This window comes from Streptomyces sp. NPDC088812 (genome assembly GCF_044750285.1).
Taxonomy (GTDB): domain Bacteria; phylum Actinomycetota; class Actinomycetes; order Streptomycetales; family Streptomycetaceae; genus Streptomyces.
Map to the genome: position 1 here is coordinate 115343 of NZ_JBIVJP010000019.1, position 54183 is coordinate 169525.

At 68.2% G+C, this 54183-nt stretch carries 66 protein-coding genes (2 of these 66 only partly in view); 15 read left to right on the forward strand and 51 right to left on the reverse strand.

Going from position 1 to position 54183, the window contains the following annotated elements:
• Together ACIP67_RS29825 and ACIP67_RS29830 are read right to left on the reverse strand one after the other, a co-directional pair.
• Positions 1–689: the 5' portion of a lysostaphin resistance A-like protein gene (locus ACIP67_RS29825; RefSeq protein WP_401695983.1), read on the reverse strand. The gene continues 115 nt to the left of window position 1, outside the view; only the first 689 of its 804 coding nucleotides appear in the window; the start codon lies at positions 687–689; the stop codon falls past the left edge of the window.
• A gap of 20 nt (positions 690–709) precedes the next feature.
• A complete protein-coding gene (locus ACIP67_RS29830; protein ID WP_401695985.1) occupies positions 710–2563 on the reverse strand; it encodes a DHH family phosphoesterase in 1854 nt (617 codons plus the stop codon).
• A 208-nt stretch (positions 2564–2771) separates the two neighbouring features.
• On the opposite strand from ACIP67_RS29830, the gene ACIP67_RS29835 reads away from it, so the two are divergent.
• On the forward strand, positions 2772–3107 hold the full coding sequence (locus ACIP67_RS29835; RefSeq protein ID WP_401695986.1) for an Lsr2 family protein: 336 nt from the start codon (positions 2772–2774) through the stop codon (positions 3105–3107).
• Between the two features lie 88 nt (positions 3108–3195).
• Here ACIP67_RS29835 and ACIP67_RS29840 read toward each other — a convergent pair whose 3' ends face one another.
• Both ACIP67_RS29840 and ACIP67_RS29845 read right to left on the reverse strand, forming a co-directional pair.
• Complete coding sequence (locus ACIP67_RS29840) at positions 3196–3690, reverse strand: SLOG family protein (protein WP_401695987.1); 495 nt, start codon at positions 3688–3690, stop codon at positions 3196–3198.
• A 111-nt stretch (positions 3691–3801) separates the two neighbouring features.
• A complete protein-coding gene (locus ACIP67_RS29845; RefSeq protein WP_401695988.1) occupies positions 3802–4107 on the reverse strand; it encodes a hypothetical protein in 306 nt (101 codons plus the stop codon).
• A gap of 2063 nt (positions 4108–6170) precedes the next feature.
• Between ACIP67_RS29845 and ACIP67_RS29850 the strand changes: the two genes are divergently transcribed.
• The 7 genes from ACIP67_RS29850 (at position 6171) to ACIP67_RS29880 (ending at position 14560) form a co-directional block, all read left to right on the forward strand.
• Positions 6171–6635, forward strand: coding sequence for a hypothetical protein (locus ACIP67_RS29850; protein ID WP_401695989.1), 465 nt, complete (start codon positions 6171–6173; stop codon positions 6633–6635).
• 58 nt (positions 6636–6693) lie between these two features.
• Positions 6694–7992 (forward strand): hypothetical protein, encoded by a 1299-nt coding sequence (locus ACIP67_RS29855; RefSeq protein WP_401695990.1) that lies wholly within the window; start codon positions 6694–6696, stop codon positions 7990–7992.
• Positions 7992–8363 (forward strand): hypothetical protein, encoded by a 372-nt coding sequence (locus tag ACIP67_RS29860; protein ID WP_401695991.1) that lies wholly within the window; start codon positions 7992–7994, stop codon positions 8361–8363. The genes ACIP67_RS29855 and ACIP67_RS29860 overlap by 1 nt, the downstream gene beginning before the upstream one ends.
• Positions 8360–9118 (forward strand): N-6 DNA methylase, encoded by a 759-nt coding sequence (locus ACIP67_RS29865; protein ID WP_401695992.1) that lies wholly within the window; start codon positions 8360–8362, stop codon positions 9116–9118. The genes ACIP67_RS29860 and ACIP67_RS29865 overlap by 4 nt, the downstream gene beginning before the upstream one ends.
• The gene (locus ACIP67_RS29870; RefSeq protein ID WP_401695993.1) at positions 9115–13317 is read left to right on the forward strand and encodes a hypothetical protein; all 4203 of its coding nucleotides are present in this window, start codon (positions 9115–9117) and stop codon (positions 13315–13317) included. Before ACIP67_RS29865 ends, ACIP67_RS29870 begins: the two co-directional genes overlap by 4 nt.
• 241 nt (positions 13318–13558) lie before the next feature.
• The gene (locus ACIP67_RS29875; RefSeq protein ID WP_401695994.1) at positions 13559–13732 is read left to right on the forward strand and encodes a hypothetical protein; all 174 of its coding nucleotides are present in this window, start codon (positions 13559–13561) and stop codon (positions 13730–13732) included.
• A 48-nt stretch (positions 13733–13780) separates the two neighbouring features.
• Positions 13781–14560, forward strand: a complete 780-nt coding sequence (locus tag ACIP67_RS29880; protein ID WP_401695995.1) for a recombinase family protein — start codon at positions 13781–13783, stop codon at positions 14558–14560.
• Positions 14561–14783: 223 nt separating this feature from the next.
• Here ACIP67_RS29880 and ACIP67_RS29885 read toward each other — a convergent pair whose 3' ends face one another.
• From ACIP67_RS29885 to ACIP67_RS30030, 30 genes are all read right to left on the reverse strand, one after another.
• Positions 14784–15239, reverse strand: a complete 456-nt coding sequence (locus ACIP67_RS29885; protein ID WP_401695996.1) for an NADAR family protein — start codon at positions 15237–15239, stop codon at positions 14784–14786.
• A 777-nt stretch (positions 15240–16016) separates the two neighbouring features.
• The gene (locus ACIP67_RS29890; protein WP_401695997.1) at positions 16017–16874 is read right to left on the reverse strand and encodes a hypothetical protein; all 858 of its coding nucleotides are present in this window, start codon (positions 16872–16874) and stop codon (positions 16017–16019) included.
• Complete coding sequence (locus ACIP67_RS29895; protein WP_401695998.1) at positions 16861–17214, reverse strand: hypothetical protein; 354 nt, start codon at positions 17212–17214, stop codon at positions 16861–16863. The genes ACIP67_RS29890 and ACIP67_RS29895 overlap by 14 nt, the downstream gene beginning before the upstream one ends.
• 71 nt (positions 17215–17285) lie before the next feature.
• Positions 17286–18296, reverse strand: a complete 1011-nt coding sequence (locus ACIP67_RS29900; RefSeq protein WP_401695999.1) for an NAD(P)H-dependent glycerol-3-phosphate dehydrogenase — start codon at positions 18294–18296, stop codon at positions 17286–17288.
• Entirely contained in the window at positions 18293–19183 is an 891-nt protein-coding gene (locus tag ACIP67_RS29905; RefSeq protein ID WP_401696000.1) for a class I SAM-dependent methyltransferase, read from the reverse strand. Before ACIP67_RS29905 ends, ACIP67_RS29900 begins: the two co-directional genes overlap by 4 nt.
• Complete coding sequence (locus ACIP67_RS29910) at positions 19180–20307, reverse strand: YcaO-like family protein (RefSeq protein ID WP_401696091.1); 1128 nt, start codon at positions 20305–20307, stop codon at positions 19180–19182. Before ACIP67_RS29910 ends, ACIP67_RS29905 begins: the two co-directional genes overlap by 4 nt.
• 4 nt (positions 20308–20311) lie before the next feature.
• Positions 20312–21562: a TfuA-like protein gene (locus tag ACIP67_RS29915; RefSeq protein ID WP_401696001.1), complete on the reverse strand. Its 1251-nt coding sequence runs from the start codon at positions 21560–21562 to the stop codon at positions 20312–20314.
• A 921-nt stretch (positions 21563–22483) separates the two neighbouring features.
• Positions 22484–24163 carry a PcfJ domain-containing protein gene (locus ACIP67_RS29920; RefSeq protein WP_401696002.1) on the reverse strand — a complete coding sequence of 560 codons (1680 nt, stop codon included), beginning with the start codon at positions 24161–24163 and terminating at the stop codon, positions 22484–22486.
• Between the two features lie 278 nt (positions 24164–24441).
• On the reverse strand, positions 24442–24705 hold the full coding sequence (locus tag ACIP67_RS29925; RefSeq protein WP_401696003.1) for a hypothetical protein: 264 nt from the start codon (positions 24703–24705) through the stop codon (positions 24442–24444).
• A gap of 39 nt (positions 24706–24744) precedes the next feature.
• On the reverse strand, positions 24745–25014 hold the full coding sequence (locus tag ACIP67_RS29930; protein WP_401696004.1) for a hypothetical protein: 270 nt from the start codon (positions 25012–25014) through the stop codon (positions 24745–24747).
• Entirely contained in the window at positions 25011–25568 is a 558-nt protein-coding gene (locus tag ACIP67_RS29935; protein ID WP_401696005.1) for a hypothetical protein, read from the reverse strand. The genes ACIP67_RS29930 and ACIP67_RS29935 overlap by 4 nt, the downstream gene beginning before the upstream one ends.
• Positions 25569–25747: 179 nt before the next feature.
• The gene (locus ACIP67_RS29940; protein WP_401696006.1) at positions 25748–26788 is read right to left on the reverse strand and encodes a hypothetical protein; all 1041 of its coding nucleotides are present in this window, start codon (positions 26786–26788) and stop codon (positions 25748–25750) included.
• Between the two features lie 348 nt (positions 26789–27136).
• The gene (locus tag ACIP67_RS29945; protein ID WP_401696007.1) at positions 27137–28285 is read right to left on the reverse strand and encodes a hypothetical protein; all 1149 of its coding nucleotides are present in this window, start codon (positions 28283–28285) and stop codon (positions 27137–27139) included.
• Positions 28286–28400: 115 nt separating this feature from the next.
• Positions 28401–29156 carry a hypothetical protein gene (locus ACIP67_RS29950; RefSeq protein WP_401696008.1) on the reverse strand — a complete coding sequence of 252 codons (756 nt, stop codon included), beginning with the start codon at positions 29154–29156 and terminating at the stop codon, positions 28401–28403.
• 171 nt (positions 29157–29327) lie between these two features.
• A complete protein-coding gene (locus ACIP67_RS29955; RefSeq protein ID WP_401696009.1) occupies positions 29328–30899 on the reverse strand; it encodes a hypothetical protein in 1572 nt (523 codons plus the stop codon).
• A gap of 79 nt (positions 30900–30978) precedes the next feature.
• Positions 30979–31569: a hypothetical protein gene (locus ACIP67_RS29960; RefSeq protein ID WP_401696010.1), complete on the reverse strand. Its 591-nt coding sequence runs from the start codon at positions 31567–31569 to the stop codon at positions 30979–30981.
• Positions 31570–31740: 171 nt separating this feature from the next.
• Entirely contained in the window at positions 31741–31962 is a 222-nt protein-coding gene (locus ACIP67_RS29965; protein ID WP_401696011.1) for a hypothetical protein, read from the reverse strand.
• A gap of 145 nt (positions 31963–32107) precedes the next feature.
• Positions 32108–32731: a hypothetical protein gene (locus tag ACIP67_RS29970; protein ID WP_401696012.1), complete on the reverse strand. Its 624-nt coding sequence runs from the start codon at positions 32729–32731 to the stop codon at positions 32108–32110.
• Between the two features lie 350 nt (positions 32732–33081).
• Positions 33082–33606, reverse strand: a complete 525-nt coding sequence (locus tag ACIP67_RS29975) for a hypothetical protein (protein WP_399978056.1) — start codon at positions 33604–33606, stop codon at positions 33082–33084.
• Between the two features lie 55 nt (positions 33607–33661).
• Positions 33662–33916, reverse strand: a complete 255-nt coding sequence (locus tag ACIP67_RS29980) for a hypothetical protein (protein ID WP_399978059.1) — start codon at positions 33914–33916, stop codon at positions 33662–33664.
• 4 nt (positions 33917–33920) lie between these two features.
• On the reverse strand, positions 33921–34196 hold the full coding sequence (locus ACIP67_RS29985) for a DUF3039 domain-containing protein (RefSeq protein WP_401696013.1): 276 nt from the start codon (positions 34194–34196) through the stop codon (positions 33921–33923).
• The gene (locus tag ACIP67_RS29990; protein ID WP_401696014.1) at positions 34193–34639 is read right to left on the reverse strand and encodes a hypothetical protein; all 447 of its coding nucleotides are present in this window, start codon (positions 34637–34639) and stop codon (positions 34193–34195) included. Before ACIP67_RS29990 ends, ACIP67_RS29985 begins: the two co-directional genes overlap by 4 nt.
• Entirely contained in the window at positions 34639–34926 is a 288-nt protein-coding gene (locus ACIP67_RS29995; protein ID WP_401696015.1) for a hypothetical protein, read from the reverse strand. Before ACIP67_RS29995 ends, ACIP67_RS29990 begins: the two co-directional genes overlap by 1 nt.
• Positions 34927–35361: 435 nt before the next feature.
• Complete coding sequence (locus ACIP67_RS30000; RefSeq protein WP_401696016.1) at positions 35362–35664, reverse strand: hypothetical protein; 303 nt, start codon at positions 35662–35664, stop codon at positions 35362–35364.
• 202 nt (positions 35665–35866) lie between these two features.
• Positions 35867–36025 carry a hypothetical protein gene (locus ACIP67_RS30005; protein ID WP_401696017.1) on the reverse strand — a complete coding sequence of 53 codons (159 nt, stop codon included), beginning with the start codon at positions 36023–36025 and terminating at the stop codon, positions 35867–35869.
• 58 nt (positions 36026–36083) lie between these two features.
• Positions 36084–36563 carry a single-stranded DNA-binding protein gene (locus tag ACIP67_RS30010; protein ID WP_401696018.1) on the reverse strand — a complete coding sequence of 160 codons (480 nt, stop codon included), beginning with the start codon at positions 36561–36563 and terminating at the stop codon, positions 36084–36086.
• 441 nt (positions 36564–37004) lie between these two features.
• Entirely contained in the window at positions 37005–37322 is a 318-nt protein-coding gene (locus ACIP67_RS30015; protein WP_399978073.1) for a hypothetical protein, read from the reverse strand.
• Between the two features lie 136 nt (positions 37323–37458).
• On the reverse strand, positions 37459–37656 hold the full coding sequence (locus ACIP67_RS30020; RefSeq protein ID WP_401696019.1) for a hypothetical protein: 198 nt from the start codon (positions 37654–37656) through the stop codon (positions 37459–37461).
• Positions 37657–37864: 208 nt separating this feature from the next.
• Entirely contained in the window at positions 37865–38791 is a 927-nt protein-coding gene (locus ACIP67_RS30025; RefSeq protein ID WP_401696020.1) for a hypothetical protein, read from the reverse strand.
• Positions 38792–38825: 34 nt separating this feature from the next.
• Complete coding sequence (locus tag ACIP67_RS30030; protein WP_401696092.1) at positions 38826–39221, reverse strand: transposase; 396 nt, start codon at positions 39219–39221, stop codon at positions 38826–38828.
• Between ACIP67_RS30030 and ACIP67_RS30035 the strand changes: the two genes are divergently transcribed.
• Together ACIP67_RS30035 and ACIP67_RS30040 are read left to right on the forward strand one after the other, a co-directional pair.
• Positions 39220–39504, forward strand: a complete 285-nt coding sequence (locus tag ACIP67_RS30035) for a hypothetical protein (protein ID WP_399978080.1) — start codon at positions 39220–39222, stop codon at positions 39502–39504. The genes ACIP67_RS30030 and ACIP67_RS30035 overlap by 2 nt on opposite strands.
• A 231-nt stretch (positions 39505–39735) precedes the next feature.
• Complete coding sequence (locus ACIP67_RS30040) at positions 39736–40143, forward strand: hypothetical protein (protein WP_399978087.1); 408 nt, start codon at positions 39736–39738, stop codon at positions 40141–40143.
• Between the two features lie 164 nt (positions 40144–40307).
• Here the strand turns inward: ACIP67_RS30040 and ACIP67_RS30045 are convergent, their stop codons facing one another.
• The 17 genes from ACIP67_RS30045 to ACIP67_RS30125 form a co-directional block, all read right to left on the reverse strand.
• Entirely contained in the window at positions 40308–40499 is a 192-nt protein-coding gene (locus ACIP67_RS30045; RefSeq protein ID WP_399978090.1) for a hypothetical protein, read from the reverse strand.
• Positions 40496–41056 carry a hypothetical protein gene (locus tag ACIP67_RS30050; RefSeq protein WP_399978092.1) on the reverse strand — a complete coding sequence of 187 codons (561 nt, stop codon included), beginning with the start codon at positions 41054–41056 and terminating at the stop codon, positions 40496–40498. The genes ACIP67_RS30045 and ACIP67_RS30050 overlap by 4 nt, the downstream gene beginning before the upstream one ends.
• Before the next feature lie 2 nt (positions 41057–41058).
• A complete protein-coding gene (locus tag ACIP67_RS30055) occupies positions 41059–41361 on the reverse strand; it encodes a hypothetical protein (RefSeq protein ID WP_399978095.1) in 303 nt (100 codons plus the stop codon).
• A 22-nt stretch (positions 41362–41383) separates the two neighbouring features.
• Positions 41384–41548 (reverse strand): hypothetical protein, encoded by a 165-nt coding sequence (locus ACIP67_RS30060; RefSeq protein WP_399978097.1) that lies wholly within the window; start codon positions 41546–41548, stop codon positions 41384–41386.
• Between the two features lie 51 nt (positions 41549–41599).
• Entirely contained in the window at positions 41600–41908 is a 309-nt protein-coding gene (locus ACIP67_RS30065) for a hypothetical protein (RefSeq protein WP_401696022.1), read from the reverse strand.
• Positions 41909–41984: 76 nt separating this feature from the next.
• A complete protein-coding gene (locus ACIP67_RS30070; protein ID WP_399978103.1) occupies positions 41985–42293 on the reverse strand; it encodes a hypothetical protein in 309 nt (102 codons plus the stop codon).
• On the reverse strand, positions 42290–42742 hold the full coding sequence (locus ACIP67_RS30075; RefSeq protein ID WP_401696023.1) for a hypothetical protein: 453 nt from the start codon (positions 42740–42742) through the stop codon (positions 42290–42292). Before ACIP67_RS30075 ends, ACIP67_RS30070 begins: the two co-directional genes overlap by 4 nt.
• Positions 42720–43439, reverse strand: a complete 720-nt coding sequence (locus ACIP67_RS30080; protein WP_401696024.1) for a hypothetical protein — start codon at positions 43437–43439, stop codon at positions 42720–42722. Before ACIP67_RS30080 ends, ACIP67_RS30075 begins: the two co-directional genes overlap by 23 nt.
• Positions 43420–44202 (reverse strand): hypothetical protein, encoded by a 783-nt coding sequence (locus ACIP67_RS30085; RefSeq protein WP_401696025.1) that lies wholly within the window; start codon positions 44200–44202, stop codon positions 43420–43422. Before ACIP67_RS30085 ends, ACIP67_RS30080 begins: the two co-directional genes overlap by 20 nt.
• A gap of 127 nt (positions 44203–44329) precedes the next feature.
• The gene (locus ACIP67_RS30090; RefSeq protein WP_401696026.1) at positions 44330–44794 is read right to left on the reverse strand and encodes a hypothetical protein; all 465 of its coding nucleotides are present in this window, start codon (positions 44792–44794) and stop codon (positions 44330–44332) included.
• 13 nt (positions 44795–44807) lie between these two features.
• Entirely contained in the window at positions 44808–45509 is a 702-nt protein-coding gene (locus tag ACIP67_RS30095; protein WP_401696027.1) for a hypothetical protein, read from the reverse strand.
• Between the two features lie 2 nt (positions 45510–45511).
• Positions 45512–46093, reverse strand: a complete 582-nt coding sequence (locus ACIP67_RS30100) for a hypothetical protein (RefSeq protein ID WP_401696028.1) — start codon at positions 46091–46093, stop codon at positions 45512–45514.
• A gap of 157 nt (positions 46094–46250) precedes the next feature.
• Positions 46251–46682 carry a hypothetical protein gene (locus ACIP67_RS30105; RefSeq protein ID WP_401696029.1) on the reverse strand — a complete coding sequence of 144 codons (432 nt, stop codon included), beginning with the start codon at positions 46680–46682 and terminating at the stop codon, positions 46251–46253.
• A gap of 140 nt (positions 46683–46822) precedes the next feature.
• Positions 46823–47038, reverse strand: coding sequence for a hypothetical protein (locus ACIP67_RS30110; RefSeq protein ID WP_401696030.1), 216 nt, complete (start codon positions 47036–47038; stop codon positions 46823–46825).
• Positions 47026–47379, reverse strand: a complete 354-nt coding sequence (locus ACIP67_RS30115; RefSeq protein WP_401696031.1) for a hypothetical protein — start codon at positions 47377–47379, stop codon at positions 47026–47028. Before ACIP67_RS30115 ends, ACIP67_RS30110 begins: the two co-directional genes overlap by 13 nt.
• Before the next feature lie 88 nt (positions 47380–47467).
• Positions 47468–47917 (reverse strand): homing endonuclease associated repeat-containing protein, encoded by a 450-nt coding sequence (locus ACIP67_RS30120; RefSeq protein WP_401696032.1) that lies wholly within the window; start codon positions 47915–47917, stop codon positions 47468–47470.
• A 38-nt stretch (positions 47918–47955) separates the two neighbouring features.
• Complete coding sequence (locus ACIP67_RS30125) at positions 47956–48234, reverse strand: hypothetical protein (protein ID WP_401696033.1); 279 nt, start codon at positions 48232–48234, stop codon at positions 47956–47958.
• Positions 48235–48678: 444 nt separating this feature from the next.
• Between ACIP67_RS30125 and ACIP67_RS30130 the strand changes: the two genes are divergently transcribed.
• The 5 genes from ACIP67_RS30130 to ACIP67_RS30150 form a co-directional block, all read left to right on the forward strand.
• Entirely contained in the window at positions 48679–49374 is a 696-nt protein-coding gene (locus ACIP67_RS30130) for a hypothetical protein (protein ID WP_401696034.1), read from the forward strand.
• Positions 49375–49669: 295 nt separating this feature from the next.
• Entirely contained in the window at positions 49670–50080 is a 411-nt protein-coding gene (locus tag ACIP67_RS30135) for a hypothetical protein (protein ID WP_401696036.1), read from the forward strand.
• Positions 50077–51249, forward strand: coding sequence for a hypothetical protein (locus tag ACIP67_RS30140; RefSeq protein ID WP_401696037.1), 1173 nt, complete (start codon positions 50077–50079; stop codon positions 51247–51249). Before ACIP67_RS30135 ends, ACIP67_RS30140 begins: the two co-directional genes overlap by 4 nt.
• Positions 51246–51800: a helix-turn-helix domain-containing protein gene (locus ACIP67_RS30145; RefSeq protein WP_401696039.1), complete on the forward strand. Its 555-nt coding sequence runs from the start codon at positions 51246–51248 to the stop codon at positions 51798–51800. The genes ACIP67_RS30140 and ACIP67_RS30145 overlap by 4 nt, the downstream gene beginning before the upstream one ends.
• A gap of 208 nt (positions 51801–52008) precedes the next feature.
• Positions 52009–54183 carry the 5' portion of a DNA topoisomerase gene (locus tag ACIP67_RS30150; RefSeq protein WP_401696040.1) on the forward strand. The gene runs 201 nt beyond the window's last position, so only the first 2175 of its 2376 coding nucleotides appear in the window; its start codon is at positions 52009–52011; the stop codon falls past the right edge of the window.

The window sequence follows — 54183 nt, forward strand, 5'->3', positions numbered from 1 at the left end:
GCGGAGACGGGGTTCGCCAGAGCACCCATCGCCTGTGCTGGGACAAGGGCGGCAGCGAGGTTGAAGCCCAGGTGCAGGAGCACGCAGGGCCACAGCGCGCGCGTGCGTTCGTAGACCAGAGCCAGGAGCACCGCCAGCGGCAGGGTCGAGGCGAACTGCACGGCGTTGCCGTGCACCAGGCCGAACACCACGGCGGTGACGAGCGTTGAGACAAGGATGCTCACCCGCTTGCGCAGCAACGGGTAGATCAGCCCTCGGAACAGGAACTCCTCCCCGGCGGGAGCCGCGACCAGGGTGAGCAGCAGGGTCGCCAGGGCTCCAGCCGCGTGCCTGGTCTGGTTCGAGGCGTCGAAGCCGGTGGACCCGGCCGTGACGTAGATCCACAAGGCTGGCGACTGGCCGGCGAGGAAGGCCAGGACCGCGCAACCGAGGACGGTCCACCCGAAGCGTGGGATCTCCGGCCTCGGCCGCGGGGCCGGCGCATGCGCGAGCCACCGGGGCCGCTGGATCCTCACCGAACCGACCAGGACGACAACAAGCATGCCCAGGACGGCGGTCGCGACGATCGGCTCTCCGATGAGGAGGACTGCGAAGGTGCCGAGGCCGAGGTAGACCGCGACGGCGGCGAACGGTACGAGGACGCACCACCCGATGCTGAGCAGACGCGAGGTGATCGGTGACGTCGCCAAGGTCTCCTCCTCTACGGGTCTCAAGCAGCCGTGGTGATCTGCTCGTTGATGACGGCCTGGACGCGGGTGTCGCCGCGGAAGGTGTTCAGCTGCAGCGTCGCCGTGAAGCGCAGCGTCCCGAGCTCGGTGCGGCTGGCGCGCTGCACGAAGCCCCGGAGCACGTCGAACTTCTCCTCGGCGACGTTCCACCACAGGCAGGACAGGCCGGACCGGGTGACCAGGCGCAGGTGCTGCGATTCGGATCCGATCCGGTCCACACGCAGTCCCAGGGGCTCGATCGCGATCTCGACGACCGGCACGGTGAAACCGTGCCCGAAGGGCTTGAGCCCCTCGGTCCGGCGCACCAGCTCGAACAGCGGCTGCAGATCCTCGAGGCCGGCGTCGCAGTCGGCGTCCGGGCCGAGTACCAGATCACCGCTCGGTCCGTCGGTGCTGACGGCGAGCAGGGCGACCTGGGTGGCTTCCTGCAGCACGGCGACGAGGTCGCCCAGCTTCTCGGCCTTCGCGACGCGGACGCCGCATGCCTGCTGGTGCCCGATGGCGCTGAGACCGTCGTGCGGCTCCAGGCTGGTGATGATGTCGAACCACCCCGGCGCGCGACCGGAGCCGCTGACGAAATCGTCGGGGCCGGCGGGCCGGTTGACGACGACGACCGGGTGGCCGTTGAGCTCCATCATCCGGTTGGCCAGCAGCCCGTACATGCCCGGGTAGGCGTCCGAGAAGTACACCCACGGGGCCAAGGGCTGGTCCCCGGCGGTGAGTTCTTCCATGTGTTCGATGACCAGCTGCTTGCGCAGCTCGTTGCTCCCGATCACCTGGTGGGCGGCCTTGAGCTTGACGTCAGCACCGGCGGCCGTGAACACCGCGAAGCACGGCTCAAGCGAGGCTCCCGTGCGGCGCGGGCTGTTCATCGCCGGGGCGAGGTAGAAGCCGAAGAAGCCCTCGTCGAGGTCGTCGACGTCTCGGATCTTGCCGATCTGCGCGAAGGCCTTGAGCACGATCGCGAAGCCCTCGAAGGCCCGGAGGAAGACCGGGTGGTGCGGCTCGGTGCGCAGCAGCTGCATCAGAGTCGACTGCTCGACGTCGATGGCATCGGGGTCAGCGTCGAACCCACCCCAGGGGTTGGGGATCGTCTTCGGCGCGGCGACGCGCAGCAGGCGGGCAATCGAGATCGCATCGCGCACCAGCTGGCGGTTCTCGTACAGCACGGGCATGACGTCGGAGACGGTGCCCAGGCCGGCGAACAGGCGCAGCAGGTGGATCTCCCAGAGCTTCTCGGGCCGGTGCACGCGGGTGTAGGCCTTGATCACCTGGTAGAGCACGTGGGCACCGCAGATCTCGGTGTGGGCGTAGGTTTCGTCGATCCGGCACGGGTCGACGGTGATGTCCGCGGTCGAGCCCGGCGCGAGCTCCTCGTGGTGATCGGTCACCAGCGTCGTCCAGCCCAGGGCACGCGCGGCGGCGATACCGCGGTGGGAGTTCACTCCCCCGTCGCAGGTGAGCAGGACCCGGGTGTCGGGCCACTTTGCGTGGATCTCGGCGATGTCCTCGGGCGCGATCTCGTGGCCGCGGCGGTAGTCGGGCAGGTGCAGCTCGACGTCGAAGCCGAGCTCGGACAGGCCGGCGTAGCCGAGGACGCCGGAGGAGATGCCGTCCATGTCGAAGTCGGGGGCGATGGCGATCTTCTTGCCCGTGGTCCGGGCGTCATGAAGGGCCTCGACCATCTCGGCCAGGTCCAGGAGCTCGTCGTGCTCGGTGGACTCGATCTCCTTCAGGTACTGATCCGACCACCCCCTGCGCTGGCACAGCAGCTCGAAGAGATCGGTGTCCCCGCCGGTGAACGAATGGTCGTCGACGGTGTGGAGCATGGACATGGCAGGGGCCTCTCGATCGGGGTTGTTGGTCGGTGGAGAGCGGGGTATCTGACCCCCTGATGTGGCTGCGATTTTAGCAGTGATATTCTCTCCCCCTGCGCATTTAGCAGTTACTTCCGAGTCTTATTCGGGTCCCAAATGACACACTTATCTCGAATGCCTGCGACAGACTTTCCAAGGTCCTTGCGCATCAGCTACTCTCGCCGGCATGGCCATTCGAAGCATTATCGAGTCAGATCTCAGTGGTAAGCCGGATGCGGCTACCGTGACCTTTGGCCTGGGTGACACCTGGTACGAAGTCGACCTCACCGCTGAGGAGCAGAAAGACCTTGAGGATGCGCTGAAGTCGTATCTGAAGGTCAGCCGGAAAGCTGGGAAGACGGCACCCAAGAAGCGAGTCGTGCCCGAGACGACTGCCGAGGAGCGCGACAAGATCCGTGAGTGGGCCAAGAAGGAGGGCTATGAGTTCGCGGAACGGGGGCGTATCCCGAAGACGGTCATGAAGGCCTATGACGAGGCGCACGACATCGATCGGAGCAAGTAGCGCTGAGCCTGGTGTTCGCCTCCCGGCCGACTCCTCCCGTCCGTCCTCGAAGGGCCCTGCAGTGTGCTGCAGGGCCCTTCGTGCGTCTTCAGAACGGCGGGAGCGACGGATGGAGCACGGTGGCCGTCTCGATCCTCGCGGCTCGCGCGCGAGCCCTGCAGTGGATCGTGCCGTGCGAGAAGTGCCCCGGCGTATGCGGCATGAGCTGCTCCTGGTCTCGCTGCGGGCATCCGGGCTTCCGGCAGAGGTCGAGGAAGGCCGTGCACAGCACCTGAGCCTCGGCATCGCGGAAGACCTGGGCGGCGTCGACCATCTCCTGGTTGCGCTGGAAGCCTGCCCGCTTCCCATGAGCCGACCAGGCGGCGGGGAAGGTGCGGATCTCGAAGCCGGCGGCCCGCCACAGGCGCTCGGCCATGGCGTCGGCACCCTCGGGGCAATGCCCCGAGATGAGTACCGGCCGGGTGACGTTCTCCGCTCCCCAGTCGCGCCAGGCGTCGTTGAACGCCGAGCGCATACTCTGCTCGTCGTTCCAGCTGCGGGAACCGGTGACGAGGACGACATGCGAGAACGATTCTGGAATCATTTCAGCAATCATTCGAGCCTCCTCTCCTTGTGACGCGGCGGTCTCCACAGCTGGAGTCGAGAGCTGTGGCCACGATGTCTGGACAGGCGTGGCGGCCTGCATGTCGCTGGCTCATACCGGCCGGCTGGTACTGGGCTCGATGACGGCCAGGTCCTTCTCCCGGTGGAGCTCGACGCGGATCTGATCGTCGTCACACATCGGCATGAGGTGGACGGTGTACATCCCGTCATCGCTGCGGGAGACGTGCACGGTGACGACCGTGCCGTTCTCGCCGTTGGTGAAGTCGACGTTGCCGATGTCCCCGGCTTCGCCGGAGTGCATCACCTCGGCGACGGCTTCGCTGATCGGTTGCCACAACTTCGGCTCGCAGCGGGCTCCGGTGTCGTAGGGCGAGATTTCGGGCTGGGACTGCGTCATAGTGGCGCCTCTTCGTGGACTCGGGTGCGGGTGGCGACCATCGAGTGCGGACCCCGGTGGGGGCCGTGTGATCTCGATGTTCGACCCAGCCCCCGTGCCAGCTTTGCTGGCTGACGACCCGGAAGATCTCGCTGGCGTGATCTGCTCCCGGACGGATCGCGTGGCGAGCCGTCGCACGGGTCGTCACTTCTCGCCTGAGCCAGGCGCGCAGCGCCAGGCGATCCACCACTGCTGCACCCTTCACTGCTGTCCATATCTGTGGACAACTGCAGCGGGGCAGTGGCGGGGCTTCCTCTCAAGCGCAGCGCTGGGCATAGCCGGAGGGAGCGCCAGCGACCGACGGACCGGCGAGCGAAGCGAGCGGTGGAACCCGTCGGCTATGCCGACTAACACGTCCTCAGAGCGCAGCGGAGAGGCCGAGCGAAGCGAGGGTCCGCAGGACACGTGTTATCAGGTTCCCTTATGCCCTTTTTGCTTCCTTGTCGTCGTCCTCGCTGTTCCACGGTTGGAGCGTTAGCGGAAGCCTGGAACATCAGGGGAAACGGTCCGTACCCTCTTGACCCGTACCCCTCCCCCTTTTCCGCGCAGCGGGGGTACGGGTCTGGCTGTTTCGCCTGGTCATCGCACCTTTTGGGTGTACTGCTGTTTCGACGTCCGTGATACGGCCGTACCCTCATGCTGATCCGTCCTCGTGAGGCACGAGCGAGGCGGGGGTACGGGTCTGTTCCTGACGGGGCGCAGCCCCGGTTCATCGCCCTGCTGCCGCAGGCGGCACAGCCTTCGCCGCGCAGCGGATCCGTCCTCTCGCGACACCGTCGCTTCGGCTGTGGACAACGCCCTGCTCCACCGCTCACTGCGGCGGCGCAGCCGGCCTCGCCCCGTCGCGTTGTGCTGGCTGCACCGACGTGGATTCGCCTCGCTCCGGTGCTGCCGCGGCAGCGTGCCAGCACTTTATGCACCGCGTCCGAGGCGGGCGTTCTGCACTGTGTCGACGACGCACGTTCCGGCCCCGGGCTGTGCTCCGTCTCGCGCTTGCGCGGTGAGCCCGGGGTGGTTCTTCGTGGACGCATCAGAAGAAGAGAGGCCCGGCTGCTGCGGCCAGCTGCCCATCGGGCACAGCGAGCAGCTCCAGCGTCATCGGGCCGTTGTCGTCTTCCTCCAGGGGCTGCTTCCGCAGCATTCCTCGCACGTTCGCTGTGTGCGGGTGCCTACTCCGCCTTCGCTCCTTCTCCCTCTGCTCTCCTCTGCGCGACCATGACGGCCCGATGACATCCCCGTACCGACCGTCGCACCAGCGCTGCGCCATCACCGTGCCGACGGCTCGCCGGCGGCTGCGCTGACTCGCTCCGCCGGCGCTTCGCGGCTGTCTCACCGTGCTCGCCGGCGGGCTCTGCCGAGGGGCACAGCCAGGCTTCCCGGCGCCATGAAACAGCGGTGAAACACCGTCCTTCTCGTGTCTCAGAGGTGACCCATCGGGACACGTACGAGATGCGAGTGGGACACACATAGGACGCCGACCGACGCCGGGATACCTCTTGGTTTTCTGCGCACGTCCTCACAGTGTCTCGCGCGCGCCCCGACAGTGCCGCACTGGCGTCGCACACAGAGCCTTCGGAGGACTCACCTGCGCAGGGATGCCGGGTGGCGTCTCTCAGGAGACACGACCGGGACGCCAATGGAGCCTCATCCGTACTCCAATGCAGCTCCTCGGGATCAGTGCTGTGACCGCGGGTGTCTCGCAGGTGTCCCGCGTGAGCACTTGCCGCGTCGCAGGTGGGGCGCAAAGGTGCACGGTGCCGGCGGCCTGCGTGCGGTCACCCCTGGTGGAGGCACGGGGTGTCTCACAAGTGCCCCTGCCGGTACTCGATAGGGACTCATATAGCGTCTCTCTTGCGTACAGAATGGGACTTGCATAGGACTCAATAGGGGCACTAGAGTGAGCTCGCGTTGATTCGCATTCGAGAGGAAACGCGAAGGGTGGTGAGTCCATATGGCAGAGCGAGAGGCATCCGGCGAACGACCGGATGAAGCGCAGGTACGAGTGGCGGGGCGAGGTGAGTGCAATGGCGAATCAGCCGGGTGAACCTCGTAAGGTCCGCTGGACCGTGCCCGCTGCCGACACCTCGGTGATCGAGTGGCTCGATCAGCAGGAGAACATCTCGCAGTCGCTGCGACTGCTCATTCGGGAGTCCATTCAGCGCGACGGATACATCGACGTCTTCTACAAGCCCGTCGATCAGCTGCCGCGTCGCGGCCGGCCGCCGCTGGAGATCACCGAGCAGCGCGAGGACGACGAGGCGGTCATCGAGCGCCGCCCGGCCGCCAGGCCGGTTCAGCCGCAGCCCGTGGTCACCGACCAGGCCGACGCCGTCGTCGAGAAGACAGCACCAGCGCCGGTAACCCAGCCCGAGCCAGTTCCCGCACCGGTTGAGACGGCCGAGGAGCCCGCGGCAAACGCCCCCAGCCCAGCGTCGGAACCGCCGAAGCAGGCATCCATCGACGAAATCATGGCGAGCACTCGGCGCTGAGTAACGCGGTGAATTTCATTTTCCAGGCAGACAACACAGACACCGAGGGATCGAATTCATGAGCGCCAACAGCAACGACCTCATCACTCTCACCGGCGGCATCGACGTCGGCAACGGCTATGTCAAGGGCGTCATCCAGAACACGAAGCAGGGCACTTTCGACGAGATCGATCTGCCCAGCGCGGTCGTCTCGACTTCCCGCACCTCGCCGAAGGTGCCGCTCCCCGACGCGGATGCGGCCTCCGTGCTGGCCGGCGATTTCTACAACCAGATCGACTGCTCGCTCACCACTCCCCTGGTGGCGGCCAGCGACCGCCGCATCTTCGGCCGCGCGGCGCTGTCCGTGCGCGGTTCGAAGTTCACCGAGTTCGAGGTGCTGGGCAAGCACTCCAAGGCCGATCAGGAGCTGAGCAAGGTTCTGGTCCTTGGTGTCTTCGCCGCGAAGGCCCTGCGCGACTACGTCCGCGAGAACGGCGCGCTGCCCGATCACGAGCTGCGCGTGCAGGTGCGCGCCGGTCTGGCGTTGCCGATCTCCGAGTTCGTCGCGCGCCGCCACGCCTACGCCGCCGAGTTCATCGGCCTGCTGGGCAGCGCGGATCCGACGGTGCACCTGGTGACGATCAAGAACTTCAGTACTCCCGTCTCGGTGCGTCTGCAGTTCGTCGACGTCCAGGTGATGGCCGAGGGTGCCTCCGCACAGTTCGCCATCACCGACAAGGGCGAGCCGCTCGCACAGGCCCTGCTCGATGATCTGCGCGCCCGTGACGCGTCCATCGTGGACGGTGTCTCTGCCTCCGATCTGGTGGCGGTGCAGAACACCATCGGCGTCGACGTCGGCGAGGGCACCGTGAACTTCCCGGTCTTCACCGACGGCCGGTTCAACCCCGAGGCGGCCGACACCCTCGACGAGGGCTACGGCACCGCGCTGATGAACGCCATGGAGCGCATGAGCGAGTCGGACGCCACGCTGCAGTTCTCCTCGCGCAAGCAGCTGGCCGACTTCCTCCACGCGGAGCCGTCGGTGCTGGTGAAGAACCGTCACCAGCGCGCCGCCGGCTTCGTCGAGGACGAGGCCAGCTACCTGGTCGACGAGATCGTCTCCTCCTTCGGTGACGTCCTCTCCCAGGCCGGCGCGACGACCGAGGTCGTCTACGTCTACGGCGGCGGCTCGGGCCCGATCAAGCACCTGCTGCACCCGGCGCTGCTGAAGGCCGCGGGCGACGTGCCCGTGCTCTACCTCGACTCCAGCTACTCGCGGCACCTGAACCGCGAAGGCCTGTACATCGCGGCTCGCCACGTCGAGCAGCAGGCCCTCGCCGCCAAGCCCGCGGGCAAGCCCAGTAGGGAGGTGGTGTGATGAGCGAGGCACTGGATGCCGTCGCAAAGGCCGAGGTTGAAGAGATCAGCAGCCGCATCGAGTTGTCGGACGAGATCGTGCTCGTGTTCATCCGCGATGGGGTCAAGGACGCGTACTGCCGGTCCGAGTCGCTGCGCCTGGGCGGGATGGTCTACCTCGATGCGACGGGTGCGTCGACCTGGGACGAGGCGATCCACCAGTCGTTCGAGCGTTGTTACGCCCTGCTGCGCGAGCACGGGGACGCTGCGTCTCCGCTGGTTCTGCATCACGAGCAGGCCCGGCGGAAGCTGCTCGGGTCGGATGAGGAGCTTCCGGGCTCCGCCGCGGTCCTCACGGTCGGCTCGAAGAACACCATCGAGCCGAGCGTATGAGCGGCTACCGCGAGATCGTGAAGCTGCTGGCGGCGAACACCGGCGCGAAGCGGATGAGCGAAGTCTTCGACAACTTCGTCGAGATGGCGGCGCTGGCTCTGCGCAACGCCGTGGACGTCCGCGGGAGCGAGTCCTGGGAAGCGCGCGAAGGGCAGTACCTCCAGATCGCCGGCCGCTACAGCAGAACAGAGCTGGACCGCTTCGCGCACGCCCTGGCGCTGGTGACCACGGAGATGGAGCGCGAGCCCTGCGACGTACTCGGCCGCCTCTACATGGAGTTGGAGCTCGGCAACGAGCGGCTCGGCCAGTACTACACGCCCTACGACATCGCCCAGCTGATGGCCGAGATGCAGATCGACTCGGTGGTCGAGCAGGTGCAGAGGGACGGCTTCGCCAATGTGTATGAACCCAGCTGCGGCGCGGGCGCGTTCATGGTTGCTCTGTCGCAGGCGATGCTCGAGCACGGCCTGAACCCACAGACGCAGCTGCATGTGACGGCAGAGGACATAGCACCGCAGGCCATGCACATGATCTACGTCCATCTGACGCTGCTGCACATCCCCGCGGTGGTGCGCCGTCGCAACGTCCTCACGCTGGAGACCTTCGAGTCGTGGCCCGCTCTCGCTCATGTCCTGGGCGGTTGGGGCCGGAAGCTCAGGCTGGCCCGGGCGGTCAATGGATCACGGCGGCTGATCATCGTGTCACCTCAGGAGACCACCGAAAAACCGGCTGCTGCTCTGGAGGTGCAGCGATGACGATCACGCAGGAACGAACTGATCTCACTGACGTCGAGAGCGACGACGTTCCGGCCTGGCGCGGGTCGGCGGTCTCCGCGCCGATCATCGGGCACGCCCACGGCACGGCCGACGGCCGGAAACTCATTCGGCACTGTGCGCGCGAGGTGGCCGCCCTGCCCGCCGAGCAGGAGACGGCCGAGGCGGCGCGCGTCGCGGAGTGCGAGCGGATCGCTTCCCTGTCGGGGCGTGAGCTGGAGGAGCAGCGGGAGCAGGCGGCCGTCATGATCGCCGAGGCCGCCGGCGCCCCCGGCGCGTCCGGTGAACTGGCGCGGCGTACGGCGGCGGCGGAGCTGGCGGCGGCTGAGGCGGCCGTGTCCCGCTACACCGACGGCGACGCCGGGCAGCCGGAGGCGGCGGCCGGTGACGACGTCGCCGCCGCCCAACTCTCGGCCGTGCTGGAAGAGGGCGAGTCGATCGCGGCCGTGTCGTTCCTGGACGGGCGGGAGCCCGCCGCCGGTTGGGTGCTGACGACGGCGGCCGGGCACGCGTTCCGGATCCGGCCCGTCACCCACTGCCGTCCGGAAGAGGGCCATTGGGAGGCCGGACACGACGCGGACGGCTCGTACTGGTGGGCCGCCAACATCGAGTGCCGCCCCCTTGCCAACGTGCTCGCAAGGATCCGTGAGGACTCTGCCACCCGTACCCGGTTCGCCGCCCTGTGGGCGAAGTACGGGCAGTACACGTCGCAGGCTCCGGCGTTCGCGTGCGCGCCGGAGCGTGTGGAGCTTGAGCGCGGAGTGTTCCTGGTCCGCCGTTTCGGTGCCGTGGGCCTGGTCGCCGAGTGCCGTTGGGGGTTCGAGCACCTGACCGCGGCCGACGGCCGCCAGGGCCGCACGGGTGAGGACTGGGCGCGCAAGGGGCCCGACAACCGGCGGTACGTCGCCGAGTGGAAGGTGTGGAGTCTCGCCCTGGAAGGCGTGGCGAACTCCCGTCTCCGCGTGATCTCCGTGTGTGCCGACGACGACACGGCGGCCGACCCTGACGCGTACTGTGCGATGTCCGCGCCCTACGTCGGCAAGTGCAGCGCGAAGCGCTCTGGTGCCCGCTACTGGGTGTCTGTGGTCACCGATCAGGGCTGTGAACTCGGCCGGTTCGTCGCCTGTGCCCGCTGCCTGGCCGGCCGGATCCTGGACGACGCCCTTGGGGGTGGCCGGTTCTCCGGGCGGGAAGTGGTCGGCCTCGCCCACGACTTGGCCAAGGGCGACCCCAAGACCTGCGCCCTGCACTGGCGGCAGTGGGGCGATCGTGCGGCCGAACTGTGCGGGCAACTGCTCACTGAGGCTCTGGAGAACGGCGAGCGGGCGCCGTGGCCGTTCAAGGCGCTGGCCGATGCGCTCATGGCCCAGGGCGCGGCCGACGGCGACGACCGTGCGAAGCGGGAAGCCCGCGCGGCTGTGCGCGAGCGGGGCGGCGACAAGAAGGCGCAGGACGGGGCCGCCGCCCTGGCCGCCGACATGCGCGCCGACCGTGCCGCCCTGGTCGCCTCGGTCCGGGCGAGCAGGGCCGCGTTCTCCGCCCGGCTCGATGCAGAGTCCGCCGCCAAGGACGCGGAGCGCTCCGCCGAGGCCGGAGACCTCCAGGCCGCCGAGGAATACGCGGCGCGTGCGTCCGACCACGCGTCGGCAGCCATCGAAGCCGCCACCGTGGCGGACGCCGCCGGGTACGGTCCGGCCGCCGCCGACGCCGCCGAAGAGGCGGAGCGGGCGAACGAGGCCGCCCGTAAGGCTGTCGCTACCCTCGCCGAACTCGCCGGCTCGGGGGTGGCGGACAGCGACGCGCCCCTGGATGCGGGTGCCCCCGCCCGGCTGGCTCTGCCTGCAGGGGGGCAGGTGGCGGCGCCGTACGACGCGGCCCGCACCATGGCCGCTCTCGGCTGGTCCGCTGCCTTCGTGGCGACGGTCCGCCTCGCGGCAGCCGGTGGCCTGAAGGCCGACGGTTCCGGGTTCCGCGCGGTGGACGCGGACGGCCGCACGGGTCGGCGGGTCAAGGGTGAGCGGGTGCGGCTGCTCGCCCGCTGCGGATACCTCGCGCGTCACTCCTCGGGCCTGGTCGTGGCGACGGAGGACGGACACGAGGCGCTCAGGCTCGCCGAGGCTGCCGGGCCGGGCGTGCTGCGCGATGAGGCCGACGTCATGGCGTCCGTTCGCAAGACCCGCCGCGCCCGCCAGTGGGACAGCCACGCCGGGCAGGACGCGCACGCCTTGCCGGTGCTCCCCGGGGGCGGTGAGGAACGCCGCCGCCTGGCCGTCGCCCGCAAGGGCGCGGAGCGGGCGGCCGTCGAGGCGGAGAAGACGCGCAAGCGCACCGAGGCGCTGATGCGGCGGGCGCGGATCCGGGACCGCCGGGAGGCCCGCCGTGAGGCGGCCCGGGAGGCCGAGCGCACCGCGCCGCGCCGGTGCTGCCGGGGGGTGTGGCCGCTGGACTGGCGGTGCGGGGAGTGCCGGGAACTTGCAGCGCGGGGCATCGAGGACTTCCCCGCCCTCCCGGCAGGCAGCACGAACACACAGCAGAACAGCAGCGACACAGAAAGGCTCGGGGGCATGGCGGGTAAGCGGCGGATCACGGTGAAGCGGATCACTGACGGCCTGTGGCACGCGACCACGCGCGGCAAGGTGTACACGGTGGTTCATGAGGATCGCGAGGTGTGGCCGTGGGTGATCGTCGCCCCGAACGGCGACCGGATCGGCAGCCCGTCCGTGATCGACGGCGAGTTCGTCGTTGAAGACGTCCGGGACATCGTCCGCAGGCACGCCGACGGTGAGCCGGTGACCGCCCCGATCGCTACCTCCACCCCCGAGCCGGCGGCGACCGACGACGGTAACGACCCCGAGCCGATGGCCGTTGGTGAGGCGTACACCGGTGAGGCGTTCGCCCGAGCCGCCGCGTTCGACCTGGCGCAGACCCGTTGGGGTGTCGAGTGCACCCGGCACGCCCCCGTGACGGTGTGGGTGGACAAGTTCGGCGACGGAACCGAGTACGAGCGCGCGGCCATGCAGTTCGACAACCGGGCCGACGCCGAGCACGCCGCCCAGCTGCACGCCGACGACCACGCGCGCCGTGACGAGGGCGTGGTCACACCGGCCGAGATCGAGCAGGCCGCCGCCCTGAGCTTCTCCCGCGACCAGTGGCGGACGCTGGGCTGGATCCGTGAGGGCAAGGTCCAGGAGACGCGCGGGGGATTCAAGGCGTACGACGTCAGCCCGGACCGTGCCGACGTGTCGGCCCGTATCAAGCGGGACCGTGTCCCGGCGCTGTGGTCGGCCGGGTACGTGAAGGTGTTCGCCGAGGCGCCTGGCGTGCGCGCCTTCCGACTCACGGAGGACGGGGAGCGGGCTTACCGCCTGTGGTCCCGGGTGATGAAGGCCGAGGCCGTCACCGAGCCGGAGACCGACACCGCCCACGACGACGTGAAGGGGCAGCAGTACCGGCTGCTGTCCGCTCGTCAGTACTGGCCGGGGGAAACCCCGGTGGACGAGGAGGCCGAGAAGGCCGAGAAAGCGGCGGCCGAGGAGAAGGCAGCCCGCCTCGATGAGGAGTCCAAGCGGCTCCCGGCGGAAGCGGTCGCTCTGATCTCCCAGGCCGAGAAGTCCGGCCGGTGGACGTCGCGCACCCTGGTCCACCCTGCGAGTGCGGCCGTGGTGCAAGTCCACGACGTGAACGAGGAGCGCGGCCGGGTCGTGCGGATGCTGTGGAAGTGGACGCCGGACGGCTGGGAGTTCTCCACGGGCGGCACGCTCGACGGAAAGGGGGACCGAACCGAACTCAAGGCGATGTCAGAGGCCCGCGCGTGGGTATTCGACGCTGTGATGTTCGCGGGCGACGATGTCACCCCCGAGGAGGACGACGACCAGGCCGACGGCGGCGAACCCCTTCGGGCCTCCCGCGAGTTCATACCCACCGCAACCCCGGGCACCGATGCCGAGATCATCGAGATTGCCGCCGCTGGTCTGCTGTGGCAGCGCGACGGCGACAAGTTCGCGCACGCCGGACGCATGGTCAGCCCCGCGCGGGTGCTGCCGCTGATCGAGGCCGGGACGCTGTACCGCTCCGCTGATGGGCGCGTATACCCCGTCAAGGACAACCAGGTCGAAGAGGCCGAGCGCCCCGACAGGGCCGCCCAGGTCGAGGACCATGCGGAGGAGAAGGTAGAGAACTGAGCATGGAAATCAGCAAGCTCACATCCGCGGCCGTTGAAGCCCTCCAGCACCGTGAATCCACCGGCAAGGCCGTCACCTCCGTCATGGTCGAACCGACCAGGGACGACTCGGGCTGGATCAGCTACGAAGACACCGCCCTCGTCACCCACCACAACGGCGAGACCCAGACCCTCAACATCCGCGACACCGCGCTCTCCGCCGCCCTGGAGCAGCACGCGAACGACGAAGCCGAACTCGGTCCGTGCCGACCGTGGTCATCTCGGTCCCGCTCCCCGAGGTCACCCCGAACAACCGGGTCCGCTGTGAGGAGCATCCCGGCGTGCACATCGAGACCGTCCCGTGCCGGTGGCCGCACAACGTCACCGCCGACGGGGACTGGCCGCAGGTTGGCCACCCCTACCGCGTCACCGACTAACTACCGCCGACACGATCCAATTCACGACCCACGCCCAGGAGAAGAGACGTGACCGCGGAACCCGCCCTTGACGAACTGGGCACGGATGAGCTGCACGCCTTGATGACCGAGGCCATCCGCGAACTCCCCGAAGCGAACCCGGTGCGCAGGCTCTGGGAGCGGCTGGACGAGATCCTTATCGCCGGCGGCATCGAGTGCTTGCCGGCTCCCTGGGACGGGTACAGCGAACCGGAACGCGAGGAGCGTGATCCCGCTACCAAGGACGGCTGTCTCCACTCTGCTGTCACCGATGGGGTTGGCGCTGCCATCCGCAGCGTTCACCAGCGCCGGTACGAGACGGTCCGGCCGACCGAGCAACTGACGCTCGATGTCGGTCAGGTCCTCGCGGTCCAGCAGGTGGAGAGCGGGGTCGTCGACCGGAGCGAGCCAGCGGTAGCCGTACTGCATCATCACGGCCAGGCGGGGGTGGCCGGAGAGGACGCGACGCTGCACATCGTCACGGAGCCGCATCAGCCGACGAGGACCTTCGGCTACGTGCGGACGGCGAACGGATCCGCGGATTCGCAGCGTGCCGCCATCGCGGAGGCAGTCGGCGCGATCCGGATCTTCTCGGACGAGGGCGTCTCAGGAATCACCGCAGGCACTGACCGCCCCGGGCTGCGCGAGCTGGTGGCGGAGCTGCAGGCCGGCGACGAAGTCGTCGTCTGGCGGTACGACAGGCTCGGACGGACCCTCGAGGCGATGCGGGCCGTCGTTGAGCAGATCATCGCGAAGGGTGCGACGCTGCGCAGTCTCACGGAGTCCCCCGCCGAGGGGCAGTTTCGATGAAGTTCATGATGGCCGTTGCCGAGTACGAGCACGCCTGGAAGCTGGAGAAGTAGGAGCACCGCAGGGCCGCGGAAAAAGAGACCCCACCGTCGGAGCAAGTGCTCCGGGCGGTGGGGTCTTCGCTGCACTGTCTGCAGCATCAGAGCGGGAAGTGAAAAAGAAGCCCTCCCGCAGCGGAGCATGACGCTCTGCCGGGGAGGGCTTCCGGTGTGACAACTGACGGTCATCTGTGGTGTGCGCGAATGGCCATCAGCAACTCGCCGAGCATGTTCGTGCCTGGGACCTGCTCGTGCTTCGGACAGAAGCACGAGCCCCAGAACTGGTCATGCCAGTGATTCGTCTCGACGAGCATCAGGTCACCGGTGGCGACGAGCCGCTGGCTCAGGCCGGGGACAGCGAACTTGGCCATGAGCACACGCTGCATGGCCCAGACGCGCATTCCGGTGTTCCAGCCGGGGCGCAGCGTCACCCGGCGGCCCCGCCCCTTGCTTTCTCCGGGAGTCGGAGCACTGAGCACGTGGTTCTGCTCAGCGGGATCGAGGGTCTTCAGCGCGTTGAATGCGTGTTCACCGGAGGCGGCTTCGCGTCCCAGCGGCGGGACGAAGAAGGGCGTCTCATCGAAGTTCGAGAGGAATCCGAAGGTGCCGGTGAACATGGGCATCTGACTGTACTGGGCCACGGTGGTCACTCCTGACGTCTCATGGGCTCATACTTGCGAGTCGTCTCCCGGATCAGCTGTGCTGATCACAGAGCAGTAGAAGCGCGGAAAGGAGATTCCCTGCAGTCCACGTGCTCCTCCGGCATACCGGGTAGCAAGAGAAGAACCCCGGCCTGGCGCTGGCCGTACCGGAACATCAAGTCGAGGTCCTCGTAGAGATTCGTGTCAGCAGGTCCTCTGGGGCAGTCGCAGCCCGTCCATGCCCAGAGCATCCGAGTGGAAGCTGACTTCCATGGCGCCCACCCGGGTCGACCACATCCTGCACTGGTCGACCTGGCGCCGCAGACGACAACACCAAGCCCGCGTCAGTCACTACAAGCGACGCGGACACAGTCCCTGAAACTGCTCAGCAATCAGCACGAGCACCGTTGCAGTACTAGCTAGTGAACCGATCACGGACAGGGGGACGTCGTGACGTGCACGAACGACACGAGCACGTACCAGTGGCCGTGCGGTGCGGGCGGCACAAACTCTGCTGCCCCGAACCTGTGGCTCGCCGGCCACGGGTGGGAGCTGTGTAGGTACGCCGCGCCGGCGGCACGTGGCAGGATGAAATGCCGGACCTGCCGATCCCGCCGGGCGAGGTGGTGGACTACGACGGCGAGCAGATGCGGGGCGAGGCGGTCTCGCCTACACCGTGACGCTGGTCGCCGTACATGCTTCCGACCCCCTCGACATCAATGTCGCGAGGGCTGGTGCGTTGGTAGCGGCTGCCGTCGGCCCCCAGTGCATGGGCGCTCAAGCGGCGGTGAAGGCGATGTAGGTCCCGACGGTGAGGCCGGAGAAGGTGATGAGCTGGCGGGGCTTGAGGCAGGTAAACGCGGCGTGCATCCCGATCCCGACGACGACGGCATACGGCATCGTCTGCTCGATGAGCAGCGCGGGCGGAAGCGCGATCTCCGCCGCGATGACGCAGGCCGCGGCCGCTCGCCAGAGACGGACGTCCTGGTCGGTGAGGTTGCCCGCGTTGCGGCGGACGAAGCCGGGGACGGCGAACTGGCGCCGGTAGGGCAGCCGGTCCCTGACCTGGCTGTAGGTGTGCACCCACTGTGCGAGGTAGAGCCCGCTGCGGAACTGGGACGAGCGGAGCTTCTGCCAGGCGCTGTTCCAGTAGATGTCCGTGGTGATCAGCACGAGGAGGCACTGTGCCCAGGTGTTCGCCGTGCTCGCGCCGTGCTCGACGACGAGGCCGTGGCCGAGGTCTCCTGCGAGTAGCAGGGCGGTTCCGGTCAGCAGGGTGTAGCGGACGGCGTTGGGGCTTTTGAGGTACAGCAGTTCCATCGCGGCGCCGGCCAGGACCACCAGCAGCGCAAGCCTGGGCAGGAGACCGAGCGCCAGGGTCAGGGCCGCGGTCGTACGGACGATCAGCACGGGCCGGTACACGCCGGCGAGGAGCCGGGCTCGGCGGGGTCCGAAGCGCTGTTCGGCAACGTGGAGGCTGAGCGAGCCGGGGGCGAGGCGGTCCCAGCCGCCCTGTCCGAAGGCGAGGGTGAACCGGGCGGTGAGCACGGCGCCGAAGATGATCCGGAACAGCTGAAGTCGGCCCGGGTCGGTGGGGCGGGTGAAGCCGGAGGCGAGCGCGTCAAAGAACCACACGGCTGGCCACCACCTTCATGTCCTGCTCGCCGCGGGCTGTGAGGACGCGGCCGGTGCCGTCGATCCGTTCGTACCGGCCGCTGCTGGTGAGGTGGTCGAGGATCGCCTGGAGCTGGGGCGGTCCGAGGATGAAGGAGCCGGGAGAGAGGTGGTCGTAGACGTTGACCGGCTCGGTGCGGCCGTCCTTCGTGCCGGTGAGCTGGACGATGGTGAAGGTGGCCCGGCAGAACATCTTCCACCGCAGCCAGCGGCCGGGCAGGGGTGTGAAGCCGGTGATCATCCACGCGAGGAGGGCGAGGGTGGCGGCGATCTGGACGGCGGACAGCACGGATTCGCGCATGGGCGAGGACCTCCGGTCGGGAGGGTGAAGGTGACGGGCGGCGGGCCCCGTGGCCGGGGCGCCCGCAGGGGTCAGCGCTCGGGCTTGGGGGGCCGCTGCATCAGCGCGGCCGCGGCCTGGTCGAGGGTGACCTTCTCGTGCAGCAGGTCGGAGACGACTTCGGTGATCGGCATCTCGACGTCGTGGGCGCCGGCCAGGGCGAGGATCGCCTCGGCGCTCTTGACGCCCTCGGTGGTCTGGCGGGTCGCGGCGGTGGCCTCCGCGACGGTCAGGCCGTGGCCGAGGTGGGTGCCGAAGGTGCGGTTGCGGGAGAGCGGGGAGGAGCAGGTGGCGACCAGGTCGCCCAGGCCGGCGAGCCCGGCGAGGGTGGCCGGGTGGGCGCCCATCGCGGTGGCCAGCCGGGTGGTCTCCGCAAGTCCCCGGGTGATGAGCATGGCCTGGGAGTTGTGGCCCATGCCCATGCCGGATGCGATGCCGACCGCGAGGGCGATGACGTTCTTCACCGCGCCGCCGAGCTCGCAGCCGACCACGTCGGCGGAGGTGTAGGGCCGGAAGTACGGGGTGTGGCACGCGCGCTGGACGCGGTGGGCGGCGGCCTCGTCGGGGCAGGCGATGGTGGCGGCGGCGGGCTGGCCTTCCATGATCTCGCGCGCGAGGTTGGGGCCGGACAGCACGGCGACCCGCTCGGTGGGCAAGCCGGTCACCTCGGTGATGATCTGGCTCGCCCGCAGCCCGCTGCCGATCTCGATGCCCTTCATCAGCGACACGATCACGGTGTTGGGGCCGATGTACGGGGTCCAGGTGGCGAGGCTCGCGCGCAGGGACTGTGCGGGGATGGACAGCACGAGGAAGTCCGCGCCGTCCAGCGCGGCAGCCGGATCGGTGGTCGCCGTCAGCGTGTGGGGCAGCTCGACGTCCGGGAAGTACCCGGGGTTGCGGTGCGTGGTGTTGATCGCGTCGGCGATCTCGCCGCGGCGGGCGTGCATGATCACGCTGGTGCCCGCGTCGGCCATGATCTTGCCCATGGCGGTGCCCCAGGAACCAGCCGAGAACACCGCCGTACGGGCGTGGTGCTGGTTCACTGCGGGGTCTCCTTGCTGGACGCGGGCCTGTCGCCGGGATGGCAGTCGGGCGCGGCCATCCTATCGGCCGACCCCGCTGCGGCAGGGGCGTCCGCCAGGCGCCGCAGGGTCAGCAGGACAGCTCGCCTGCCGCGGAGTCTGGGGAGCATCCGGTGTGCCTCGCTGAGCATGTTCTCGGCGGGTGCCTCGCCCAGCTCGCGCCGCATCTGGTCGGCGTGGGCGATCCACAGCTGGTAGAGCCGCTCCCACATCGCGGGCTCGCCGGGCCGCTCGTCCAGGTGCTCCTGTGCCAGGCCGGCGGCGGCGACCTGCTCGTGCCACGCCGGTTCCGCGCCGCGGCGGAGTGCGCGGGTGACGACCAGCCGGCCGCCGGGGGTCAGGACGCGGCCGAGCTCGCGCAGCGCCGCCGCGCGGTCGGCCGCACCGCCCAGGGCGTCCACGCACACGATGCCGTGGGCGGCTCCGTCGGGCAGGCCGGTGTTCTCCAGCTCCCCGACGTGGAAGACGGCGCGGTCGGCGGCGGGGCCGAGGAAGTGGGCGCGGTGGGCGGTAGCCTGGGCGGCGGCGACGGGTGAGAGGTCGAACCCGGCCAGGCGGACGGCGAGGGCGCGGGCCAGCCACAGGCCGATGCCGCCGGCGCCGCATCCGGCGTCCACGAGGAGCTGGCCGGGACGCAGTCGCAGCCGCGCGGTCAGCAGCCCGAGCAGGGGCCAGTCGCAGGAGCTGGAGGCGGCGACCTCGGCCGGGTAGTCCTCGCCCATCGCCTGGGCGTACAGGCTGGCGACCAGGTTGGTGCGGGCTCGGGCGGCGTGGAAGGCGTCGTACTGAGCCGAGCGCCCGTGCGCGGGCGGCACCGGGGTCGGGGGCGTGGTGGATGTGGTGTTCATCGGGGCATTGACCTTCTGATCCGTGAGCGGGTGCCGGGGCAGACGACCTGCACGGCGTGGACGGGGCAGTCGGGGGCGGACAGGTCCAGTGCTACCGGCTCGTGGGTGGTGATGTTCTGGACGCGGCGGGCGATGTCCTGGACCTGGTCAGCAAAACCGCCGGCGGCCGGGGGGAAGCGGGCTGCCGCCTCCGGCCAGGGCGTGAGCTTCGCGGTCCGGGCGGGACGGAAGGGTGAGGTGTCGAAGCTGCCGACGTCGGTGGGGAGGTCGTCGCGGGTTCCAGCGATGGCGGCGAGGCGGGATTGGGCGGCCTCGGTCACCGCTCGCGTGAGGGCGATGCCCGGGTGGCTGTGACAGCCGCCGCCTGCGAAGTGGACCGGGTAGTCCTCCGACCACAGGTAGGCGACGCACACCGGCAGCCCGTACGGGCCGTCCACCAGCGCGGTCTCCAGGTTCATACCCGCAGCCGCAAGCTGGGCGATCACCTCTCGACCGAGCGGGTCGTCGACCGTGCGGGGGTCGATGAGCGTGCGCCGTCGGCCGCCCGTCTGCGCGTCCCCGTACAGCACGTCGCGCTCCACCACCTCGAACAGGGCGTGCACCGTCGCTTCGTCGCGGGTGTTGCCGCACGCGAGGCCGGTGCTTGTCGCGCGCCACACATCCGGGGTCCACGGGGGACGCTGGCTGCGACGGCGGACCAGGTCGACCGGCAGCAGTGCCTTCGCCCCGCTCACCAGTCCGGTGCCAGCCACCCACTCGCACACCATCCGGGCTAGGGCTTGCTCGGGGTACGGGGCGGTCGCCGGAAGCGCGATCACGGGGCAGTCGGGGGCGACCGTAGCGGCCGGGCCCATCGCGGCAACGCACAGCGGCTGCTCAACGTGCCACAGCTCGATTGCCTCCATCACCGCCGACAGCTTCGCCAGCAGCGCGGTGGCGCCTTTGCCCTGCGACGTGGACAAGGTCCGCGACGCGGGCCGAATCGCCGTCCACACTGGAAGCCCGACGCAGTCCAGGCCGGTCAGGTCCGCGACCCGGGTGATGCCGAACTCCCCAAGGCGCCCGGCCAACTTCCCCCATGTTTCCTCGGGCGTGCGGGCTCGCACCGTGCCCGGCAGCTCCACCAGTTCACCCGACACGGGTCACCTCTGTCCTCTCGATCTCTTCCAGAAACCCAGGTACAAGCCGCTTGCTCGCCTGAACCGCACGCGCCCCGCAGGCCAACCCCCGCGCGGACGCCTCGTTGTCGAACTCCCGCTCAGGACACCGCCACACCCGCAGTAAGAAGCTGCGGGTCACCTCGTCGCGGACTGCCGCCGTCGAGAAGCCCGGCCGGCTGCGGCAGGCCCGGGCAAAGGCATCGGCGTACCGGTCAACTGCCTGCCGGTCGTGCGCCGTCTCACCGGCAAGCAGCAGCGCCACCGTCCGCTCGTCGCGCAGGTCGAGTGCCGGGCGGAAGGCGCGGTCGGCTGGCAGGTCTCCGCCGCACGCCCGGACCAGCCGCTCTGCCAGCGCCATTCCCGGCCCGCCGTCGGACGGGTGCAATGAGAGGTGTTCGAGGTAGGCCGCCCACCTCTCGCGGAACGCGGGGTCGAACACCTGCTGGTAGACGACGCGATCCTCGGTGAACAGCTCCAAGCCGTCCACCCGTTCCCTCACGGCGGCGTTGGACCAGCGGAGGAAGTAGGCCGTCTCCCACCACTGGGGTGAGGCGGGAGAGTCGCTTGTCGCCGCGGCACCGTCGAGCGCAGCACGTACGGCGGCGATCGCGTCGGCGCGCTTAAGGTCACCGAAGTACCGGTCCCGCTTGCGCTGCTCGGTAAGCCACCCGACGAACTCCGTCTCGCCCTGGCTGCGGCACACGGCCCGTACGGCGGCCCAGGTTCGCTGCGGGTAGTAGACCGCGCGCAACGCCGCCAGCAAGCGGGCGGCCCGCTCGGCGTTCATCACCCCGGCCAGGACGGCCAGCTGCAGGACATGCCGCAGGTTGACGAGCGGCCAGGTGAGCGCGCCGAACTCCCCGTCCGGGGCCTGCCCGACCGCGACCTCATCGTCACCGTCGATCTCTCCCGAGGCGTAGGCGGAGTAGATGCTGCCAACGCCGAGCATCCCGTACGGCGCCAGTTCGACGGCCCGTAGCGCGCCGATGCTCGCCGCCCCAATCACCCGGACACCTCGCCCCATCGAGGCAAGGATCTCCTTGTGCCGCAGCGCCGGCGCCTGGTGGTACACCCCGTCGATGAGCACTAGCGTGTCGCCGCTGCCGATCGCGGTGTCGAACAGGTCGCCGTGCCGTGCCGGCGGAAGCACCCGCAGGCCCGGCACGGCGAGTACGGGCTCGGACGCCGGCAGCGTCGGCCCGACGTACACGTGAATCACTGCACCCTCCGGTGAAGCGCAAGGGGCGCCCCTGCCCCGGGCTGCGGGCCCGGGGCAGGGGCGCCCAGGTCAGGACGCGGACGTACAGGAGAGGACTACTCCTCGTCCTCCACGTCGACAGCGACCACCACGGTGCTGGTGATCTCCTCGGTCCCCTCCACGGACGCCGAGGTGTTGGCGGCCGCGATACCGGACTTGGACTGCTCCATATCCTTCTCCTCTTGTCGATTAACAACGATGCGAGCCGTTTGCCCGCATCCGTTGGCGCTGCGGGCCAAAAGCCCGCCTGCCCGCCCCAGGCCGGGGCGGGAAGCTTGTGGTTCAGCCCTGAGAGAGGGCGTGATGGTCGACGACGAAAGCCTTGGCGAGGGCATCAGTGATGCACGTGCTTTCCTCATGATCACAGTGGAAGGGCAGGAGCCGCCGCTTAGTGAGTCTCACTGCAGCCGCACTCATGGCAGGTGCGTGAGAATCTTGCGGGAGTAGATGCCCGAGGCGTTCGACTCCATCGCTTCGCCATCGTTGGAGCAGGTGAGCACGGCAGTTCCCAGACGTGACCACGATGTCTCCATCGCCAGTCCCGGATCAGCTCCGCTGATCCTGTCTTTCGCTCCCTTTACGGAACCAGCAGCGCAGAGCCAAAAGCGATGCCCGAGGGAAGAGTGCGCACCACGGCTCTGCGGAAGCTGGGGCCACGGAGGTTGGGCACATACTCGACGACAGACGCGGGGCGTCGCAGCGGCCCGAACGGCTACCGGTGAGTTCTCCAGTGATGCCGGAGGCAGGAATGGCTGCAGCACCCTCTCTCTGCGGCTGCAGTGGAGCAGGTTGGGGCGAAGGCTGCCGGTTAGCAAGAGAAGAACCCCGACCTGGTGCTGGCCGTACCGGAACATCAAGTCGAGGTCCTCGTAGAGATTCGTGTCAGCAGGTCCTCTGGGGCAGTCGCAGCCCGTCCATGCCCAGAGCATCCGAGTGGAAGCTGACTTCCATGGCGACCAGCCCGTCGACGACCTGCTGGGCCGCTTCGCCGAGCTCGCGCACGGCGTCGCGGTTGTTCTTCCCGAGGATCTGCTCTACGCCATGCGACTGCGTGATCTGCAGGTTCAGACGCACGCGGCCGTCCGCTTCGCAGACCGCGGCGAACACATCCAGCTCCAGCTCGCCGGCGTACCCGCCGATGCAGTTGTTGAGCATCGCACCCCAGCGGGAGAGCGTCTCGGCATCTCGGGCGACGACGAGGCTCAGACCGGGGGCTGCTTCCCGACCATCCAGCAGTGCGGCCGTCTGCAGTGCCCATTGGTGGCGCTGGGCCTGCTTCGCGATCCGCTCGAGGCGGCGGGCCTCCTCGCGTTCGTAGCGCTCACGATCGTGGGCAGCCATCAGCTCGCGCCGACGGTCCTCGATCAGACCCAACGCCTGCACGCGGAACGCCTCGTCCTTCCAGAGGTCCCAGTCAGCGGCCTGGGCCGTACCCTCGGGAAGCAGCCGGATCTCGCGGTTGTAGTGCTCCATCTCGCGAAGGGCGTAGATCTCCTCCTGTATGACGCGCTGGGCCGCACGGCCCCGGGGGTCGTGCCAGCGCTCGATTGCGGGCAGGTCCCGGACCAGGTGCTCGAGGTCACGGGAGCCGCGGACCCGGCGCTGCCCGCGGGCGGCGATGATCTCCGGAAGGAGGTCGAGGTCACGGGTGACGGCCAAACGGTGAGCCGTGCAGTCGGCTGCATCGGCCAGCGTGCGCCGCGCCTGGTGGACGGGCTCTTTGAGGATCCGTCGCAGCACCGGCTGCGGAGTCCGGCGCAGGATCGAGCGGATGCCTCGCCGCTGCAGGGATGTGAGCGACAGCTCGCGCATCAGGCTGCGGCCGCTGGCTGTTTCCGTGGTGCGCATTGCGTCGATGAGCCAGTCCACAGGCACCAGCCCGCGGAACATGGCGAACCAGCTCAGGGTGCTGATGTCCAGACGCTCCACCTCGCGGGCCAGCGGCCGACGGTAGGCGCGCACGCCGAAGAGGTTCTTCGCGACCTGCGCATGGTCGTGGGCATCGAGATAGGGCAGGTAGGCGGAGGCCGGACGATCCTGCCGGTCGTCCTTGAGCAATGGGAAGCGGTCGTTCCAGTTCGGCAGCCCGCCGATGTGTTCGCGGATCGCGGCGATCGCCTGGTCCACGGCGTTGTCGACTCCCTCAGGCTCCGGTCCTTCGAGTCGGCGGGCCTGCGGGTTGCTGCGCATCCAGCTCAGCAGTGTCCCGGACAGCCCGTGGATCCAGGACTCGACCATGGTCTCGGAGAAGACATGGCGGGTGGTGGATTGGCCGGTGCGGCGGTCGATCTCGCGCAGGACGACGAGGTCCTTCTTCGTGCGGGCCATCGACGTGAGCTTCTCGGAGGTCCAGTAGTGGAATGCCTTGCCCGAGGCGCGCATGCGGTGCACGCGCCTGTAGAGCGAGACGGCGACGGACGTCCGGCCGTCAGGTAGAACCCGCGCCAGGATCCTCAGGCTGATGCCGGAGATCGCGCCTTCGACTGCGGCGACACCCTGCTCGGCAAGGGCGTCGTCGACATACTTGATGTAGAGCAGGGCGTGCTCGGTGCGCTCGGGCATGGTGGTCTCCCCCGGGAAGACGTGATGGATTCGGCAATGAGACCCCCGGCGCTGCTTTGCAGCGCACTGCCCGCGTCTCATCCGATTCCCTCTCCCCCAACTCGCCCCCCTGGCAGGGCATTCGGGACCACCTGTTGGTGAAAGGCCATGTCATTCGAAAGGTCTTTCGACAGGGATTGCACAGCCCGAATGACTCGGAGTGAGAAGCCGGGGCTGAGCGTGCTAAAAAGGACGACCCCCGCCGACGGTCCCTGCGGGGGTCTTGGCTGTGCTGTTCGTCAGGCACACCGTTCGATGCGCGTGGCCCCCAAGTCGCCCTGAAGCCCGGTGGCCAGGTCGTACCATAAGCCACTACCCAGTCGGACCAAGGTCTTTTCCTCCCGACCTCCCCAGCCGGGGATGGCGGGGACGTCGCGTCGGTCGAGGACGGTGGTCGTGCAGATGGTCTCCCCGGTGTTCTCGTCGAGGCTGCTCTTGACGACGACCTTGTCGCCGACCTGAAGGTTCGCAAGATCATTTGTGCTGATGGTGCTGGTGCTCATGGCGCTGTGCTTCTTTCGGATAGGATCCGGACTGCGGTTTCAGTTCTGGGTCGCGCTCATGAGCGCCTTCCTCGCGCGGCGCTTCTCGGCAAGAGCCCGAAGGGTACGCAGGAGGATCCACCAGCACACGCCGCTGAAGGCGATGCTGACGATGATCGGCGTGTACTGGCCGGTCATGACGCAGAAGACCGCAGCCGGCGCGAGGACGATCACGTTCGTCGCGATCATGAGGGTGAGGAGCACCCGTCCGATCGTCTTGCCGGCGCGGTCGCGCCACGTCGAACCCGCGGTGCTGGTGGTGGCGTTCATGCGCTGGGTCCTTCCTCGATGATGTAGATCTTCTCGGCGACGTAGGCGTCGTCCTGCTCCTCGGCTGCGCTCTCGACTTCATGGGAGATCTGGCTGATCACGGGGATCAGCGTCAGCCGGTCGATCGGGTAGGCCGTGCGGATGGTGAGCACGGCAGTGGTGAGTCCGGCCGCAGACGGGAACGTCACGCCGTCGAGCTCCGCGTGCGCGCCGCGGATGCTGTAGCTCGCCGCAATGGGCACCGTGTGCCGCGGCAGCTCCGGCATCTGCGCCGCGCGTGCGTGCAACGCGGCGCTCACTGCGCCATGAACATCAGCGAACTCGCCGGCGTGCAGGACCACCGGCGCAGCGTGCTCGTAGCCCGCTGCCACCTCGAAGGCGACCTTGGCGGCCTCGACGGAAGCGCGCGTCGGGCAGTGCGGTCCCGGGTAGCCCTCGTCTCGCCCCGTCATCTCGGAGCACAGGTGGCAGTGCGCGGGCCCCAGGTCCGGAACGCAGTCGCCGCGCATGTGCTCCGTCTGTCGGGGATCAGTGGGTTCGAGGGGCTGGCTCATGGCTGTACTCCTGGCGCTGGACGTGATCTTTCGAAGACCAGACCGGATCAGCTCCGCTGATCAGACAAAGAGAGACCCCCGCACAGCGAGCGTGATGCTCAGCAGGCGGGGGTTCTGCGGAGTTCAAGGAAGCGGCGGGCGGCCGGCCGTTCGGGTCGGCCTGCACCGGGGGGCGGGGTTCAGCGCAGGCCCATGCTGGCCTCGATCGCGTCGCCCTCCTCCTGCTGGTCCTGCCAGCAGGGCTCGCATGGGTCGCTCTCGGAGCACTCCGGGCGGGGCTGGCCGTTGGGGCACAACTCACCGGCGGCCCCGGCGGGCTGGGCGGGGGTTCCGCCGGTGCCGCACTCGCACGTGTGGGCGCAGCGCTCACAGTCCTCGCAGACCTGGTGCGGGCAGCAGCCGCAGGGCAGGAACCGGTTCGGCGGCAGGGTGCAGCGGTGGGCGTCCTCAGCGGCGGCCGCGGCCTCGGCTTCCTTGCGGGCGAGCGCCTTCACGCAGGCCTGGCACGACACTTCGGTGCCGGGGGCCTCGAGGCTGCTCACCGTGTCCTGCGGGAAATACATGCCGCACGCGCCGGCGTCGCCGATGCCGTCATCGAGCTGCCGGGTGGCGTGCACGGTGCGGCCGCGGTTCGTCTTCTTCCGGCTCGGGTAGCCGTCCGGGTCGGCTTGGCGCTCCAGAGCACGCAGGGCCTGGCGTACCGCCTCGGCGTCGGCGTCGCTGGTGATTCCGACGGCGCGCAACGACTGGCACGGCCACGGGTCGCGGCCGCCGATCGTGTGCTCGCTGCTCCGACACTCCGGCGGGTGTCCACTGCACAGCTTCGGGGCGGCGCAGCAACCGTGCCGGGGGTTCGCGGTCTTCGGGTGCAGGGCGAGCATCGCGCCCTGGAGGCGCAGCATCCCCACCGCGGCGGCTGCCCGGATCGCGTCCTCGTGGGCGTCGAGGAGCGCCTTCGCCTCCTCGTGGAAGACGGGCCCGCCGACCTCCGGGGCAACGAGCTGGTTGAAGATCGGGCGCCGGGTCTCCCGCACGGTCGGATCCGGGGCCTGCCCGCCCAGCTCGTCGGCCTGGTCGTCCAGCCGCAGAGCGGAGATGAGGATGGCGTCGTGGGTCTTGGAGTCGGCCGTGGCCGGCAGGTTCAGTTCCGTACGGCGCAGGAACTTCGCGGCGCGGCGCAAGGTGGGGATGTCTTTCGGGGTGAATTCGACGGTGACCATCGGTGTCCTTACTGTGTAGGTGGGTTGATTCCGGCCACTCGTAGGATCGGGAGGCCCAGGAATGCCGGGCGTGGCACACGGGCGGCCTCGTCGGTCTGCTGGCGGCGGAGCCGAGCGCTGTTGAGCCGAACGGAATGCGTGGGCCACGTTCGTCGGCGCGCACGGGCGCCGGGCAGGGCGCCCGTGCGCGCCGGTGATCCGGCCCCGGCCCCGGCCCCCGCTGTACTGGGTGAAGCATGCGGCGCTGACCGCGCGCCGCATGCTGGCCTTGTGGCGCCGGACCAACCGGCCGCGCGCCGCGTGATCGTTACCGTCATCGTGTCGGATCCCGTCTCAGTAGCCCTTGTCTCAAAAGCCCTTGCGGGCCGCCGCGCGGGACTGTGCTTCGGCGTCACGGTCGGGGATGGTGGCGAGGAGTTCGCCGGGGCTCGCGGCCCTGGCGAGGGACTTGGTACGGGCCGGGTCGGCGTACAGGGTCCACACGTCGCCGCCCATACGGGGCCAGTAGGAGAGCTGCCAGAACCGGCGGTTGGCGTAGCTGATCTGCCAGGAACGCGGGCCGGACGGGGGCGCGCTCACACCGGCGGGAAGGTCCGGCAGTTCCGGCGCGGGACCGTACGCGCGGTCTATGTAGGCGAGGTGCTCGGCGGTCGGCACGATGGCGACGCGCACCGTGTGCGGCCACCGGTGCCCGTCGGGCAGCATCGGCGCCCACTCCTTCCATTGCGCCTCGCTGCTCGCGCTGCCGGTGTACGGCGCCCAGGCCGTGCCGCGCGCGTAGTTGAAGCCAAGCCGCATCAGGTGCCACCCGGCGGCGATCTTCAGCCCCTCCGTGTTCGCGCCGTCGGTGATGGCATCCAGGTAGATCCCGGCTGGGTCGTTCTCCCGACCGGCTGGGCCGCGCTCCGTGAGCGGGATCATGTGGCGCTCCGCCGTGCTGCCCTCGGCGGTCATCAGCCGCAGCGTGGCGCCCCCGCCAGCGAGCGGGTACGCCATCCGGACTTCCGCTACGGTCGGCAGGGCGGCGAGTTGGCCCGCACGCATCCGCTCTAGCCGCTCGTCCATGGTGGCCGCCACCTGGGTGCGCTCGCCGCCCTCGGCGGCCATACGCCGTGCGGCGCCGTGTGCACGGGTGCCCTGGTCACGAGTTGCCGGCGCGGATGTCACGGTTGCGGCCGTCTTCTCCCGCTCGTGGGCAACCGCGCCGACCGCCAGCGCGAGCGCGCCCTTACGGGTGGTGCTGTGGCTGCCGACCTGCCGCCGCTCGCCACCGACTTCGCGCACCATCCAAACCAACTCCGCGTTCTTGGTCACCTGGTACGCCGCATAGGTGCGCTGCGGGAACCGGCGGCCGTTGAGAGTCTCGCCGGGCAGGTCGAACAGCCAGCCGTCTACGCCGTACTCGGTTCCCTCCGGCGCACGGCCGTTGGTCGGGGTGTACCGACGGTACGAGCGGGTGCCGATCTCCCGGACGATGCTGCGGGCCTGCGTGGTCATGCTGGGGGTTCCTCTCGGGTTGCTGCCGTGGTCGGGTTCGTGCTGAGTGCCCCCGGCCGGTCTCGAACCGGCCGACCCGCCCGCACTCGTCGCAGGGTCGGGGGCGCCATGAGGGTTAGAACGGGGGACAGCACAGGGGGCCGGTGCACTCGTGCGCGGCGGCCTGCGCCTGCGCTGCCTGGCGCTCGCGCTCGGCCTGATCGCTGCGCATGATGCGCCGGGCGACACACGGCGCGTTGTCGCACGTGGTGTGCCCCTTCAGGGCGTCGGTGGAGTCGTCGAAGATCTCGATAAGCCCGTAGTCCTCGCACCAGCCGCACAGCGGCTCCGGGGCGTGCAGGCTCTCGCCGTCCACGCACCCGATCCAGTTGGACGAGTCGTACCAAGCGCCCTGCCCGTCGGCCTCGATCCACTCGATAACGCGCGCGCAGTGCAGACAGGCGTACGTCGGCTCCGGCAGCGTCAGCCGGAAGTGGTCGGCCACGGCGGCAGCGCACTGCCCGGCCTGCATGCCCGCGCTCGCCGTGGGCTTGTGCTCGTCACCAAACCCGTTGAACACGAACCGGGTTGACTCGTCGTCGGTGACCGAGGCGGCCACGGCCCACAGTGCGACCGTGGGCAGGTCGTAGTGATCGGCGAACCGGCGGCCCTCCGGGGTGCGGGCGGACGGGTCGGCCACACAGTGGATCCACACCCGTGCACGCCCCGGCACGCTGCACACCAGGTACTCCGTGGGCAGCCCACGCCACGGCTGGTCCACGTGGTGCACGATCCCGAGCGCTTCGAGCGCGTCACGGAGCATGGCGCCGGTGTGGCTGTCGTACGCGGGGCGCGTCTTGGTGAGGCTGGGGCGTGCGGTGAACGTGGACATGCGGGGTTCTCCTCGGGTTGGTTCGGGTTCCGTGGCCGTGGACGCCCCGCCCAGGTGCAGTGCGCCGTAAGGGGGTTGGGGTGTCAGGCGCCCTGGCCGGTCAGGCCGCGCGCGGTGCGATATGCGGGGATCAGGTCCCAGGTGGAGCCGAGCCGGTACCACCAGAAGAGTTCAGGAGCTGGCGCCGGTGCGGTGTTCGCGGCGGGCGCGCAAGGTCGCGGCGTGCAGCTCGGCTGCGTAGCGACAGATCATCACCCACGTTGCCCGGTTTCCGTTGGCGAGTGTGTCGCGGAAGTGGTCGGCGGCAAGCCATGCCTGACGGTCCGCCCAGTCGGCTGCCGAGCCGTCGTCCCTTCGGGCGGCGAAGTCGAGGTGCCGGGCGGCGTTCATGACCGCCATGTGGCCTTCGGGGCACAGGTCGGGCAGGCTGGTTGCGGGGTCGCGGGCGAACATGTCCCCGGCGGGCGGGTTCGGATCGAACGAGATGTCACGGTCGACGGCGTAGAAGCGCGAGCGGATCTCGACGAGGTAGCGGGTGACGAGATCCCACGTGAGTTCGCTGCCGTCGCCGACGCGAGCCTTGAATGTGGCGGCGGCATGGCGGGTGAGGTGCGCGGCTGGGGCGAGGTGCTGCCGGTCCCGGTGGCGGCGGAAGTCCTCCAGCCGTACGGCCGCTTCGAAGAGCATCATGTGCCCCGAGTAGGCGTGTTCCTTCAGTGACGCTCCGGGGCGTGTCTGGGCCGGGGGCGTAGGCGGCTCGGGCAGCTCCGTGTCTGCCGCCTCTCCGTCGCTGCCGGCAGTTGCCTGTGCGGCGTGGGCGGCCGGGAGCGCGGGACGAGTGCCGGGCTTCCAGACGATCACGCCCAGGCCGGTCTTGTGGCCGTCCTCCACGTGCCAGCCGACTTCGCGGAAGCGGTCGGCGTAGATCTTCTTCTCGACCGTCCATGTGTCCTCCTGGACCTGGGCGGCGCTCTTCGTCGCGTGCGGGTAGCGGTGCGCGTAGCGGATGTACTGACCAGCGAGGAGGATGTAGATCTTCACCATGCCCGGCATCTCGCCGGGCACTACCCAGGCGCCGCGGGCCTCGTCCACGTCGAACGTGGAGGGGTCGTCTGCGTCGTACTCGTCCCGCAGGAGTGCCACCTTCAGCCGCATGTGGTGCTTCTCGGTGCCCGCGAGCACCTGGAGCGCGGCCTTCACGTCCTCGTGTTCGGAGTCCTTGGGCAGGCTGCCTTTCGTGCCGTTCGCGAACCGGCCGACCACCACCCCCTCAACCGCGTCGCTCCGGCGCCACGCCTCGTCCTGGGCGCCCTGGTCGGTAGGGCGCAGGTGGGGCAGGACGTTCGCCTGTGGTGCCGGGACCGGCCGCACCTCGACGTCGGCGACCACGGCCGGCGCGGCCTGGGAGGACGACGCGAGTGGGGGCGGCCCGGTGACGTCCGGAGCGGCTAGCGCGGTGTCGCTCGTGCCGGAGCCCTCCCCGGCCGTTGCCTGCTGCTCGTTCGCGGTTTCGCGGTCGATGGCGTCCATCGCGGCGAAGGCGGACGTGTCGCGGCCGGTGGTGATGGTGCCCTCGATCTGCTTGTCGCTGTAGTAGTCGAACGACTGCCACCGGGTGGGGGTGATCCGGGAGATGCGGACCGAGCGTCTGACGGATTTTCCGTCGGCGTCGGTGTACTGGTGGCTGAAGACGTAGCCGTTGCGGTCTTTGCGGTACTTGGGCCGGATGCGTTCGGTGCTCATGATCTTCTCTGGGGTCCTTGTCTGATGTGATGGGTGTGTGGGAGGCGACCGGCCGCCAGTGGGCCAGCCGGTCGCGGGGTCAGCGGGTCTCGGCGGTGAGGTCGGCCACGCGCCGCTGGTAGGCGCCCCAGACGCTTGCGGTGTCCAGGCTGGGGCCGGTGGTGTAGCCGGTGGGGGAGGATGCGTGCGCCCACGTGCCGTGTGCGGTGGCGACTTCCCGGTATTCGGTGCGGCTGGCCGGGTGGGATGCGATGGTGACCCACTGCGCGCCGGTCAGGGACGGATAGGCCGCCAGGTGGGCGGCGACGGCCGATGCCATGGCGTCGGCGGCGGCCGCCGGGTCGGTGATGTCGGCGGGCGCCTCGGTGAAGTCGCCGTGCACGTGACGAGTGTTGAAATCGTCGGTGATCACAGCACTGATGCCGAACAGTCCGGCCAGCGGCACGTCATAGCCGGACACGGCGCGGCGGTCGGTGTAGGAGTGCGCGTCGATCCACACGCCCGGCTGGCCCGCAGCGGTGGTCACCAGGGAGGCGCCGGGCAGGGAACGCCAGGGCTTGACCACGCGGAAGGTGACACCGTGCGCCGTCAGCGCGGCCGTGAGGATCGCGCCGGTGCGCTCGGCGGCGGCGGGGGCGGTCTTGCTCAGGTCGTGGGGCCAGGAAGTCATGGTGTACCTCTCATATCGATGGGGTGTGGGTGGGGCTGAGTGCATGCGGCCCGGCTCGACCGGGCAACCGGCCTACCGGGCGGCGCGGGTGGATCAGAGGAGCGGTGGGTCCTGGTCCGTGCGGAGGGGCGGGGACCAGACCGGCGCTGATCGCCATACGGCGCTCGGGGCTCACCCGCCACTGAGGGGCACGCGGGGGCCGTGCCTCTGGGGCCGGTCGGCCCGACCGGCCGCAGCCTCCGCCGTGGCCTCCGTGCGCGCGGTCTCGACCGTCTCCTGCTTCTGAGTGGCCTCCGCCTCGCACGGCGCGGCCTCCGTCTGCCCGAGGGTGCCGCCCGCGCCGTTGCGGTACTCCGCCGGGGCCGGAGCCTCGGGGGCGTTGCCGTCGTGCACGGGTCCTCATGCCCTGAAGACCAGACCGGATCAGCTCCGCTGATCAGGCAGAAAAAGAGAGACCCCCGCCCGGCGAGCATCATGCTCAGTCGACGGGGGCTCCGCGGAATTCACCTGCCGACGCCCAGAGGTGAGCCCCAGTCGGCTACGGCTGAATGCCGCCGTCCGGCACGAGGATCGTGATCCGGTCCTGGCACAGCTGCTGGCCGCCGTTCGAGAAGAGACCACTCAGGCTTCCTGCGTCCGTGCCTTCCTGGTCGGGCCCGATCTTCAGCCGACTCCTGTCGCGCGGGTCGCCGGTGTAGCTCGGCTTCGACGCATCGACGGGCTCGACCGTGCAGCGCAGCCGCTCGACGCGCGGCGTCTGGTCTGCTTCGTGTGGATCGATGACTCGGACCGTGATGTCGTTGATGAACGTCGAGCGGTGCCACAGGAACGACGGCTGAGCTCTGCGCTCCTCTACCGACACGCTTCTGGGCACGACGACGTTGTGGTCTTCGATGGTCGTGTAGTCGTAGCTGATGTCGGACGAACGCTCCGAGGCGGTCGTGGCCCTGTAGTAGCTGCCGTCGGTGCGCTTGACGAGCTTCTGCACGGGGTCCGCGACGTAGACGATCTTCGTGTTGGCCATGGCGGCGCGGTCCTGGGCTTCCTGGCTTCTCATCTGGTTGCCCCAGATGACCAGGCTTGCGACCAGGGCGGCGATGGCCGCGATCGCGATCGCCCAGCCGCGAAGGAGCGAGCGCCTGCGTAAGGGGCTGTTGTACATGGTGGTGGTCTCTCTCTTTCTGCTGGTGCTCAGGCGGTTCCGAGGTCGCTGCGCATGCGCAGCCGCTTGGCGAAGAAGCCGGCCTCGATCTCGAAGTGGCCCTGGTGCAGCTCGTAGAGCGCAGGGCAGACGGGCCCGGAGGCCCAGCCTGGATGGCTTCCGGGAAGAGGGCTCTGCCCTCCCAGGCGAGGTGCCAGGCCTGGCAGTAGTAGACGAGCTTCTGGAGCTTCCTCGCGGTCATCGCCGGCCGGTCGGGCTCGGCCGCGGCGCGCTTCTGCAGGATGTACTCGGCGACGTCGAAGACGGATGTCTGGGACTCGGCCACCGCTTCAGCTGTCATCTCGCTCTGGTCACCACCAGTGCCGGAACAGGTAGTCGCCGCGCGGCAGCACGCCGCGGCGGATGAGGTCGGCGAGGACCAGCCTCAGCGACGGCGAGAAGGCGCGATCGGCGAAGAACCGGCCCTCGAACACGGCCTTCTCAAGGTCTTGCGTCGCCGGCGGGTTCGCCCCGACGGTGGCTGGTGTGTTCTCGTCGGCGACGCGGATGCTCAGCCAGTAGTCCAGCTCCGTCATGCCGGTCTTGAAGGCGCTCTCGCCGGTGCGGGAGTCCCAGCCGAGGCAGATCTCGGCGCCGTCGAGGTCGCCGAGTGCCTGCAGGTAGTCCCCATCGGAGGTGAGTTCGTAGAGCTTCACGCTGTCATTGCCGATGTGCTCGTCGTCCCGCTGGCATCCGCGCAGCGAGCTGTACGGCTTGCCGTAGACGCGCTCGACGATGGCCTCGATCGGAATGTATCCGTTCTCGGCGGTCACAAGATCAGCGTGCGGTTCCAGCGTGTAGATGCTGCGGGGCGTGTATTCGGGCGCATCGGGCATGACGGAGCCTCCTATGGGTGGTTCGGTGGTGGTTGCGGGGACGAGCGCGTGCGGCTCAGTACTCGCCCCGCAGGAGGTCCGCCAGAGCCTGGGCATGGGCGTTCTTCGCCAATTCGACGGCTGCCTGCTCCTGGAGGGAGTGGATCTTCTCCCCGGCCTGGATGCGTTCCTCCACGGCGTCCATGGTGAGAATGGCGGCAGCGAGCTCGAGCCGGGCGTCCGCCACGCGGCGCTTCAGCTCGGGGTGCCGCTCGGACATCACGCTCAGCCGGTGGACGGCGGCGACCTTCTGCTCTTCGCTGACGGTCATGGTGCTACGCCTCCTTGAGGCTCTCCCAGATCTCCCTGTACTCCGGGCGGACCGGGTACTTTTCCGGGTTCTTCGACGGGGCCCGCTTCTTGCCGCAGAGGGCGAAGACGGGCTCGCTCGTCGTGGAGGAGCGGACGATGTCCTCCTTGCTGACGTAGTGGCTCAGGCGGTTGTGGTCACCAGCGCCGTCGTCCTTCACCCGCTCCTCGTTCTCGACGATCGAGTCGAAGAGGGCGTCGGTGTCCGTGTTGGTGCCGGGGTGGTCGAGGGTCGTGCTCATGCTGCGGGCTCGGCGAGGTCGATCTTCCGGCCGCGGGCCAGCTCGGCGGCCGGGACGATGATGCGGTAGCCGCCGACCGGGTAGCTCGGGTGGTCGGAGTACACGACGGCGCAGGTCCAGGAGCCGGAGTGGCGCTTGCGCGGCACGGGCTCTTCCTCGACGCCGTCGGGCAGAGCGTCCTTCCGGAACTCGATCGGCACCACGACGACGCGGTAGGACTGGTCCGTGCGCGGCGGCTCCCAGGGCAGCTCGACGAGCAGGTCCTTGGGCCACTCTTCGATGGTCACGGGCAGGGTGGACAGGTAGTGGTTCAGCGAGCCTTCGGGGGCCTGGGCCAGCCGGGTCCGCTCCTGCTCTTCGGTCTCGATGAAGCCGGTGCGGCTGAGGAAACTGGGGCCGCACGGTAGCGGCCCCGGCGGGTGGTCGGTGGTCGGGCGGGTCATTACCAGTCGTCGCCCCCGGCCACGGGGCCGTCAGGCGTGATCACGACCCCCCGGCCGTCCCACAGGGCGTCGTTGAGGTCCTGGTCCTGATCGGTGGTGGGGTCGGTGTCGGTGGTCATCGGTTCCTCCTGGGGCCAGGCGCCAGCACTTCGTGCAGGCGCCCGGCGGTGGTCGGTCAGGCTGCCGTGGTTCTTGGCCTTCGGCTTCCGTCCGATCAGGTCCGGCAGGAGGAAGGCGAGTCCCATCGTCGCGAGGGCGGCAGCGATGACGATGAGAATGATGGGCAAGCCGGGCATGGTCTGAAGCGCATTCATCGGCGTGGTCTCCTTCGAGATCACAGTGGAAGAGAGGGGAAGGGGCGAAGAAGCCGCTGGTCAGCGCGTCTCGCTGTAGCCGCACTCGGAGCACGTGTGCGTGACCTTCTCGGCCTTCTTGCTGGCACGGACGCCGTGGGCGTTCGACTCCATGTCGATGGCGCAGTTCGGGCAGTTCATGGCTCGGCTCCTGACGTGACGAGGATGTTCTTCAACGCCAGATCCGGATCAGCTCCGCTGATCCCTTGTGCTCACCGCCTTCACGGGACGAGCAAAGCGAGCCACGAGGGAGAAAAACACAGCACCCCGGCGCAGCTGCTGCCCGAAGGCAGAGCACGCACCGGGGTGCTGGGGAAGCCGGAGCCGCGGAGATCTCCAGGGACGCGCCGCAGGGATCAGCTACAGCGCTCAGGAATCGAACCTGTTCCGCGGTCGGTCTGCACGGTGTGCCCACTGGCGCACGCCGAGGATCAGTCGGCGCACTGCGGATTCGAACCGCTCCGTGCAGAAGTCTGTGGCGGGCCTACTGGGCCAACCGCCATGCGGCTGCCCGGAATTCCTCGAAGGTGACGGGCTGCGCCACTGGCGGCCAGAGCCGAATGCGCCGGCCCAGCGGCTCAGGTAGCCCTTGCACAGCTCTTGGTCGACCAGGCGGTCTTCTTCGCTGTCGAGCGGCGTGTTGGCCGTGAAGTCGAACGGCAGGGTTGACACAGGGTCTCCTGCAGGATGGCGACGGTGCTCACGACTGACAGTGCCAAGGATGTTGTTCATTGCCGGATCCGGATCAGCTGCCCTGATCCCCTTCGTGGTGACATGAGGCTCAGCGAAGACGAAGATCCCTGGTGACGGAGCGGGGCCGGCTCCATCACCAGGGATCGCTGTATTCGGTTCTCGGTATTTCCATTCTGGGTGTTCAGCTCTTCTTGCCACCCAGGTTGATACGAACCCGGGAGGCCGGCTTCTCCGCCGCCTTCGAGGTCTCGCCGAGGTTGATGCGGACGCGGGACGTGGGAGTGCCAGCGGTCTTGATCTTGCTGCCGAGGTTGATGCGGACGCGGGACTGCTTGCTCACGAATTGCTCCTTCATCGGGACGGCGAAGACTCCACCACCAGGTGGTGTCAGGCTTGGCTCAGCCGAACGGCAGCTGCTCGTCCACGGCGCTGGCGTGCGCGACGGCCGGGGCAGCAGCGGCGACGGGAGCAGCCTGGGCCTGCAGGTTCTGGTTCTGGGCCTCGGCCTTGGTAACGCGCTCGGCCAGGCGGGCCTGGGTGGTCGCGCGGGACTCCAGGAAGGAGATGTTCTGGATCTCGAGCTTGACCTCGAAGACCTCCACACCGTTCTTGGTGTAGCGGTTCATGCGGGGCTCGTAGCTGAGGGAGACCAGGTCGCCCTTGTGCACGTGCGCGAAGGGGCCGGTGCCCGGGGTCTGGGCGCGGACGAATGCCTCGAACGGAAGGGCGTCGGAGATGCGGTTGCCCTGGGCGTCGGTGTAGCTGCGGTCAACGAAGACGGTGAGCATGACCTTCTTGGAGCCGTCCTTGTTCTTGAAGACCTTCGGGTCGTTCGCCAGGCGGCCGATGACGGAAGCGGTGCTGTTCGGGTTCGACATGATGGATTCTCCTTGAATACAGCACAGCGCCCGGATCGACGTCGTCGTCCGCGCGCAGTGGGTGGATTGAGCTGAGATGTTCAGTTGTCTGTCATGCCACCATCCGGATCAGCTTCGCTGATCAGATGATGTTCTCTTTCAGTGCCTCTTCCGAATCAGCTATGCTGATCGAATGCTTGTCATTCCGAGTCCCGAATCGGCTTTGCCGATCAGACTCGTGTTCTTCGCTGGGTTACCGGCCACTCCCCCGACCAGACCTCCGGCGTGATGTCCGGATGTCCCGCAACTCGGCCTTCAGTTGGTCCGCTCGTGCGGTGTCGTCGACCTTGCAGGCGAGCCGGTAGGAGTGTTCGGGATCGACGATCTTGCCTCGGTGGACGACTGCCAGGGTGAACCAGAACATCAGCAGGACCAGTCCGACGGCGATGGGGATCCCGAGACTTACAGCGTCACCTGCACTTCGTAGGCCGTCGAACCGAAGGGTCCGACGGTGAGTGCGTGCACGGGCGTCACCAGACCTGCCTGCGCCAGGCGAGCCGTCAAGCCCGAGTGCTCGGACCAGTCCTTGATGAAGACGTTCCCGGGCTCGGGCGTAAGGCCGTAGCCCTGCAGGCTGATCGAGATGGGCTCGGCGGGGCCCTCGGCGTTTTCGAGTTCCAGCACACGGTTCTCGTTGTCGTGCACGAGCGCTCCGGTCAGCTCGATGCAGCCGAAGTCGACGGTGACGTCGTGCTTCACGGTGGTCGTGGACTCAGCCATGGTGGTCTCGCTCTTCTCGTGATGTGGATTGGGGACGCTCACGGGCGCGATCAGCTGATGCCTCCGCTTTCGCATGCTCCGTGGGCCTGAAGCACAAGCGGTAAGGCGGGGGCGGCAGGCTGGTGGTGGTTCGCGGTCACGGCTGGTCCCCCTGGAGTACGGCGCTCAGCCGGGCGGCCAGGTCGGTGTCCTGACCCTCCAGCAGCGCCAGGGCCCGCTCGAGGCGCTGCTCGGCCGTCAGGCGCCGGCGGCGCTCGGACTCCGCACGGTCGTGCAGCTCCTGGATCGCGGTGTTGAGCTGCCGGTTGGTGCGGGTGCGGATGATGGGGAACATGACGTGCTCCTGGTTCAGAAGGTGCTCTGTCCGATGGGGTGAGCGACTGCGGCGGCGCCGGCGTTGAGCTCGTAGCAGCAGGAAGACAACCGACCTCATGGGCTCCGGCACAGCGGTGGGATTCGAACCCATGAAGCGATCGCGCCCGTGGCGAGGGGGTGCAGAGGCCTCTGCAGATCTACTTCCGGATCGACTGCGTCGATCCAGATCAGTCACCAGTCAGCGCCTGCTCGCGATAGAGCTCGCAGATCCGGGCAACGGCTTCGGCCGGAGGCTCGTAGACCGGCGGCAACTCGCTGATCATGATGTCGAGTTCCCGAGCACGCGGCAGTGGCGCGGGCCGCGGCATGTCCTTGCCCTCGGCGGTGTCGAGGTACTGCGAGATCGCACGCTCGATGCACTGGTTGCGGGTCAACACTCTGTTGATGCCGTCGACCGGATCGAGGTCCAGGTCGAGGGTCACTGCCCTGTTCAGTGCCTGGCGCATGCGCTGCTCGATGGTGCGGTGCGCGTTCAGATCGATGACGGTGTCCTTGTATCCGAGCAGCACCGTGTCGAAGACGCCCTCGATGCTCTCCGAGAGCTGCCATCCGGGCAGGTGTTCGAAGGTGCCATCGGTCTCAGGGTCTTCAGCGTCGAGCAGAGAGTTCCAGTCGTCGCGCCGATGCTTCCACTCGTCGTCCGAGACCTCCGCCGGCCGATCAGCCTGGTTCTGGTAGTGGTAGTCGACGAAGATCGGGTGGCCATCGGCTTCGAGGGCCAGGAGCGCGTCGGTGTACGCGCGGTTCCCGGCGAAGGGGTACGCCAGCCGGTGTGTGCCCCACTCGTCGTCGACCTGGCCGAAGACGATGCTGAAGCGCAGCGGATCGTGGAACGTGATGCGGTCATCGAGTCCGGCCTGCTCGTCGAGCCAGAGATTCCGGGCCCGGTAGACGAGGTAGTTGTGCAGGGGGCCGCCCATGTCGCGTTCGCGTACCTCGGCGTTGTCGACGACGCGGGCGACGTTCCTGGCGATGATGGGTACAGCCAACTCGCGGAAGACCTCGCGCATGCGCTGGGAGATCATACGGGTGAGTTCGAAGAGGTCGGGCGCGTGCGCGGTCAGCCGCAGCCCGTCGTACAGCTTGGCGCTCATCGGATTTTCCGTTCTCGGGACGCTCATACAGCTGTCAAGCAGCTGGAGCGAGGTCGTTTTGAGTGATGTGTGTGGCCGGTGTGCTGGTCAGGGCGCGGTAGACCTCGCGGGCGACGAGTCGCATGGGGCAGCGCATGATGTCCTTCTTGGACAGCCTGGTACCGTCGCGGTTGAGGCGGTGACGGTGGGTGCGGCCGGAGGAAGCCGGGATCGGCGCGACCCCGGCGAGGTGCGTGAACACCCCCTCGGACCGCATGTGTTCGGGGTTGTCCCCGGCCGAGGCCAGCCGCTGGCCGGATGTCTCTGGGCCGACGCCGAACAGCTCCAGCAGCGTGGGGCCGCCTGCTTGACCAGCGGGCCGATCTCGGCGTCCAGGACCTGGTGGCGGCGGGCGGTCCGCAGCGCCCTCCGCCGACGCCGACGTCGCGATGCGCCGGTGTCACGAGCAGATCGACGACGCCACTACCCGAGGCAGCGACCCCGACCTCGACGCCGAGGTGCGCGGCATCTTCGAGGCGAGCGGGCTCGGTCACACGCCGCCCGTCGAGGTCGAAGACCTGCGCGAGACAGGCGGCGACCCGCGCAAGCAGATCGTCTTCGAGATCGTGCTCAAGTCCGGTGAGAACGGCATCGGGCCCGAGGCGATCCGCGACGTCATCGCCCGCCTGCACCCCACCGTCACGCCGCCGCACGCCGCAACGATCGGCAAGTAGGTCGGCGCCGACCCCCGCGTACACCAACCCAAGTACGGCCGGTACGACGCCGGGCTGCCCGCAGTACCTGAGATGCACTGGGAAGACTGACCGGCCGCCCCTGCAGCACCCGCTCGGCACCCCGCCGGGCGGGTCCCGCAGGGCGCCACGGCACATCCCGAACAACCGTGGGGTTTCTGGCAGGCTTTCGCTCGCAGAACGGCCCGCGCCGATGAACACCGGAGAGAGACCGTGACCGAGCAGACCAGCCACCAGGACGACCGCGAGACGCGCGTACGGCGCCCCTTCGGCTACCGGCCGTACCTCGTGCCCAACGACGCGGGGCGCGTGCTCGGCGAGCTGACCGCCATAAACGCCGACGGCGACATCGGCCTCGAAGGGATCGCGAAGGTTCTCAAAGCGTCTGACGACGCCGGCCGCACCTTGGAAGACAACGCCCTCGGCGTGCTCGACGTGCTGCGTGCCGAGGGCACCCTCGACGCCGCGACGTACGAGCGGCTGCGGGGCGCCGTCGAGCGGGCAGGTGATGAACAGGTCGGCGAGGCCGGCGCGTACGTCATGAGCACCCGCGAGCGGACAGACGAGCCGGCCGGCGAGGGCGGTTTCGTCGACGACTTCACCTCGGCCAAGGGGGACTGACCCGCCGTGGCCCTTCTGAGCCCAGCGGCGTTCATGCGGTCCGGTCCGGACGGTCCATGTCCCCAACGGTGACACCGGCGACAGCCAGCACCCGGGCGAGCCCGGCACCGTAGGCGCCGAAGTCCCCCCTCCACACCGGCCGGGAACGACGGAAGCAGGCGGCGTCAGCGCTCCTCGCTGATCTCGATCAGGTCGGTGCGGATCGCGCCCATCGGGTCCGGCGCCTGCACCCGCAGGAGCACGGGCTCGCCAGGCACCGTCGGGATCGGTTCGACGGTCAGGATGTCTCTGCACTGCGTGCCGGCCTGCGCGTTCAGGTCCTTGTGGATCAGCGCGCGCAGCTCGATCGGGTTCATCGCCGGACCTCCTTGACGCTCGGGGTGCCGTTGAACTTCGCGACCCACGATCCGGGCGGTCCGGCCAGGCGGGCCGTTGCGGTGCCGTCCGGGCTCGGCGCCCAGCCGGCCATCGCCGTCCGGCGCGCGTCCTCCTCGTCCAGCGCACGGACGGTCGTGGTGATCGGAGCCGTGATCGTGACGGTGAACGTCTTGAGCGGCGGCGCCGTCCTGCGCCACTTACGGTACTGAGCAACGGCGTGCTGGTAGCGCACCAGCTCCCGCACGTACTGCTCGATGCGTACGAACCCGCGGGCCGCGTCGTGGCCGGTGGTGTTGATGTCGCTGAACCGCACCCACTCTCCGGTACCGACCCCGCAGGGACCCGAACGCTCGTACAGGGTGTCCAGCGGGGCGCCTGCGGCCTTCGCCTTCGCGCACCGATCCTTGATGTACTGGGCGTGGGACCCGATCTCTACGGCCCAGGCGACCATGTGCAGGTAGCCGTGATGCTCGGCGGGATCGGTGACCTGGCTGATGGCGCCACCGTAGGGCGGGTTGAACTTCGGCCCCTGCACGGTCAGGAATCCTTGATCGCGGTGTCGGAAGTGGTGGTCGGAATGTAGAGACGGCGTCCGTCGATCCGGCACTTCGAGGAGAAGCCGGTCAGGTGCGCGACGCGGTTCGGGTACAGCGGCTCGACGCCTTCGTTTTGGACGCAGGCCCAGTCGTTGATCTCGTTCGCGGCGGTGTCGGCCTTCGCATGGTCGTCGAAGATCACGCCCATATGCTGCTTGGCCCTGGCCTCCAGCTTCGGGGTGACCGCGACGGCGACGACGAAGTTGGCCAGGTTCTCGTGCTCGACGAGGGTGTAGCGGGGCATGGTCAGGTCTCCTTAGAGGTTTTCAGGAGGTGGGGCGGCCGAAGAACCCGGCGCTGATGAGGTCCGTGTTGTGTTTGACCATCAGGTCGTAGAAGGCGGCCCGGGCTCGGTTCATCACCTCGATCTCGTCGGCCAGTGCGCCGTGGATGGTCTCGACGGCGACGTTGTCGTCCTTCCGGCATAACAAAAGCGGCCCACCGGAATGGTGAGCCGCTGAGTTGTTGTGGCGTCCTTGGGTCTACTGCTCTTCGTGACAGAGCCCGTTGTCGATCAGGTACGTCTTGTCGGCAGCGAGCTGCCGGATCTTCTCGATATAGCTGGAGCTGGTCCTGACCCGTGCTGCGGCTGCGTCCGTGATGATCCTCATTGCGGACTGCCACTCTTCTGCGCTGCCTTCTGTCTGGTGCGCCTGCTGTAGTCGTCCGATCAGGCGGTAGGACCGCACGAGATCCTGGGCCAAGTCGCTCGGTGCGGGAAGCGGCATGTGGTGGAGGCTGCTCCACGGCGTGGTGAGCAGCGCGGTCGAGCTGACAACGGCGATCTTCATTGGCCAGGGGTTCCTCGTGAAGATGAAGACGCGCCCGTTCTCCCGGACGAAGGCCTCGTCTTCCCTGAGAACGTACTCAGTTGAAGCGGGTGAGGGACGCGTACGACTTCTCGGCCTCGGCCCGAACGTTGTGGGCGAGCTGCCTGTCGAACTGTACGTCCGTCAGCTTCTTCGTGCCGTCGGCTGCGGCCACGCCGACGTTCTCGCGGACTTCCTCGACCGTTGTGAACCGCTGCTCGTCGGCGTCAGCGTCCCAGCGGGAACACCGGACGGCGACCTCCCACATCCGGATGCGGACCCACACCTTCTCGATGTTCCGCGCGGTGATCTTCTCGATGCCGATGATCCGCAGCATCTTCGCCAGGTGCTCCTGCACGTCGCTCACCGGTGCCCCTCCTGCTCGATGATCGCGGCCAGCGTCAGCTCGGCCCACTGCTTCTTGACGTTCTCCACTCCGAGCCTGGAGTTCGGGTAGCCCTCGCGCGGGTTCGGCACGTTCTCACGGATCGTCATGCTGCCGATACGCGAGCCGTCGCTGAGGCTGAACCGGTGGCCGCCGAACTCGGCGTACTCGCACGCCTCGGTCGACTCGCAGTTGCAGACGCTCGTGATGCTGTCGGCGAAGATGCTGTTGCCCTTGAGGCTCTCTCCGAAGTACTTCACGGCCAGGGAGCGACGGACCTCGCCGAACACGTCCAGTGACATGTTGTGCTCGTCGGCGTACTTCTCCAGCAGGACCACGTCCGTCTTGCGCTCCGCGGTCTCGTCCTGCCCCGGGCCGCCACGCGGGTCCCGGTAGTACCAGACCACTTCAACCGTTCGAGCCAGGCTCACTTCTCCGCTTCCTTCCAGTAGTGACCTCCCTGACCTTCTTCAGTTCCTCGACCCACACCAGGAGGCGGACGGCCGTCGTGGTGGTGGGCTGACAGAGAATGAATCCGGTGTTGGCACCGATGTCACCGTAGTCCTGGTCGACCTGGTCGTAATTGACCACCAGCAGGTTTTCCCCGCCGAAGGTGACCAAGTCGCCGGGCCCGATCCCGAAATACGGGGTCCAGTGATCAGCGGCGCAGTACGCCAGCCACTTCTCTTCGATTTCGGCGGGCCGCTGGTAGACGCCCTCGAAGCCGGGACCGGCCAGCCGGTTCGGGCACTCCGTGATGACCTCGCCGACGCTGTCGATGACGTCGATGACGTACACCTGGAGCAGACCCGCGCGCATTTCTGCAGCGTCCTTGACGTCCCACCAGTCGCTGTCCCGGGGGTACGCGTCGGGCTCGTCGTCCGACTGAATCCGGACCCTGATCCTCGGCGACATGCTCTGCTCTGCGGCACCGTTGCGTGCCAGGTACGGGCGCCAGCGCTTGACCCGGTTGGTGCGCATGTAGCTGTTGCCGCATTCCTCGCACACCTGGTCGTGCACCCGGCGCACGTTGTCCGCGAGCGGGGAGTCGTCGTTGTACTCCAGGAGGTGGGTCGCCCTGCTCTGGCAGCCGCCCGTCATGCACGTCTTACGCAGCGGCGTGCGCACCCTGCTGCTCCTTCCATGCGGCGTACACCTCGGCTGCCTTGGCCGGGACGAGCCAGGGGAAGGTGTCAGCGAACTCCCGGTACACGTCGGCTTCGGTCTTGTCGTAGGAGGAGAAGGGGTCGCCGGTCGGCCCGGTGATCAGCTCCGCGTTCGCGCGGAGCTTCAAGATCGTCTGCTTGGCGTTGCGCTGGTACATCAGTGCCTCGTCGGCGAGGCCGGCCCGCTTCTCCGGGGTGTTGCAGGCGTCGCAGAACCGCTTCTTCCGCCCAGACACCTTGTGGATCACCATAACCGTGGCGGGCGGCGGGTAGGGGCCGTGACCGCCGATGCACTGGTAGACCCCGTAGTTGTGCCGCGGCCCACCCTCGTGGACCTGGGACCACTCGGTGACGATCTCGAAGTCCTCGACCTCCGCGACCAGTTCGGACAGCGGCACGACGTGGCTGCGGGTGTACTCCGGGTGGAGAAAAGCGGCGTACGGCTTGGCCACGTTACGGCGGTAGAAATTCCCGTCGGGCCTGCGGAAGTTCTCGATCGGACCGTAGTGGTGCTCGGTGAAACCGTCCTCGACCTCCACCGTGATGCGCCCCCAGTCACCGACCATGAACCGGATGTGGTGCTTCTCGACGGCCGCCTTCCACACCTCGTCCGACCCGTTGCCGTCGACCCAGGCGTCCCGAACGATGCCGTCGATGTTGTACCGCTCCGGGTCGCGACCCTCTCCTTCGAGGTATTCACGAGCCGACTCGCGCATTTCACGCATGCTCGCACCCATGGTTTCCCTTTCTGCTGCTGAGACGAATGTGTGTAAGTGCCCGGTGCGGGAGTCAAACCCGTCGAATGCCGCATAGGGGACGACGGCATCCGCTGCTCATCGACCGGGCTGGCTTTCAGATCTCCCAACCCTCGAAAAGGCCGTCCACCACGCCGAGGATCTGAAGATGCTTGGCGACGTTCTCTGCTTCGCCGGCCGCTCGCTCCAGTTCCTCGCGTTCGGCGCGCGGGCTGTCGCCCTCCGCCTTGAGTTGCTTCCACGCTTCGAGCGCCGACCGCAGCTCCCCGCACTTGACCTTGAGGATGTTGCGGTTCGCCTCGGAGATCACCCGGTCCCCCTCGCAGACGAGCACCGTCATGTGCGGGTGGTCCGTCTGCATGCCGGGCGGGGCGTGCCAGGCGTCCGGAAGCTGGCCGCCCTCTCGGGCCGCCTTGTCGATCGCACTGAAGTGCTCCAGGAAGCCGCTCTGAACCGGCGTCAGCTTCACGCCTCGGCCTTGAGTGCTGCGGAGCGCTGCCAGCATGCCGGTCAGCACGTCGTGCGATCCGTTGGCGTCGTACGGCTCGGAGACTGCGGGCATGGGTGTTTCCCTCTCATGTCGTGGGCTTGGCCTCACGGAACTTGATCTGTCCCTTGACCTGGACCTCGTGGCCGTGCGGCGCATCGGCCGGCACGTGGTTGGCGCAGGTGATGCAGGTGAACGTGTGCTTCTCCCACGGCTGTTCGCAGTAGAAGCACGGGTCGTCGTCGTACTCGGGGGTGCGCCGCAGCTCGATGTGTTGCGGGTTGCCCTCGGCGTGCACGGTGGCGTAGTCATGCGGGAACATCGCGGCGGCCTGGCGGACGTTGTCCTCCATGATGAACTCCTTGTGTGACAGGCCCCACTCGCGCAACTTCCTGGCGATCTCTCGGGCCAGGGCCTGCGGCAGCTCGTAGTCGTCGCGGACCCAGCGGGTCAGACCGGCCTCGGTCGGCGACTTCTCCCCGAGCTTCAGCCACTTGCCGCAGTTGGTGCCGGAGCACCGCTCATCGGAAATGGCGTGGCGCACGCCGGGCTCGGCATCAGGTAGCTCGGTCACTTCGGTCTCGCACTGCTGGTCCGTTACCGGCTTGGGGAAGTCGCCGAAGTCGTAGGAGTGCTCGTCGTCGAAGTCGATCCCGAGCTTCTCGGCCGCCTTACGAATCGCTTCCTCGTGCGGCTTGCCGCGCTGCACCGTGATGCCGCTTGCCCGCATCGCCTTGATCGTGCAGCTCGGGCACAGGTTCTCGGCCGCGTAGCTGTAGCCAACGATCACGCTCAGACCTCCTGGAAGTGGTAGCGACCGGCGAACAGGTTGAAGTGGGTCGGCAGGTCGATCCACGTGTCCCGGTACCGGGGGCCGTCGAATTCGCGGATCTCGGTGTCGAGCGGCACGACGACGGAGCACGACCACCAGGTGGGCAGGCACCGGCTGTTCTCCACGAACCTGACCTCAGCGCTCGGGATGTCCCGCTCGTGCATCGCGCGGGCCTCGTCGCGCATCTCCTCGAAATGCCGAGACTGGACGCCGTAGAGCTGCTTGCCGTCCACGTAGACGTAGAACCGGCCGGTCGTATGGGTCACGGTGCGGGATGCGCCAATGTCGTAGACGTCGTGGGAGTACCAGCCCTCGTCGTCCTTGTAGAAGCTCATCCAGCCGAGCGGATTCGGCATGGAGTATTCGCGTCCGGTGTCGACCGACAGGAGTTGCCCAAACCCGTCATTCTCCAGAATGCGGACCGGCATGAACTTCCCGGCGAGACCGAGGCTCATCATGCACTCGGACCATCCGAGCTTCACTACCACGGTGTCACCGGGCTTCACGTAGTGCTTTTCGGGCCTCTTGTAATGGGTGGGCATGAGTCCTCCTCGGGACGGTAATTGCGTCTGACAGTCGACAGCCCGGGGCGCGGCGTTTCTGCTGCGTCCTCGACTGCCGTTAGCTCAGTCGCTGATTGATGTGCGAGTGCCGTCGATGTGCACGACGAACACCTGACGGAAATTGGGACCCTCGTACTCACGGACCTTCATTCGGAACTGAGGCTGGCCCTTTTGCTGACGCGCTCGCGTCTTCGACCTCGATCACCTCGACGCCCGACACCTGGGCGTAGATGTCCTCGACCGTCCGCAGCAGGGACCGGGCGTCTTGCTCCTTCACGTCACCGGCGTCCAGGTCGAGGAGCATGTCGTCGATCACGATGCGCGCGTACGTCAACTGCTCCCGGACCGTCGGCTCACCCTCCGAGCGCTCGGTGGACCGCTCGACTATGCGCGTCGCTCGCGACAGCACGGACTTGACGACGTCCCGAGCGCTGCGCCGCTTACGCCGCTTGACCTCCGGCACCACCGGCCGGGATGCCGGATCGCTCTGCCCGTAGACGTACGGCTTGGTCAGATTCACCGGCGCCAGGTGCGACTCGTGACGGGTCGGCGACTGGCCGCGCGCCATGGCCCCTTGCCGACCCTCGACTGTGGTGATCCGATTCCGTCGTAAATTGGCCATGCGGTGCGGATTCCTTCCTTTTCGATGATGGATGGCAGCCCCAGGCGTGGGAGTTGAGGGCGGTCAGATGAATGGAGTGCTGGTTTTCAGAGACCGTGCTTCTCGTGGTCGTATGGCTCGTTCGGCCGGTGGACCGCGATGCGCACGATGGGTGTGGACCCGTCGGTCTCCGGGCGCTGCGCGGCCGGTGCCGGCGTCCGGGTCTGGGTGCTCATCTCACGGGCGATCCAGAGGATGCAGGCGACGATGGCCAGCACGATGAAGAGGAGCGCCAGGCTCTGTAATGCCGTCAGGGGGTGCATGGGGGAGGTCCTTTCGGAGAGTGGAGCGTGGGAGCCGCCGACTCGCAGAGCTCGGCGAGGGTGTGGCCGCAGGAGAGGTAGGTGACCTCGTACAACGGGCCCTGGCCCCAGCGCGGGTCCCAGTCCTCGGGCGGCAGGGCGGGTTCGACGGTGCATTTGACGATGTCGCGGGGCAGGCCCGGCTCGCTGGTCTCGTCGTAGGAGCAGAAGGGGCACCACTCCCGCTCGGGCAGCTGCGCGGCGACGCCGAGCAGTTCAGGCGCGGTGACCGTACGGGTTATCGCGGCCGACGCGGCGTCGGCCAGGAGGAGGTCAGCGATCGGTGCGGCGATGACGGTCATGGGGTCCTCGACTCGGTCATAATGGGATTTGCGCAGGGCTGAACGGCGCGCAGCGGGAAAGGAACGGTTGCGCACATACCGATGGATTTCAGCCGCAAGCCAGCTCTGTGGCCCGCGACCAACTGCCCATCCGGAAGCGGATGGTGGTGGCCGGCGGGACATCACCCTTCAGGTCCGCCGGATCCGTGCGCCAGGCCTCGTAGGCCGCTAGCGCCGTGGATCCCGTCTCCCGCAGGCACTGCCGGATCGCGGCAATGAGCTGCTCCTGGGTCCACTTTGTCGTCGCAGTCTGGAGCTGCTGGGGTTGTTCGATCACGGCGAGACCCGCGAGCTCCAGCGCACGGTTCCAGCTGCCGAAACGGCGCTCGTAGAGCGGAGCTGATGGATCGGTGCCCCTGCGGCGCCGCTCGAAGGTGCGACGTCCCAGGGTGTTCTCTCCCTGCGCCAGGTGGATGAGCACGTGCAGGAGCTGCTGGTCGGTGTAGACGACCGGACCGGGCTTCATGGGTGCAGGGACGTGCACAGCAGACAGAGTCATGGTCCGTCCTATCTCTCGTTCTGAAAGCCGGATGCGCGTCAGAGCGTGTGCACCTGCACGAGCTGCTGGTCGCGGGTGATGGACGCGAACACCGCGTTGAAGGCCCGAGGGAACTGGCCGCAGCAGGTTGAGCCGTCCATCTCGACGGAGAGGTACGGCCGTTCCTTGAGCCAGGCCGCGGCCTGCTTGTCGACGTAGACCGGGCTCTCACCCTCGAAGACGATCGGGTGCCAGGTCTTCTGGTCATCGCTTACGTGCAGCGTGAGCGTCAGCAGATCGACGTCGGTGGCGGCCCGAGCAGAAGCAAGAGCAGTCATGTCGAGCAGTCCTTCGAAGGAGGAGATGAGAAGCCCACGAACAGCCGCCCGACAGGGGGCCATCCGCAGCCGAAACGCGCACGACGTGTCACAGAGCCCTCCGGATCAACTCCGTTGATCCCCAAGCACCAAGCAGACCCGCAGGCACCCTGCGCGCCCGAGCCCTGCTCGGCGCGCCCTCTGCACCCCCTTACTTCGCGGCATTCTGACTCATCACAGACTGCCATTCAATAGGCATTCGAATAAGATACCCTCGAAGACCAGTCGATCCAATCAGACTGGTCAGCGACAGGCGAGGCGAGGCGAGAAGTGATGAAGACCTGGAGGACGAGGAAGGCTGCGCCCGCGGCCGCAGCACTCGGTGTGGCCGCGGGCGCTCTGCTCGCCGGATGCGCCAGTGGCGACGGCAGCACAACCCAGGCACCATCTGCGCCGAGTCCGACCATGAGCACCGCCAAGGTCACCGATATGGCCCTCGGCGAGGCGCTGGACAAGCTCGCCCTCCAGGGCACTGAGAGTTCCAGAAAGGACGGCGGGGCCTGCCTAACCAGAGCAGTGCGGAAGGCGGGAGTGCCGGAGGAGGCACTGGCCCACATCGTCCAGGCCGACAGCGACGACATGGGTGCAGTCATCAACGGACTGAACAAGGTGAGCGAGGACGACGCCGCGCTCCTGGTCTCGCGGTCGCTGCGCGAGGACTTCGACGCGTGCATCGACAAGGCCGTACTTCCGAACGGCAGCAGCCCCAAGACTCAGAGCTACGCGCCACCGAAGGCAGCCGCGAAAGCCGGTAAGCCGAACCTGAAGCCGGCTTACCCGGTCCGCGCGGATCAGCCGGTCAACTCGTCCATCGAGCTCACCAAGGGCCTGGTCTCCATGTTCTCCTCCTACGCCCGGGACGAGCGCCAGAAGAAGACCTACGCGGCAGCCGGCCAGTGCCTGTCGACCTTGGTGTACAACGCGGGCTTCAGCCAGGAGGCGCTGCATTTCTTCGCCGGCGGCGCGCCCCTCGGCACCGGGTCGATCGTCGAACACCTGCCGAACGACAAAGACAAGGCGATCTGGCAGTCGCCGAGGTTCACCCAGGAGCTCGTCGACTGCGCGACAAATGCGACCCCGACTCCCATGCCCGGCCCCTGAGCGGAGGTCCATCAGACAGACGAAGGGCCCGGTGCGCCATGTGTCGCACCGGGCGTTTTCTCTTCTCGCCGTCACGCGAAGGCGGGTGTGGTCCACAGCAGGTGACCCCGCCCGAGAGGAAAGGAATCGAGCAAGGCCACCTGCTGCGGCGATGCGCCGCCAGGGGGGACTGACTAGGCGCGGCTGCGACTCTACTGGTATTCGAGCGGAAGCACAAAGAGTGCAGATGACTTATCAAGTAGCATTGATAAGATGGCCTCATAGATCAATCAAATAAGGCAAGGAGAAGCCGCGCATGACCGTCACACAGGAGTGGGAGAAGACGACGCAGCCCGTGCGCGGCACGAAGAAGAAGCCGCCGGGCGCGACGCAGAGCAGCAGTAGTAGTGGGCGCCAGGGCATGTTCGTCCGGCTGGATCCGGACGACAAGCAGCGCGCGGAGTACTGGGCTGACAAGCGCGGGTTCTCCTCGGTGAACGAGTACGTGGCCGAGGCGGTGGTCGAGAAGATCCGGCGCGAGAACCTCGACTACGACCTGCCGACCCTGGAGATCGCGCGACTCAACGAGCTTGTCGACCAGGTCGCGGCGCTGGCGAAGAACTCGGCGAACCTCGAACGCGTCGTCACCACAGGCTTCGACTCCCTCATCGGGCTCACCCGCGGCGACAACTACCTCCTGGATGACGAGGACGGCGAGCTCGGATGAGCCGGGACTTCGCAGAGATGCTGGAAGCGGCCACACCCACCGCCGAGGTGATGGAGGTGGACACGTCCTTCCTCGACGCCTACCGGCGCGGCGGGAGCGAGGAGCTCAAGCGCGTCCAGGCCCAGGCGGCACAGCCTGAGCCTGAGGTGGCAACACCCCAGCCGGAGGCGCAGCTTGACGAGGCCGGCGACGTCGACTCTCAACCCGAGGTTGAAAGTCTGCAGGCTGATCCCGACGTGGACGCCGAAGAGGATCGCCTGGACCTGGAGCCGGACTACGAGCCCGTCGCCGGCGACTCCGAGCGGGCCGGCGGATCCAACCAGCGTGGTGGTGGTGACGTCGGTGGACAGGGAGGAACTGCCGGGACGCTCCCGGGCGGCGCGCCGGCAGGCCCTGCGGCTGATGTTGTTCCGGCTCCCGGGGCACAGCCAGACGTCGAGGGCGCTGCCGCGGCGGAAGTCACTTCTCACGACGTCGTCGCCACACCGGATGAACCCGAGCATGTAACGCCCGGCTCGCTCCAGCTCACCGACCATCAGGACGCCGTGCAGAGTGCGGCAACGAAGGGCGGATCGGGCAGCACAGCCGAGACCGCCACGCTCCCCCAGTCGGGCTTCCGGCTCACCGGCGTGCAGAGCCAGCCGCACATCAAGGCGCTGCCCGAGAGCATCATGAACGCGCTGCGGGAGCAGCTGCGAGCAGCCGCAGTCCGTGAGCTGGGCGTGAGCGACAGCACTGCTCGGGAGTTCAGCCAGCGGCTGAGCCAGGGCACGCTGGTGACGGCGTTCCTGCTGGCGCAGCTCGACCTGCACCTTGATGCCGATCCTGCCACCGAGCGCGCCGTCGAGCTGTTCCGCTCCCGCGACCCGCTGCTGGGCAGCGTGGTGGCACGCCTGGCGAACATCGAGGCCGCTGAACGCGAGCGGGACGGGTTGCTGCGCAAGCTGCGCGACGAGCTGGGCGAGGTGCGCCAGACCAGCGCGGTGGTCGAGCAGGCGCTGGCGTACTCCATCGCCGACCGTACGGAGAACTTCCTGCGGGGCTCGCACAACCTCCACGACGCGCCGATCACGCACAAGGAGGCGATCTACTTCCGGGACAAGGCCCGTGAGGCGACCAGGGCGCAGCTGAAGCTTGAACGCGAGCGGGAAGGACGGCCGATTCGATGACCACGGCGAGCAAGGAGAAGCTCTTCCCCGCCCGGCAGCGCTGCAAGACGTGCGGCAAGGGTCTGGGCCTCCGCGCCCAGGACCCGGTGTACCTCGGCCTGTACTGCACTCCGCGGTGTGCGGGTATGGCCGCGCCGGCCTCGCGGCCCGAGGACGCGCCGCGCGGATGCCGGACGCAGCGCGAAGGGACGTGGGTCTTCAAGCACCGCTACCGGAGCGAGCAGGAGATCCCCGCGAAGCTCCGGGAAGATGCGTCGACGAGCTGGTACTGGTGTGAAGAGAGCTGTGGCGCGATCCATGTCGGCCACACGCGCATGGGCGAGCGGGAGAAGTTCCGGATGTTCGAGGACCTGACTGCGGACCTGCCGGATCTGCTGATCAAGCTCAGGGGTCAGGCCACGCGCAAGCAGGTCGCCGAGGTGGCCGGCGTACGGCCCATCCGACTGAAGGAGCTGGAGGAAGGCCTGAAGCACCCTGAGGGACTCGAGACGCTCGGCAAGGTGCTGCGGGTGTACCGCGTCCGGCTCGGCGTGGCGATGCCGACTCGGTAATAGGGCTAAACAGACGACGACCCCGAGAAGCACAGCTTCTCGGGGTCTTCTCGAGCGGTGATTGCTCGAACAGCGCGCCGGCGCTGGCCATCTCCGCACGACCCTCGCGCCATTCAAAGCCCTTTTAGACACATCTCGACTCCCATTCGACCACCCTTTTCAAGTAGACTCGCACTCGCTTCTGGGTCAATTACGATAAGGAGTCGGCATGGTCGCGATCGTGGTCGCAGAGAAGCCGAGCGCAGCGAGGAACATGGCCAGCGCCCTCGGCGGGACGAAGGGCAGCTACAAGGGCACGGCCTACGAGGTGGCGAGCCTGCGGGGTCATCTCTACGAGTTCGCCCAGCCACACGCGATGGTGGACTCCTCGCTCGCGGACGCCTATCAGAAGTGGGACCTGGGCAACCTGCCGTGGAACCCGCAGGATCTTTCGTGGAAGCGCGAGCCACAGAAGAACGTCGCTGACGTCATCAAGACGCTGCGTTCTGCGCTCAGCCGCGGCGACGAAATCGTCATCGCTACAGACCTGGATCCGTCCGGCGAGGGCGACCTGCTCTTCTGGGAGGCGATCGACGAACTCGGCTTCCACGGCAAGAAGTTCAGCCGCATGGAGTTCACCGACGAGTCGAAGGCCTCGATCCAGAAGGCCTTCGAGCAGCGCCGGCCGGTGAAGTCCATGCAGGACGAGGGCAACTACCGCAAGGCGATGTACCGCTCGCAATGGGACTTCCTCTCCATGCAGTTCACCCGTATCGCCACGGCGATGGGCCGCCAGTCCGGCCAGGACCTCGTGCTGCGCCAGGGCCGGCTGAAGTCGGCGATGGTCTCTCTCGTCGGCGACCAGCAGAAGGCCTACGACGCGTACGTCAAGAAGCCGTTCTTCCAGAACCGCTTCCGCGACGAGAACAACGTCATGTACACCAACCCGGACGAGCCGCGGTTCGACCAGAAGGGCCAGGTGCCGCAGCAGTACGGCCCCTCCCCTGTCGTCCTGGACAGCAAGGCGGACAAGAAGACCGCGCCGCCGAAGCTGCTCGACCTCGCTTCTTTGTCCTCGATGCTCGTCGGCAAGGGCGTGAAGGCGAACCTCACGCTCTCGACCTACCAGAAGATGTACGAGGACCAGGTCGTCTCGTACCCGCGCACGGAAGACAAGACGATCACGCCCGAGCAGTTCAAGGACCTCGCCCCGCTGGTCGGCAAGATCGCCGCCGTGGTCGGCGTCGACGCCGGGCTTCTGACGCACCGCCAGCCCCGGTCCACACACGTGAAGCCCCAGGGCGCGCACGGCGCGAACCGTCCGGGACCGAAGGTGCCCTCGTCGCTGGACGAGGTCGAGCACAAGTACGGCAAGGCCGGACGGCTCATCTACGAGATGCTCGCGAAGAACTACCTGGCCATGCTCGCCGAGGACTACCTCTACGAGCAGCAGAAGGGCCACGTGGAGAAGTACCCGGACTTCGTCGGCATCGCCAATGTGCCCAAGAGCCCCGGCTGGCGGGCCGTGTTCGATCCGGACGCCGGCGACGACACGGCCGAAGGCGACGAGAACGAGTCCAGCAAGGGCCTGGGCCAGATCGCGCAGCCGTTCATCTTCGAGGGCGCGAACAAGCGCCCCGAGCATCCGACGATGAAGTGGCTGATGAAGCAGCTGGAGAAGCGCGACGTGGGCACGGGCGCGACCCGCACCTCGACGTATTCCGAGGTCACCAATGGCAAGGCGAAGTACCCGCTGCTGACGGAGAAGGGCCGGAAGCTCAGGCTGGCACAGGCCGGCGAGATGAGCTGGCGGCTCCTGCCGGGCACGCGCATCGGCGACCTCGGGCTCACCGAGAAGGTCTACGCCGACATGCGCGACATCGCCGCCGGGACGGCGACGGCCGAGGAGTGCCTGGCCGTCGTCGCCGACTGGGTGCGTGGGGACATTGCCACGATGACGAAGAACGCCGCGTCCATGCGCGCCGAGCTGGGTCTGAAGGAGCAGGTGGTCGCTGCGCGCGCCGAGGGTGTGTGGCAGGCCGCTCCGGGCGGGCCGAAGAAGGTCGTCTTCAAGAAGATCTGGTCGGGCCACGAGTTCAGTGACGACGAGGTGGCGAAGCTGCTGGCGGGCGAGACGATCTCGTTCGAGGCCACGAACAGGGCGGGCAAGCCCTTCACGGTCACCGGAGCGCTCGGCGTCGGCGACTACAGGGGCCGCAAGTTCGTCGGGTTCCAGCTGGAGGTGCCGGACAAGCCGACGAAGTGGTCCGGCCGGACGTTCACGCCGGCGGAGGTCACGGCGCTCTTGGCGGGCCAGGCGCTGGAGATCGACGACTTCGTCAGCGCGAGGACCGGTAAGACCTTCGGCTGCAAGGTCAGCTGGAACGCGAAGGCCAAGAAGATC

Coding starts and splice junctions, on each gene's coding strand:
- ACIP67_RS29830 (WP_401695985.1), bottom strand. CDS start 2,563: ATGTCCATGCTCCACACCGTCGACGACCATTCGTTCACCGGCGGGGAC.
- ACIP67_RS29835 (WP_401695986.1), top strand. CDS start 2,772: ATGGCCATTCGAAGCATTATCGAGTCAGATCTCAGTGGTAAGCCGGAT.
- ACIP67_RS29840 (WP_401695987.1), bottom strand. CDS start 3,690: ATGATTCCAGAATCGTTCTCGCATGTCGTCCTCGTCACCGGTTCCCGC.
- ACIP67_RS29845 (WP_401695988.1), bottom strand. CDS start 4,107: ATGACGCAGTCCCAGCCCGAAATCTCGCCCTACGACACCGGAGCCCGC.
- ACIP67_RS29850 (WP_401695989.1), top strand. CDS start 6,171: ATGGCGAATCAGCCGGGTGAACCTCGTAAGGTCCGCTGGACCGTGCCC.
- ACIP67_RS29855 (WP_401695990.1), top strand. CDS start 6,694: ATGAGCGCCAACAGCAACGACCTCATCACTCTCACCGGCGGCATCGAC.
- ACIP67_RS29860 (WP_401695991.1), top strand. CDS start 7,992: ATGAGCGAGGCACTGGATGCCGTCGCAAAGGCCGAGGTTGAAGAGATC.
- ACIP67_RS29865 (WP_401695992.1), top strand. CDS start 8,360: ATGAGCGGCTACCGCGAGATCGTGAAGCTGCTGGCGGCGAACACCGGC.
- ACIP67_RS29870 (WP_401695993.1), top strand. CDS start 9,115: ATGACGATCACGCAGGAACGAACTGATCTCACTGACGTCGAGAGCGAC.
- ACIP67_RS29895 (WP_401695998.1), bottom strand. CDS start 17,214: ATGCGCGAATCCGTGCTGTCCGCCGTCCAGATCGCCGCCACCCTCGCC.
- ACIP67_RS29905 (WP_401696000.1), bottom strand. CDS start 19,183: ATGAACACCACATCCACCACGCCCCCGACCCCGGTGCCGCCCGCGCAC.
- ACIP67_RS29920 (WP_401696002.1), bottom strand. CDS start 24,163: ATGCCCGAGCGCACCGAGCACGCCCTGCTCTACATCAAGTATGTCGAC.
- ACIP67_RS29925 (WP_401696003.1), bottom strand. CDS start 24,705: ATGAGCACCAGCACCATCAGCACAAATGATCTTGCGAACCTTCAGGTC.
- ACIP67_RS29930 (WP_401696004.1), bottom strand. CDS start 25,014: ATGAACGCCACCACCAGCACCGCGGGTTCGACGTGGCGCGACCGCGCC.
- ACIP67_RS29935 (WP_401696005.1), bottom strand. CDS start 25,568: ATGAGCCAGCCCCTCGAACCCACTGATCCCCGACAGACGGAGCACATG.
- ACIP67_RS29940 (WP_401696006.1), bottom strand. CDS start 26,788: ATGGTCACCGTCGAATTCACCCCGAAAGACATCCCCACCTTGCGCCGC.
- ACIP67_RS29945 (WP_401696007.1), bottom strand. CDS start 28,285: ATGACCACGCAGGCCCGCAGCATCGTCCGGGAGATCGGCACCCGCTCG.
- ACIP67_RS29950 (WP_401696008.1), bottom strand. CDS start 29,156: ATGTCCACGTTCACCGCACGCCCCAGCCTCACCAAGACGCGCCCCGCG.
- ACIP67_RS29955 (WP_401696009.1), bottom strand. CDS start 30,899: ATGAGCACCGAACGCATCCGGCCCAAGTACCGCAAAGACCGCAACGGC.
- ACIP67_RS29960 (WP_401696010.1), bottom strand. CDS start 31,569: ATGACTTCCTGGCCCCACGACCTGAGCAAGACCGCCCCCGCCGCCGCC.
- ACIP67_RS29970 (WP_401696012.1), bottom strand. CDS start 32,731: ATGTACAACAGCCCCTTACGCAGGCGCTCGCTCCTTCGCGGCTGGGCG.
- ACIP67_RS29975 (WP_399978056.1), bottom strand. CDS start 33,606: ATGCCCGATGCGCCCGAATACACGCCCCGCAGCATCTACACGCTGGAA.
- ACIP67_RS29980 (WP_399978059.1), bottom strand. CDS start 33,916: ATGACCGTCAGCGAAGAGCAGAAGGTCGCCGCCGTCCACCGGCTGAGC.
- ACIP67_RS29985 (WP_401696013.1), bottom strand. CDS start 34,196: ATGAGCACGACCCTCGACCACCCCGGCACCAACACGGACACCGACGCC.
- ACIP67_RS29990 (WP_401696014.1), bottom strand. CDS start 34,639: ATGACCCGCCCGACCACCGACCACCCGCCGGGGCCGCTACCGTGCGGC.
- ACIP67_RS30010 (WP_401696018.1), bottom strand. CDS start 36,563: ATGTCGAACCCGAACAGCACCGCTTCCGTCATCGGCCGCCTGGCGAAC.
- ACIP67_RS30015 (WP_399978073.1), bottom strand. CDS start 37,322: ATGGCTGAGTCCACGACCACCGTGAAGCACGACGTCACCGTCGACTTC.
- ACIP67_RS30020 (WP_401696019.1), bottom strand. CDS start 37,656: ATGTTCCCCATCATCCGCACCCGCACCAACCGGCAGCTCAACACCGCG.
- ACIP67_RS30025 (WP_401696020.1), bottom strand. CDS start 38,791: ATGAGCGCCAAGCTGTACGACGGGCTGCGGCTGACCGCGCACGCGCCC.
- ACIP67_RS30035 (WP_399978080.1), top strand. CDS start 39,220: ATGCGCCGGTGTCACGAGCAGATCGACGACGCCACTACCCGAGGCAGC.
- ACIP67_RS30045 (WP_399978090.1), bottom strand. CDS start 40,499: ATGAACCCGATCGAGCTGCGCGCGCTGATCCACAAGGACCTGAACGCG.
- ACIP67_RS30055 (WP_399978095.1), bottom strand. CDS start 41,361: ATGCCCCGCTACACCCTCGTCGAGCACGAGAACCTGGCCAACTTCGTC.
- ACIP67_RS30065 (WP_401696022.1), bottom strand. CDS start 41,908: ATGAAGATCGCCGTTGTCAGCTCGACCGCGCTGCTCACCACGCCGTGG.
- ACIP67_RS30085 (WP_401696025.1), bottom strand. CDS start 44,202: ATGCGTGAAATGCGCGAGTCGGCTCGTGAATACCTCGAAGGAGAGGGT.
- ACIP67_RS30090 (WP_401696026.1), bottom strand. CDS start 44,794: ATGCCCGCAGTCTCCGAGCCGTACGACGCCAACGGATCGCACGACGTG.
- ACIP67_RS30100 (WP_401696028.1), bottom strand. CDS start 46,093: ATGCCCACCCATTACAAGAGGCCCGAAAAGCACTACGTGAAGCCCGGT.
- ACIP67_RS30105 (WP_401696029.1), bottom strand. CDS start 46,682: ATGGCGCGCGGCCAGTCGCCGACCCGTCACGAGTCGCACCTGGCGCCG.
- ACIP67_RS30110 (WP_401696030.1), bottom strand. CDS start 47,038: ATGCACCCCCTGACGGCATTACAGAGCCTGGCGCTCCTCTTCATCGTG.
- ACIP67_RS30115 (WP_401696031.1), bottom strand. CDS start 47,379: ATGACCGTCATCGCCGCACCGATCGCTGACCTCCTCCTGGCCGACGCC.
- ACIP67_RS30120 (WP_401696032.1), bottom strand. CDS start 47,917: ATGACTCTGTCTGCTGTGCACGTCCCTGCACCCATGAAGCCCGGTCCG.
- ACIP67_RS30125 (WP_401696033.1), bottom strand. CDS start 48,234: ATGACTGCTCTTGCTTCTGCTCGGGCCGCCACCGACGTCGATCTGCTG.
- ACIP67_RS30130 (WP_401696034.1), top strand. CDS start 48,679: ATGAGCACCGCCAAGGTCACCGATATGGCCCTCGGCGAGGCGCTGGAC.
- ACIP67_RS30135 (WP_401696036.1), top strand. CDS start 49,670: ATGACCGTCACACAGGAGTGGGAGAAGACGACGCAGCCCGTGCGCGGC.
- ACIP67_RS30140 (WP_401696037.1), top strand. CDS start 50,077: ATGAGCCGGGACTTCGCAGAGATGCTGGAAGCGGCCACACCCACCGCC.
- ACIP67_RS30145 (WP_401696039.1), top strand. CDS start 51,246: ATGACCACGGCGAGCAAGGAGAAGCTCTTCCCCGCCCGGCAGCGCTGC.